Genomic DNA, 57,671 nt, shown 5'->3' with positions numbered 1-57,671 from the left:
TAAATCGTTTTTTCTTGAAATCCAAATAGAACTTTGACATATAAGCCTCCATGCCTCATTTTGCAGCATTCGGGGACAGACTTCCACGGACCGCAAACAGGACAGCGAGCACCCATGCCAAGGAACCAGCCAAAGACCCCGTCAAAACGAAAGCGCCCGCCCGCTGAAAAAGTCCGGGCGATCGTCGAAATCCTGGACCGCACCTACCCGGATGCCGCGTGTTCGCTCGACTTCAGAAATCCCCTCGAGTTGCTCGTCGCGACCGTGCTGTCCGCCCAGTGCACCGATGAGCGGGTGAATCTCGTCACCCCCGCGCTGTTTCAACGGTATCCCACCGCCAAGGCCTACGCCGACGCGCCCCTGGAGCAGCTCGAAACCGACGTCAAATCCACGGGGTTCTACCGAAACAAGGCCAGGAACATCAAGGAGGCCTGTCGGGTCCTCGCCGAGGAACATGGCGGCGAGATCCCGCCGAATCTCGACATCCTCGTGAAGCTTCCCGGCATCGGGCGCAAGACCGCCAACGTAATCCTGGGGAACGCCTTCGGGATTCCGGGAATCGTTGTGGACACGCACGTGGGGCGTGTGAGCGAACGCCTCGGCCTGACTTCCGAAAAGGATCCGGAAAAGATCGAACGGGACCTGATGGAAATCATCCCCCGCGAGAAGTGGATCAAGTTCTGCCACCAGTTGATCGGGCTCGGGCGGGAAATCTGCCAGGCGAGAAAGCCCAAAACCGGCGTATGCCCGCTGCGTCCCCATTGCGATCACGCCGCGGCGCACCCCGAGCTCGGGTGATCCGTCCGGGTGTCCCGACGGAACCATCCCGCTCAGGTAAGAACGCGGGCGAGTTCGCGCCTCAGATGAGGAGACTCCTGTATTCAAGCCGGTCGGAGGGCGGCCCGCTCAGGGTGCCCGAAGTTTCCCCCCGCCTCCAGGACACCTTCACGGGGACGTCGCGCGGGCAGTCGCTGTAGGCGGTCACGATGGCCGCGGCGAGTTGCAGGTCCCGGTCCGCGGAAGGCGACGCGATGACCACACCGGTCGGGCTCGGGTAGTCGGCGACCCGCAGGACGATGTCTTCCGGGCCTGCGAACTGTGCCAGCCGCGAATTGTCCGCTTCATTGCGGCCTATGATGCAGATGCTTCCCCCGGGCAGTGCGAAATGCCTGCCCCATTTCAACAGCTCCACCTCACGTGGTCCCGCTTCCGGGTAACGGGCGAACAGCTCCTTGAGCCTCCGGGCGAAACCTTCCTTGGTGAGCATGCAGCCGCCGCCCGGCTGGGGATAATCCGTGATGCCGTAATGCCGGGCAAGGGCCTCCTGGCGCTTTCGCGACCGGCCGTGAATGTCGAGCAGCCGTTCGCGGTCCACCAGCCCCTCGATTTCGACCACCGTGGGCGGCAGCAGTTTGGCGCTCAGAGGGCGCAGGACTCGGCCGGGATAGCCGCAGAGCTTCTCCACGCTGCGCAGGGAGTCGCGCCGCTGGCTCATGGGACGCTGCCCCAGCACCTCCCCGGTGAACAGGAAATCCGCCCCCTCCCGTTCCATGACGCGGCCGGCCTCGCGAAGCATCAGGGCATGGCAGTCGATGCATGGATTCATCTGGCTGCCGTAGCCGTATACGGGATTTTTCAGCATTTGGAGATGCCGGTCGGTGAAATCGATGACGCGCACCGGGATTCCCACCGTTCGTCCCACGTCCATTCCCTGCCCGGGGCCGAAGAAGGGTGTCTTGAAAATGATGCCGATGAGCTCGAGTTCCTGGTCCTTGAGGACCCGTGCAGCCAGCATGCTGTCCAGGCCGCCCGAGATGAGCCCGATTCCTTTTGCTTTCCGTGATGTCATGGGAGCTCTATTCAGTGAAGATCCTCGTCCCAGCTTCCACTGCGGAAACCGGCGAGATCGACGGTGACGAATTTGAATCCCAGGGCTTTGATAACCCGGATGACTTCGGTTCGGTTTCCATCGCGCATGATGACGTGCAGCGAGGGGGGATCGACTTCGATGCGGGCAAGCTCGCCGTGAACGCGGACTCTCACCTGCGCGCAGCCCAGGGTCCGGAGGAAGTCCTCGCCCCGGTCGACCGCCGAGAGCAGCTCGGCCGTCAGCCGGACCCCATAGGGGATTCGAGTGGCGAGGCAGGACTGGGTCGGCCTGTCCCAGGTGGAAAGCCGGGCGATCCGGCTGATCCGCCGGATGTCGTCCTTATCCAGCCCGGCCTCGGCCAGGGGGCTCACGACCCCCGACTCCTCCAACGCCTGTTTCCCGGGCCGGTAGCCCAGGGCGTCTCCGGCATGAGAGCCGTCGAACAGAATGTCGCAACCCGATTCGGCGGCCTTCATCCGGATTCTGCTCAGCATTTCTTTCTTGCAGAAGTAGCAGCGTCGGGGATGGTTGTCGCGCAGGGCTTCGATGGAAAAAACGTCCACGGGGACGATCTCCAGCGGAAGGCCGATCTCTTCGGCCACCCGGGCCGCGTTTCGACGATCGCTGCCGCTCGCGAAGCCCGATTCCGCGAAAAAGACGAATACCTTCTTCTTCAGCCACGCATGAGCGAACCACGCAAGCAGGCTGCTGTCCACCCCTCCCGAAAAGGCGATGCCGATCCGGTCGCAAGGGGCCAGCAGGGCGCTCAAACGCCGGATCTTGGCTTCAAGCGCGGGCAGGGCGGAGACGAGGTCGATCATGGCATCATCACGCCGACGAGTCTGCCGGTCGTCCCGCCTCCTCCGGCCGCATCACGCTCCCGGGTCGCGGCACGGTCGGGAGAAAGTGCTGCGGCTCTCCCAGAAGAAAGCTTCCCTCACGGATCCATTCCTTGAGGATCGTCGCGATCTCCTTGGCCCGGACATAGCTCGACAGCGGCACCGTCGGCACGTCGTGGCCTTCGATCCTGATCGTCCCGCTTTTGAGCTGAGCGTAGTTGACCTCTCCGAGGGGGTCCGAACGCGTGAAGCTGTAGTCCTTCACCTGCGTCACGATGTCATCGTCGGACACGCCGGCGTAGAACGCCATTTCTTCGTCGAGAATGGGTATTGGTATGCCCAGCCCGACGGAAAGCGAACACCCGTACCCCTGGAGGCTGACGCCCAGGAGCCAGCGCGGCAACATTTGCTTGAGGTCTCCCAGGACCATCAGGGTTCCGGCCGGGGAGCGCGGGACGCCGTTGGGGCCGCGCGGTACATCCGGGTTGTGCTGGGAGCCGGGCCACACGATGTACCCCTGGGCGCCTCCGAGAAAGATGCGGGTGCCCAGCCCGAGAGTCCTGTAGTAAGGGTCGTTGAGAAGCGGGCTCAATTGCCCGGATGTGGAATAATTCGCGTTGCCCATCCGGGGTTTGAGGGTTCCCATGTAGGTGAATATGGTCCTTTCCGAGAGGTTCACGGCGCAGTTGTAGTTCTGGTACGCGTTGCGGGGATTGCAAAGCAAGGCGTACTTGAGATCGGCAAGAGTGACCGTCATATCCACCTGGCGATTGGGATAGCAATCCGTTCCGTAGGCTTCGGCGCGGAGCCGGACGGACTTCCCGGCCACCAGGTCGTGAATGACATGGCCGCCCCCGTACTCGAAGGCCCCGGGGCGAACCTTGTTCAGGGGATCGTCGAAGGTGGGTTCCGTGGCGCCAAGATAGACGTCGACGGCCGCGAGCCCCCCGTAAGCGGGCACGTCGTTGAGCCAGACCTTGCTCGCCTTGATGGGAGGCTGCGTGTGGCCGAAGTTGATGAAAGCCCCCGAGGAGCACATGGGCGCGAAAGTCCCGGTGGTCACGACGTCCACCTGCCTGGCCGCGCGAACCGCGCCCTTTTTCCTGACGATGCCCACCATTTCCTCGGCCGTAACGACGACGGCCTTTCCCTGGCGAATCTTCTCGTTGATCTCCTGGTAGCTCTTCTGCACCGATGCCATCGTTCTCCCGTCCTCTGTCGCTTTCCTTCCCAGCCGGGCTGAAGCCCCGAACCCCGCCTTCCCCGAGCGTTTCGCCGGCGGCCGATCGATTCGGGCAAGCCGGCGTGTCCGGGGGATTAAGCATAACCCGCAAATATTCGAAGTGCCACCGGAAAATAATCGATTCGGCGCCGGCTCGCCGTCCCTATTCGTACACGGCCGGCACACGGTCCGGGAAACAGGTGATGAGCTTTCGAAACCTGTCGACCTCCTCCATGTCCAATGCCGCGGCAATCGATTCCGGGCCGGTGCCGGCTTCGATCAACACCTTTCCCATGGGGGATATGATGGCGGAGGCCCCGCCGTATCGCATTTTCTTCTCGGTGCCGCAGCCGTTGCAGCCGATGACGAACAGTTGATTCTCCACCGCCCTGGCTCGCAGCAGCAGGGACCAGTGATCGATTCTGATGTCGGGCCAGTGCGACGATACGCACATGATCCGCGCGCCGTCCAGCGCGAGTTTTCGCCCCAGTTCCGGGAATCGCAGGTCATAACAGATCATGACGCCCAGTTCCCCCGCCTCGGTCGAGCACACCAGAGAGGTTTCGCCGCGGCCGAAGTGGAGGTCTTCGTGATGCAGGGAAAAGAGGTGGACTTTTCGGTAACTCCCGGCAATCTCTCCGTTCGCGTCGATGACGTAACTGGTGTTGTAGATCCTGCCGTCGACGCTTTCCGGGAGGCTCCCCACAAGCACCATTCCATGGCGGCGCGCCCACCCCCTCATTTCTTCAACGACTTCAGGGGTTCTCGACGCGACCTCCTGCAACCTGGAGTAGGGAAACCCGCATGCCCACATCTCCGGCAAAACGACCAGGCGGCATTCCCCCGAGGCGAGCTCTTCAATGCCCTCCCGGGCATTGGCCAGGTTGGCGTCCACATTCCCCGGCACGACCCGGAGCTGAAGGCACGCGGCCACCAATTCGCGCATATGGGATTTCCTCCTCGAAGCTCGTACAAATCCTGGGAGCGCAAAACCCGCAACCCGTCAAGCCGCTGGAGACAGCCCATGAGCGGGCAATCCCGCGACGAAGCGGGATAGGCATCCGCCGCCGATTTGCCGGCCTCATCATGGAAACGATTACCCTGTGCCCGTCCCGTTTGAGCCGCTCATGCCCCACTCCCGCGCAGCCAGGCATTCCGGCTCGGCGACGGTTGTCGCACTTCCGCGCCCCCGCCATGGGCCAAAAAGATTTCACGTCGTGCGACATCACCGGGGCCTCGGCAAGAGTATTCTATTAGCACAGGTTGCCCCGAATTCACACAATTGCCGGTGAAAAAGATCGGCCCGTTCTGGCTGCAGCCCGATCCGCCTTCGATTGTCGCCGCGGGATCGGGGCATTTCGGCCGCGGCAGGATGTTTCTCAACTACAACCGGCAGATGTTGAAGGATTTCCATCGCGAGCCGAAGATCGTGCGCGGAAAACGCAGGCTCAGGAAGCACCCGCAGTACTGGCGATGGCTCACGGGCTTTCGCTGGTCCCGGGAAAGCATCCGGTTCGGACAAGCAGCACATACGCGAGCGCCAATCTTTTTCCCGCAGGGTGTAAAACCTTGTCCACGCCGTCCGCATGATGCTATAACCCAACCGGGTCGCGACGGACGCCAACGGCGAACCGGCCGCCCTGAAATCGAGCATCCGGCCTTTTCAACCAAGAATCTTCAACACAGGACTGAACTATGTCTCAAAAAGAGCCAGAGGTGACCGAACCCCGGCAGGCAGGTCCGTCGCAGCCGATTCGAAATCCTTACATCCTGAATTTCTGCAAAGTGCTGGTGGAAAGGAAGAGCGAGAAAGTGGAAGGCGAGGCGTTGAAAAAACTGCTCAACGACATGTATCGCCTGTTCGAGTGCATGCTCGGACAGAACATGATCGCCGCTCTCCCCGAAGATCTGCGCAAGGAATACCTCACCGCGACCGAAGACCTGAGCAAGCTCACGTACGAAAAGATCGGCGAGGTATTCGACCGGAACGTTCCCGATTACGAGCGGATCATGAAAGACACGATGAAGCAGTTCGCTGAGATATTTCTCAGGAACCGGCATTTCCGGCCCGAGGATTATCCCGTTCCCATGGAAGCCTATTCCGTCCAGGAACCCGTGTGAGATAAAATCCCGATTCCCGAGCTTTCCGTGTTGGGGCTCGGGACAGCGCCTGAATGTGAACCCGCCTTCGCACTCGTCGGGGTCGGGCAGGCATGCCGTGCCCGCTTTCTTCAATGATTCTCAGAGGCGACGTCATTTCCCGGCACACTTCCGTTGCAGCGGCCGCAAAGCGGCGTGGGCAAAAGCCCGCGACTGCGCCGGTTCTCTTCGGTGAGCTCTCTTGCCTTCTCGGAGCCGACTGGTTACGTTTGCCTATAAGTGGTTGCGCCCGGTCCCGGGGACGATGGGGGGACGGGGCACGTGCCGCCTCCAGGCCGCTCAGGAAGGCCGCCCCTTTGCGCAAGGGGGGGGGGAGCTTTCCCGGGGGGGCGTCGCCGCGGCATGGACGCCGGGTGGCGTGCCGGAATCCGGGACGATCACGCTCTATCAACGAACTGCAAGGAGATATTGAATGGCTGAAGACAAGACGATATGCCCTCACTGCGGCTGCAAAATGAGCAAGTGGAGAACGCCTCCGATGTCCACCTGGAGCGCGGAGTATTTCTATGTTTGCTTCAATGACGAGTGTTCCTACTACATCCGGGGCTGGCAGCACATGAAGGACACCACGGAGGTCTCCTGCTCGTACCGGCACCGTTTCGATCCGGAAACCGGGGCCACGGGGCCTCTCCCGGTCTGGTCCCCGGATGCGGGAAAATCTGAAATCATCGCCGACTGATACCGAGATGCAGACGGGCAGGGCGCCGGCCCTGTTCGGTGGGGTGAGAAAGTTCGCGGCAGACGCCAGGGGCTTGTTGGTTTTGGGCCCGGCCGCTCCCGCGAACGCAGCGCCGCGCGGCTCCCGAATGTCGATGCGTCCGGTGACGGCACTGAAAAAAGGAGGGATCGTCCTTCGGGCGATCCCTCCCTCCGTTTGCGATCAACCGGGTCCGACCCCCGATCAAGGGGCGGCCGATGCATCCCGCATCTTCAGTTCCGGTTCGTTCAGGAGGGCGAATTTGAGCCATCTGAATGCAACGCAGAGCAGACGTTCGTCGCTCTCGGTCAGCCCTTCGATCTCCTCCGACGTCAATTCGAAAATGCTCAGAAAACGGCTCTTCAGCACAAATTCTCGGAACTGGTCCATGTTGTAACCGGCCAGGAAGAACATCTGCTGCTGCTTCGCCGACAGGGGATTTCCCCGGAGCAGCCGCGGATGCGTGACGATTTCCATCCATTGGTTGTTCATTGCGTTGCAGGCGATCAATCCCTGGTCTCCAAGCCATTCCCGAACATTCCAGACCCGATCCTCCTCAAAACCCGCACAGTGGCTTTCATGCAAGAGGAAGTAGTCTTCGATCACGGTACCGTGAGCGCGGTGCACCCGTGAGGCCCTGGCAAGGGGGTATATGCGGCATGCCGAGGGACGTCCGGAGTAGACCGTGCAGCCGGCAGGCGAGACGAACGGGCAGCTCTTGCGTTCGTTCTCCTGCATCTTCAGGTGGATCATCGGGAGCCGGCGTTGTTCGTCGAAGACGGTTTCGGTGTAGCGGTCCAGGAAGCTGCGGGCATCCATGCCCAGGTGATTCTTCAGCTGCACGATATCGTAAGGGGTCAGCAGAAGTTTCAGGTCTCGGCAGCACTCCGTGAAACACGGGACGCCGGGGTGGCATGCGAATTTGAACTTCCCGTCCCTCAGGGGTTCGAGCAATCCCCGGATGGGTTCGGGCGCGGTCGTTTCAACGGCTGACATGATTCTCCTTCGGGTGGTGATTCCGAACCCCGGCCGGCGGGATGCGGCCGGCTCCGCCCTCGTCATTCCCGGTCCCGCGTGCTCGCATCAGGTCACCGGGTAGAGTTCTTCCAACTGGCTGCGGATATAGCGGAACGCGAGTCTCAACAGCTCCTCATCATCCGAGAGGGCGCGGCGAAGCGTGTCTTCGTCCACGGCATAGAACGTCTTGAATCGCTCGTCCCTGATGATTTCGACGAAGCGGTCCAGATCGTAGGCAAGAAACATGATCTTCCCGAGGCCGGCGTCCATGGGGGCGCCCCTCTTGAAGCTCGAAGGAACGACCGTTTGAAACAGCCGTTCCATTTCGACATACGGCGCGACGCCCTGGCCTTCGAGCCATTCGCCCACGCTCGAAGAAGACGATTCCAACAGGCCCAGGCACCGGTCCTTCCCGGCAATGAGCTGGTATTCGCCCTCACGGGAACCCAGATCGAGAGGAAACATGCGGCAGGCCCACGGCCGGTTCTCGTATACGGTGCAGCCGGCGTCGGAGACGAACATGCACCTCAGGGTGTCCTCATCCATACGGAGTTGGACCACGGGAATGTTCACGGTGCGAGCGAGAAAGTGCCGTGTATGTTTTTCCAGAAATTCCGTCGATCCGATCCGCAGAGCGCGACGAAGCCGCAGGATGTCGTAGGGGGTAAGGTAGATGTTCACATCGCGGCAGCATTGAGTGAAGCACGGGAGCGTGTCCCTGCAGACGAAACGAAAAGGACTGTCGTCCTTGAGCACCGGTTGATCCGGTGTCGGGTCAGTCTGAACCATGTGCGACCTCGGCAATCAGGCGTCAAGCAGCGCGGCCTGGTAGTTTCTGAAATTGGGATTGCTGTGAATCAGCTTCTCGACCACCGCCAGGGCGTCGGGCCCCCTGCAGGCGATGAAGGTGCAGTCGCATGAGCGGGCGCACCGGTTGCAGTGATAGTCCTCTTCCAGCGCGTTACCGCAATGGCAGTAAGGTTCCATGACCAGTTCGCCTGCTTCCCGGTAAGCGAGAAGGTAGTCCTGCTGATTGGTTTTGAGCGTTTCGAATGTCACTGGCATCGATTCCATTCTCCTTGTTCGTCGTGATGCCCGGCGGAGGGAACCCCGCCGGTTGGCGCCGGTTCAGTCGTCGCAGGGAACGGCCTTGACCAGCAGCTCGGACAGCTCGATGATCTGCAGCACGTCCTGATTTCCCAGGCTGTTGCAGGCATCGGTCATCATGTTGACGCAATAGGGGCACGACGTTGTCAGAACTTCGGCGCCGGCCCGGACGGCGTCCTTGATCCGCAACTCCCCGAATCGCTCGCCCACCGGGACTTCGGCCCATATCCGGCCGCCGCCTCCGGCGCAGCACAGGCTGGAATCCCGGCAACGTTCCAGCTCCGTCATCTCCACTCCCGGAATGGCGGCCGCAAGCTGCCGAGGCGCGTCGTAAATCCCGCTGTGACGGCCAAGGTAGCACGGATCGTGGAAAGCGACCTTCTTTCCCATGCCGGCGGTCAAGGAAAGCTTCCCGTCGGCATACAACTGCTGAAGAAGCTCCGTATAGTGCACGACTTCCCACTCCCCGCCCAGTTCGGGGTATTCATTCTTGAAGGTCCACAGGCAATGGGGTGATGTTGTGACGATTTTTCGGACTCCACGGCTGTTGAACAGCTCGATGTTGTTCTGAGCGAGTTTCGCGAAGAGTTCCTCGTCACCGATTTTGCGCATGCTTTCCCCGCAGCAGCTTTCTTCCGTTCCGATCACTCCGAAACTCACCCCCGCGTGCTTGAGCAGCTTGGCAACGCTCCTGGCGATCCGGGTTCCCCGCGGGTCATAACAGGAATGGCAGCAGACGAAAAGAAAATATTCCTTGCCCGCGTCGAAGGCGGGCACATCGAGCCCGCTCGTCCAGTCCATGCGCTTCTCCCTGGGCCCCGACCAAGGATTGCCGTTGGCGAAGGCGCTGCCCAGAACGGGTCGCAGATAGGCCGGCGGCATCCCGGCGCCGACGATGCTCGTGCGCATGGTCCGAACGTTGTCGACGATCTTGACGCCGCGCGGGCAATTCGTCTGGCACATGCCGCAAGTGGAACAGGCGAAAAGTATCTTCTCGTCCTCGAAACCCTCGATGCCCATCTGCCCGAGCCGCTGCATGTGGCGGATGTTGAATTGTTCGCTCGTCTCTCCGGAAACCAGCCTCCAGGGACACAAATTGGTGCACAGTCCGCACTGCATGCACCAGTTCAGCGTTTCCGCTCCCAACTCCGTCAGGTAATCCCGCATCTCCAGCAATACGTTCTTAGGTTCCATGGGGCACGGCTCCTCGCGCGTAACCCCCGGGTGCCGCCGCAAGCGTGCGCACCCCGGGCGAAACGGCAGATCATCAATAACCTTTGTAGGGGTTCGGGCCAAGCTCTTCTATCCGCGCGGCGAAGCCGTCGAGGACTTCCGGAAGACGCCTGTAGTCGGATATCGCAATCTGTTCGAAGCGGACTCGATCCGCCTCCAGAACAAGGCGATTGAGGGTTTCCCGGATCTTGCTCATGCGAATATCGGCGAGTTCGCTTCCCTTGATGAAATGGCACTGGTAATCGTCCCCGTGTTTGCATCCGAGCAGCAGGATGCCGTCGATTCCCTTGGAGAGGGCGTCGGCAATCCAGACGAGGTTCGTTGAACCCAGACATCGGACCGGGATCACCCGGACCCACGGGTTGTAAGCGAGGCGCCGGATACCGGTCATGTCCAGCGCCGGGCAGGCGTCGTTTTCGCACGCGAGGACAAGGATGCGGGGCTTTTCCTCGTACTCGTCGGGAACCTGGATGTTCTTGATCATGTTTCCGATCATGGTCACGGAGTAGTTCCTGAACGAGATGATCCGTTCCGGGCAGGCGCCCATGCAGACTCCGCAACGGCGGCACCGCGTGGGGTTCGGAAGCGGATTGGCTTTTTCATCCTCGTTGATCGCGCCGAAGGGACATTCTTCCGTGCACCGCTTGCACTGCGTGCACCGCTGCATGAAGAACTCCGGGTAGCTGGTGTCCCCGGCCCTGGGATGGACGGCTTTGCCGCCGGAAACCATCTCGACGCACTGGATCGCTTTGAGGGCGGCGCCCGTGGCGTCCTGCACGGCTGCGGCGTAGTCCATGGGCGCGCGCACTGTCCCGGCCGGATAGATTCCCGTACGGCGTGATTCGTACGGGAAACAGATGAAATGGGAATCGGGGAAACCGTGGTTGAGCGTCGGGAGCTCCGGACCCTGGCGGTACTGGAGATTGAGCAGGTTCGACACCAGCACGGTGTCGGCGGGAACCGCCGATTCTTCCTCGCCTTCCTTGGCGGCCTGGGCCTTGAAGGGGTCTCCAAAGGCGCTCGTGGGAACCATGCCCACAGCCAACACCACCAGGTCGACGCCCTCCGACATGATCGGGGAGCGCGTCAGCTCATCGTCTGCAACGATGACAAGCCCCCCCGATCCATCGTCCTCGACATCGCGGACGGCTCCCCGGATGAAAATCGTGCCGTCCTTCTGGGCCTGTTTGTAAAGCAACTCATACGTCCCGTTGGCGCGCATGTCCTGGTAAAAAATATAAACCGGCATCTGCGGGTTCATGGATTTGAAGCAGCTCGCCAGCTTCAGGGATTCCACGCAACACGCCGACGAACAGTAGGGCAGGTGTTCCGGGTCGCGGGAACCCGCGCAGAGGATGAAGGCCACGCTGCCGACCCGCCCCCCGTTGGAGGGACGCGCGACGTTGCCGGAGACGAACATCTCTTCGAGCTCGGCGGCCGTGACGACGTCCGGAAACCGACCGCGGCCGAGATGGGTAAGCTTTGCCGCATCGTAGGACACGGAACCGGTCGCCAAAACGATCCCGCCGACCCGTTCCGTCCATTCGGACCCGTCACCGCGAACCGTGACGTCGAACATGCACGGCGCCCCCGACGTCGAGGCAATTTGAGCCCCCGTATGGACCTTTATCTTCGGCCGGCTCGTCACTTCCCGGATCAGTTGATCCAGCGGCGAGTCATGCGGAGTGTCGTAAGGCGGAGAGGACGGAGGCACTTTGTGGACCCTTCGAAGGTACCCTCCGAGCTCTTTTTCCTTTTCCACCAACACGGCTTCGTACCCGGCTTTGGCGGTCTCGTTGGCCGCGGTCAATCCGGTCAGGCCACCGCCCACAACCAGGATACGCTTGCTGAGCTCCTCCCCGATGAAAGGGTCGGGAGGCTGGGTTTCGGAAAGCTTGACGATTCCCATGCGCAGGGCGTCCTCGGCCATCATCTGCGTGTTTTCGTCGTTGGGCGCATGGGACCACACCACCTGTTCCCGGAGGTTGACCCTCTCCACCACGGCACCGGGGGAAAAGTCGAACACGTCGGTCATCACGCGCGGAGAACAGGCCGCAATCACAACGAAACCCGTCCCTTCGGACTCCAGGCCGGACCGGGCGAGCGCCACGCCTTCGGGGCTGCAAAGGTGAGGGTGCTCCCCGCATGACGCGATCTTGTATTCGTCGGTTGCCACCCTGGCCAGAGCCTCGATGTCCAGAGCCGCTCCGATGCCGCACCCCGTGCATATGTACACGCCCATCTTCTTTTCCATCGAGCTACCTCCTGCAAGTCGCTTGAATAGCCTTGAGAGCCGCAGCGGTGGCGTCCTGCACGCTGGACGCGACATCGACCGGTTTCCTGGCGCAGCCGGCTCCCACGATTCCCGGCACCGGCTGTTCGTCGAGGACAAAGCCGTGCTCGTCCAGGGCCAGTTGCGCCGGAGGGGTCTCGACGGCGCAGGAGGGCACCATTCCGACGGCGAGCACCACGAGGTCGAACTGATCCTTCACGATGCCTCCGGTTGCCTGGTCCTCGACCTGCACCGTTACCATGCCGGTCTCCGGGTCTTCGGAGATCTCGCCCGGCTTGCCCTTGATCAGGTTCACCCGGGGATCGCTCCGTACCGTTGTGAAGAACGACTCGTATTTCCCGAGTGCCCGTATGTCGATGTAAAAGATGGTGGCACTTGCATTTTCATGGCGCTCGAGCAGATAGGTCGCCTGCTTGAGGGAAGCGAGGCAGCACACGCCGGAACAGTAGGGCAGGTGGTTCTCGTCCCGTGATCCGGCGCATTGCACGAAGGCGATCTTTTTGGCCTCGACGCCGTCCGAGGGCCTGGTAATCCTTCCTCCCGTGGGACCGCCCGGTGATGCCAACCGCTCCATAACGACGTTGGTGATCACGTTCCGATGTTTCCCAACGCCGCAGTAACGAATCCCGGTCGCGTCGTACGGCTGCCAGCCGGTGGCCCAGACGATCGCTCCGACGTTGAGGTCAAAGGTGGCCGGCTGCATGTCGAGCTCGACGGCGCCGTATGGGCAGGCGGCCTTGATGGCCTCGGCCTCGGGAGTCCCGATGACCTCCGGGGCCACAACATAGCGCATCGGGAAAGCGAATTCATGGGGGAGATAGGCGGCCCTGACGGTCTGAAGACCGTAGTTGAAGGCATCCGGAACGGCGGTGGATGCCGCTTCCGAACACAAACCGCAACCGGTGCATTTTTCGTTCACGTAGCGGGGGGCGACCTTGATGGTTACATCGAAATTCCCCGCCTCCCCCGCAATCTTCTCCACCTCGGCCATGGTGAAGACCCGGATCAGGGGGTTGTTCCGGATGCGACGGAAGTTGATTTCGAGTCCGCAGCTCGGTGGGCACAACTTCGGAAAATACTTGTTCATTCTTGCGACACGCCCCCCGAGGTAGGGTTCGCGCTCCACCAGGCAAACCGGGATACCGGCTTCAGCGGCTTCCAAGGCGGCGCTGAGGCCGCTCATGCCTCCTCCTGCAACCAGAATGCTCCGGTTCGCGTTCAGCACATCGGCCATTGAATTTCCTCCGTGATTCGCAGATTCGGATGGTCTTGGGCTGCAAAAAAACGAAAAGCCTGACAAGAATATTCGGTCAACCAGAGGTTAACTTCGTTCGAAGGCAATGAAGCCTAACTCCAGAGCCGATTCGTTTCAACAGAAAAAATGCGGGCAAGCAACACCGGAATCCTCTCTCCCGGATCGCGGAGAACGGGCGTAGACGGCAGAAGGGAGCGGAAGCCAAAAAAAAACCTCCAGGCGCACGGAGCGCCCGGAGGTTGACTGGCACGGATCCCGCTTACACGATGTTCACAACCGGGACCTTCTTCATGGTCCACTCACCCGTTGCGGGATTGTAGACGGAGTTGACGAAACACTTCCAGTTCGCCTCGTCCATGTCGGGGAAGTCGGCGCGATAGTAGTAGCCGGGCCAACGGCTCTCTTCGCGGAACATGACATGGCGCAGATGGCTCTCCGCGATCCACAGGCGGTGGGTATTCTCCCAGGCGCGCAGCAGTTCGTGCAGATCGGACGCCGCCAGCTTCTCGGAGTCTTCCTTGAGCATGGTGAGCAGTTCGAGGCCCCTGGTGAGCAGGGACTTGTTGGTGGTGAACTGCGACGACACGCCGGCGCAGTATTCATCCATGATCTTCTGCAGGCGGAACATGAACATCTTGGGCTTGATGAAGTTCGGGTTGATGTCCGGGTCGCTGGAAAGCTTCGCGAACTCTTCAAACCGGTCCATCGGGGCCAGGATGATCTTTTTCAATGCTTCCACCTTGGCATCGTCGACCTTGGGAGCGACGTTGTTGTCCAGGATGTAGGCAATGGCGCCCTTGGCGGCCACGCGGCCTTCGGCGTGGGAGCCGGAGGAGAACTTGTGGCTGGATGCGCCGGAGCCGTCACCGCAGGTGAAGAGGGCCTTGACGGTGGTCATGTTCGCGTACACACCGATGGGCTCCCACTGCTTCTTGTACTCGGCCGGCATGACGTCCTCGGGACCGCAAACCCAGGCACCGGAAGCGCCGGAGTGCGAACCGATGAAGTAAGGTTCGGCGGCGGCGATTTCGGAAGGCTTCTCTTCGGGCTGTATGTTGCTGCCCGCCCAGAGAAGGGCCTGGCTGATGGTCATGTCGAGGAAGTCTTCCCATGCCTCGCTCTCGAGTTCCTTCATCTTCTTCTTGAAGGCCTTGGGATCGTCTTTGTACTTGGCTGCCAGGTTGGCAATGGCCTCTTCCGTCTTCATGTAGATCGGGCCCTTGCCGGCCATGACGTCTTCCATGCCCAGCCAGTTGCGCAGGTTGGCGGGGATGGGCTTGGCCAGACCGTAAGGAGCCCACTTGGGCAGCTCGTTGGCGCGGGTCACCATGTATTCTTCACCGAAAGCGTTGACCGCGCGGGATTTGAACAGCAGGAACCATGCGCCCACCGGGCCGTACCCGTCTTTGAAACGAACCGGGATGAAACGCACTTCCTGGCAGGTCATTTCGGCGCCGGCGCGGATGGTGAAGTACGCGGTGGAACCGGCGTTCCAGGGGGGATACCAGGCGCGTCCGAGACCTTCGCCCACGGACCGGGGCCGGAACACGTGAACCGCGCCGCCCATCGCGGCGATGGTGGCTTTGGCCTTGATGACGTAAAACTTGTTCTCGCGCACGCTGAAACCCACGCCGCCGACGCACTTGTCACCGTCCATGAGGGGTTCGACGATGAACACGCGCTCCAGAAGCTCGCCCTTGTCGCCCAGGGTGGCCATGGCGTTCTTGGCGGCCTCGGCCACGAGCACCTTGTAGGATTCACCGTTGATCATGATCTGCCAGCGGCCTTCATGCACGTACTTGCCGTCGGCGTCTTTCCAGATGGGGAGGCCCCATTTTTCGAAAAGATGGACCGAGGAATCCACGTGGCGGGCGATGTTGTAGACCAGATCTTCACGGGAGATGCCCATGAGGTCCTGGCGAACGTACTTCACATAGTCTTCCAGGGTGTTTTCGCCCTTGGCGTATCCGATGTACTGGTTGATGGCGGACAGACCCATCGCCACCGCGCCGGAACGGTCCATGGCGGCCTTGTCAACCACGGTCACCTTCAGGCCGTGCTTCTTCGCCCAGTATGCAGCCTCGAAAGCCGCGCCACACGCGGACATACCGCCGCCGATGATCAGGAGATCGGTTTCGACTACTACGGTTTCAAAATTAGGCATATCGTCACCTCCTTGGGGTTATTTCTTCAGGGTTGGAAGCTCGCTGGCCCAGGTGGAAGCCGGCTCGGTGCAGAGCACGGGGCTCTTGATGTCGTCCGTACCCGTAGCGAAACCTGCCAATGGATCAGCTTTTCCTTCCGGGGTGGTCCGAATGGGGAACTTGAAACGTTTCACCATGCCGTTACGAAACTTGACGGTCCACATGATGTCTTCGGAGCCGCGGAGGGGAACCACTGAAGCTCCCATGGGAACGAAATCGGCGTAGGCACGCACATCGATCGCCTGCTGGGGGCAAATCTTCACGCAGTTGTAACATTCCCAGCACATTTCCGGTGCCCGGTTGAAGGCTTTCATCTTTTCCTTGTCCAAAACCATCAGGTCGTTTGGACAGATGTACATGCATGCAGTCTTGTCCTGCCCTTTGCAGCCATCGCACTTTTCCAGAATCACATAGCTTGGCATAACCTCACCTCCAAAGTGTTTTTGCTATTTCTTCCAGCCGAATTATTCCCAATTTGAAAAGTCTCGAGACTGTCCGACGCACCTCCCTTCCGCACCCCAAACCTGCCCCTTGGATCGGGGCAGGCGGGTTCTGATTGTGTTTATGGGATGAAAAAACTATTTTTTCTTCACATCGCCGGTGGCAGCGCCATGCAGCTTGATCTCGACCTTTTCTTCCAGGCCGGCATAGTATTCCTGCAATACTTTGACAACTTCGGGTCTTGAAAATTCTTTGGGGAGTTCTCCGCCTTCGGAGAGGGTCTTGCGGACCATGGTGCCGGAAAGAAGCAGGCGGTCGGCTTTGCCGTGCGGGCAGGTTCTCATGGAGGCCATTCCGCCGCATTTGAAGCAGTGGAAAGTCCAGTCGATCTTGAGCGGTTGCAGCAGGAGTGCCCCTTCGGGAATGTCGTCGAAAATCTTCTGTGCATCGAAGGGACCGTAATAGTCGCCCACACCGGCGTGGTCGCGGCCAACGATGAGGTGGCTGCAGCCGTAGTTCTGGCGGAAAACGGCGTGGAGCAGAGCTTCGCGGGGGCCGGCATACCGCATCTCGGCGGGATATCCGCCCTGGATGACGGTGTCCTTCACGAAATAGTTTTCGACGAGGACATCAATGGCCTTCACACGAACGTCGGCGGGAATATCGCCTTCCTTGAGCTTTCCCACCAACTGGTGAATGTAGAGACCATCCATGACTTCGACCGCGATCTTGGCCAGGAATTCGTGGCTGCGGTGCATCGGATTGCGCAGCTGCAGCGCGGCGACCCGCCTCCAGCCCTTCTCGTCAAAAAGCTTCCTCGCTTCCGCGGGCCGCTGATAAACGTTCTTGAACTGGGTGGGGTAGAAGCTCTCGCTGATGACCTTGACCGGGCCGGCAAGGTTGACTTCCTTCTGCGCCATGACCTTCGCCACACCGGGATGCCCGGCGGCGTCGTTGGTCCAGAACACCGACTTGCACTCGTGTTCCTTGTCGATGGTGTACTTCTCCGTGACCTTCATCGTGCCGAGGATCTCGTTGTTCTCGACGTCGAGGAGGGCAACTTCCTCATTCTTGCCGATGCTGTCGGCGACGGCCTTGTCCGCGGAGAGGGTGATCGGGATTGGCCAGAAAACGCCGTCGGCCATGGTGTACTTATCGCAAACTCCCTTCCAGTCCGCATACCCCATGAATCCGTCCAGAGGCGTAAAAGCGCCGATGCCCAGCATGATGAGGTCCGAAGCTTCGCGGCTCGTCATGGGGACCACCTTCAGGGTCTTGGCTTTTTCCTTCTCAGCGGCCAGTGCAGCACCTTCCAACAGCAACGGTTTCAGCTTCTTCTCTTTTCCATGGGGGGGAACTAACTTGGACATCTTCACTCTCCTTCGGGATATGGTTGTTTTGGTGGACACCGCCTCGCATGTGCATTAATTTTGTGCAAACTGAAACGAGGCGCTCTATATATAGCTGTGAGGATTCCCTTGTCAAGGGAAAAAAGCCCTGAGTACTGCCCAGTTAGGCGCATGGCGAGCGAAAACGCGAGAGATCCAGGAAGGGGAGCGATGGCCTGGCCGCGGGACAGGCTGGAATGGAGCGGCAGCGTCGCCGAATCGGAACCTTTTTGTATCATCACTCCGATCCGAATGCAAGTGCAATCGTCGAGACTCTCATTTTGCGGCTGATCCTGGTTAAGTGAATCGCTGAAACTACACGGTGCAACCGACCCGCAGACGGCACCACCGGCTCTCGTGGCGGATGTGCATAAATTGTGCACCGGTGTGCATGCCATCCTTTTTACTAATCCTTCCTTGCAGCCGCGTCAACCGTTATGATAAAAAATCAACTGCAAAAAATGACGCCGACAGTCAAATCCCGGTCGGTTCATTTGCGCCGAAACACGTGTATTGCGTTCGCAGGCGCAGCGCACTACCGGGAGCCGCCGGCGGTCGTCCCCGCCGGGTTTCGTGCCTGGCGCCGACCTCTCCGATTCGAGGATGATGGTTCATGCAGAATGTCTGGTTCGCGACCACGGGCCACCGCGTTGCCATTCTCGGTGTGCTCTCCGTTTTTCTGGTGCTGTTCGGTACTTCCGGCTACGTTTTCATCGAGCACTACACTTTCCTCGATGCTCTGTACATGACCGTCATCACGCTCAGCACCGTCGGATTCACGGAGGTCAGACCCCTTACCGACCACGGCCGCACCTTCACCATGGTGCTCATCCTCATGGGCGCGAGTTTCGTGGCCTTCAACCTTGCGTATTTCAGCCAGCTTCTGTTGGACGGAAACCTGCTGGAACTCTACCGGAGGCGAAAATTGAAGAAACAGCTCGATCAGCTCAATAATCACTACATTGTATGCGGATACGGGCAGATGGGACAAATCGTCGTCCAGGAGCTGCGGCACTACGGTGTGCCCGTGGTGGTACTCGAAAACGATGAAGCCGTCCTCGGGAAGATTGCCGAGAAGGGAATTCCCCACCTGGCCGCCGACGCCACCGAGGAGGAGGCTCTCGTTGCCGCCGGCATCGGCAGGGCAAAGGGTCTGGTGGCAACGGTGAGCCGGGATACGGAGAATGTTTTCATCGTCCTGACCGCCCGGGACCTCAACAGGGATATCCTCATCTACGCCAGGGCGAGCACGCCCGGAACCGACAAGCGTCTTCTCAAAGCCGGGGCCGACCGCGTCGTCGCTCCTTTTGCCCTGGGCGGTATCCGGCTTGCACACAACATCCTGAGACCCACGGTCATCGATTTTCTGGACCTCGCCTTGTCCGCCGAAGGCATGGAGCTGAGCATGGAGGAATTGTGCATTCCGGAAGGAGCGCAGATCGCGGGCAAGGACCTCGTGCATTCGGGAATCCGCAGCCGGTATAACCTCATCGTGGTCGGCATCAAGCGCAGCGACGGGACGATGATCTACAATCCTTCCCCAAAGGAAGTGTTGCAGTCCGGCGACATCCTGATCTCCATCGGACCCCAGGTAAACCTCGAAAAGTTTGCAACGGAACTGCTGGGCTGTTGTCCCCACTCGGCGCTCGGACCTTGCCGGTCCTGACCCGCACAAAGGATTCGGCAAGGGAGCGGAGCTTTTGCACAAACAAGCCCGTTTTGCGAACGGGAACCTGCCGGGGGGCGCCATCAGCCATGAGGAATATTGGAGGGTCGGGATGGACACTGTCGGCCATGCGCCGGGTGATCCCCAGCAAGCTTCTCCCGCAAGGACGAGGGCGAATGCTCGATGGGCGGCGATCCACGGAAATGCAAACCCTGAGCCGGGCAGATCGGCTCAGGGTTTGATGTTTTTCAATCGCCTACGGTCAACGTTCAGGCCGGCCGGCGCCGTTTGGGTGACGGAGGGCGCCTCGGGAGGATCGCCTGGGGCATTCCGTGGGGTTACGGCCACGAAGGCCGGTTTCCAGGGAGGTGACGACTCATGCCGATCGCATCAACCTGCGTTCCCGCCGCTGGATGCGCTTGATCGCTTTCTTCTTCTTGATGCGGCGACGTTCTCCCTTGGAGAGATAGTAGTTGTGGCGACGCAACACGGGTTGGACGTTCTTTTGGAAATCTTTGCGGAGCTTGCGTATTTTCTTCTCGATGTTCTCTCTGGTTTCGGACTCCGACATTCAGTATTCACCTGCCTTTCCACACGAGCCCTCAAAGGGCGGATTCGATTTTTCCGGAAAGCGCTGATTTGCTTCGCCCGGCCTGGTGCAGTGCATTCCGGCGCTCATCGTCTGTTGTGCAGTCGACTGTGTGTGACACAGAACCTTTATCGTTTAGCTTAAAAATTAAATGACTTCAACAAAATTATCGAGCCGTCGGACTCGGGCTATCCCTGGGATGCCACGTCGTAGTGCGAGAAGTGCATGGTGAAGGTGGCCCGGCCCTGGGTTGCCGACCGCAGGGCGGTGGAATAGCCGAACATCCGTGAAAGGGGCACCACGGCCTGCACGACCTGAATGGCTTTGCGGATGGAGATGTTTTCCACGCGGCCTCTGCGCAGATTGATGTCGCCGAGCACCTCGCCGAGGAACTCCTCGGGAACCAGGATTTCCACTGCCATGAATGGTTCGAGCAACGTCGGGGAAGCCTGTTCGCACGCTTTCTTGAAGGCCATGGATGCGGCCACCCGGAACGCCAGTTCGCTGGAAACGCCGTCCTGAAACGCGCCGCCGAAAATCACCGCTTCCACATCAACCACGGGATAGCCGAGCTGCGGGCCGCTGCTCAGTGCATCTTGAACTCCCTGTTCCATGGCCGGGAAGAAGACCTCCGGAATGGAAGCATCCCTGACTTTGACCAGAGTGGTGTTCCCCTGGCCTCTCCGGCGAGGCGCCAGGTGGATGTCGACCACGCCGTAGTGCCGCACGCCGCCGATTTCGCGATCGAATACGGCCTGCGCCTCCGCTTCCCGGGATATGGTTTCCCGGTAAACCACCTGCGGCTTGCCCGCGTTGACTTCCACATTAAAGTCCCGGTCGAGCCTCGTGAGCACGATCTCCAGGTGCAGTTCCCCCATCCCGCTGATAATGGTCTGCCCGGTGTCCGGATTCTCCTGAAAGCGAAACGTCGGATCCTCCTCCGAGAGCTTGGCCAGGCTGTCCAGGAGCTTTTCCTGGTCGGCTCTGCTTTGGGCCTCCACGGCGATGGAAATCACGGGCTCATACACATTGACGGGTTCGAGCAGGACGGGATGCGCCGGGTCGCACAGGGAATCGCCGGTGCCGGCGGACTTGAGACCCATGAGAACGACGATGTTGCCCGCTCCGGTCTTTTCCAGCCGGTCGCGCTTGTTGGCGTGCATCTGAAATATCCGGGAGACCTTCTCTCGCGTTCCTTTGGAAACGTTGAGAACGTCGTCTCCCACCTGCAGCCGCCCCGAATAGATCCTGGCGTACGTCAGCTTGCGTCCCTGGTCCATCTGGATCTTGAAGGCAAGCGCCGCAAAAGGTTCCGTCTCACTGCTCGATCTGCGCTCGACGGCGTGGGTGACCGGAGCTCTGCCTTCGATGGGCGGAACGTCCAGGGGAGAAGGAAGAAAATCGACGATGGCGTCGAGCAGCGGTTGGATTCCCTTGTTCTTCAGGGCGGAGCCACAGAGAACGGGAACCGCCTTGAGGTCCAGGGTGAGCTTTCTGATGGCGGGAACCAGGTCGGCGGCCGAAATTTCCATGCCTTCCAGGTATCGTTCCATGAGGTGATCGTCGAATTCGGCCACCTTCGCAACCAGACGGTCACGCGCTTCGAGCGCTCTGTCCCGCAACGAGGCCTCGATATCCACGTATTCGTATCGCTCTCCCAGCGTCTCGTCGTGGAAAACGATCTGCCGCATGCCGATGAGATCGACAACCCCGCGAAAATCGGATTCCCGGCCCGCGGGAAGCTGCAAAACCAGGGGGATGGTCTTGAACTTGCGCTCAATCTGCTCGACGACCTGATCCAGGTCGGCACCCAGCCGGTCCAGTTTATTGACAAAGGCGATCTTCGGGACGTGATACCGGTCGGCCTGATGCCACACCGTCTCCGACTGGGGCTCAACCCCTCCCACACCGCAAAACACCGCAATGGCTCCGTCCAGGACGCGCAGGGACCGCTCTACTTCGATGGTGAAGTCCACGTGGCCGGGAGTGTCGATCAGGTGGAGTTCGTGGCGGTTCCACTGACACGTCGTCACGGCCGAAGTGATGGTGATCCCGCGCTCCTGCTCCTGCTCCATCCAGTCCATCACGGCCGTGCCGTCGTGCACTTCTCCCATCCTGTGCGATCGACCCGTGTAAAAGAGGATCCGTTCCGTCACGGTGGTCTTGCCGGCATCGATGTGTGCGATGATGCCGATGTTGCGAAAGGATTTGAGCTGCGGTACCGCCATAAGTATTCTTTCGGATTGTAAAAAAACAGTAACGGGACGAAGGTGACCCGTAAAGATATTGAAATTCCGAGCACAAGTCAATATGGTTCTGCCCCTCGAACGCGGTGTGGAGAATCACCGAGAAAGAGTCCGCCCCGGGCGGGGATGCTTTGCCGTCGATGGGCGGGATTGCCGGTGAGGGAATAAGTGGTTTTTGTATTGTTTAGCAAGATTCAGGCCATTACCAAGAACCTCTTGGAATGATGAATACTTATTAACGTTTTGTGAAAGATGCTGTTTGACGCTGTTTTGCAGCATAAAAACGAGATTGTGCGAAAAAGGAGAGTCCAAACGGTTTGCCGTAGACTGAGATGGATTCACACCAGCCCTTAGGAGCCGAATACGGAAACATCGATTTGGATATGTTCCTGAGGAGAGGTATTTCCCGTGATTTTGGGAATAATTCCCTCTAACGCTGGAAAACCCCGATTTCTGGACCTTGCACAAGGGGTCCTTTTTTTGGTAGAAAGGCGCATCCTAAACTCTTACGGGTATCCGCGAGGGCGATGTGTTTTCTTTGAAATAAAGGAGAACCAGTATGGCGCCTGATTCCAGACTCTGGAGGCACCAGCTGGGGGAAGCTCTAACAGGTTTTCGGCGTATCTTGCCGAAGGCCGCCGTCCCGTTTTGTCTGATTCTCGTGCTTGTTTCCTCGAACATCGAGGCAAAGGCGGAAGCAACCCGGGACTCCTGGAGCGTGGTATCCGCCCAATTGGCGGTGCATGAAAAACCCGCTCAGGGAGACACCCTGATGCTCGCGTCGTTGCCCCCCACATCGAATTTATTCAATTCTTCCCCTGCTGGACGATGGAGTAGCAGAATCCAGATACCCATCAATGATCAACCCCTAATCCAAAAATTTGTCCGTTTCTATCAGGAGCAGGGTCGGAGAACGTTCAAGGAATCCCTGGAACGTTCACGATTCTATGTTCCCATCATGACCGAAATTCTGGAGTGTCATGGTGTTCCCCCTGAAATGATTTCCGTCGTCATGGTGGAAAGCGCGTTTCAGAGGAATGCATCACACAAGGGAGCGGGCGGTTATTGGCAACTGTTGGCACCGACAGCCCGGGCAATGGGATTGCGGGTGGACGGCTGGGTCGACGAGAGACGAGACCCGATCAAGTCCACGAGGGCTGCTGCCAAGTACTTGCGCTCATTCTATGAGCAATTCGATTCTTGGACGTTGGCACTGGCCGCCTATAATGCGGGCGGCGGTTCCGTCCAGAGCGCGCTTAGGAGAAGCCGCGCAAACGATTTCTGGGAGCTTTCCAAACGCGGGAGATTGCCTTCGCTCACAAGGCACTATGTCCCGAAGGTGTTGGCGGCGATGCACATCATGCAGAACCTGGAAAAACACGGGTTCAAGAGCCCGGGTCAGTTTTCGAATTACGACTATGAATCCATATGGGTGCAGGCACCTCTCAAGCTCGAGCAGGTGGCCCAGTGGATCGATGTTCCGATGACCCAACTTCAGGAGCTCAACCCTTCGCTGCGTTTGGATACGTTGCCTCCCGATTCCGGCTATGCCCTGCGTTTGCCTTCCGGAGGCAGGGACAAGTTCGATATAGCCTTCGAAGACCATTTCCGGAAGTGATGAGTGCACATGCAGTCTCGCGGATTAAGCCACTGATGACCACTTTAGGTTGGGCTTAAGTAATGAGTATTAGGATGTTGGCTGTCGAGCTTTACCGGGTGATGAAACGAGTCGAAGAACTGGAAAGAAAACTCAAGACTTTGAAACCGGGGTCGCCCGAAAAGGAAAAGGTGGAAGACGAGCTTCGAGTGACCCGGGCGGAAGAGCGACGACTCAAGTCCCTGATGCAGGGGGCGAAAGACTGACTCCCCCTTCTTGGACCGACCGGAGAGTGATCCTGACGAAAAATGTCGGACTGAACACTTCGAGACGGGACTCGCCGCCAGGATCATCAACGCACGATCCATGAACGGTAAAGCCGGCCGCTGGGAGAAATTGGAAGAAGGTTCCGATCGGCATGGAGCCGTCGGCCCCCTTCCCTGGAAAGGGAAGGGGGCCTTTTCTTTGGGTGCGCCCTGCAGGGCGCTCCTCCCTCCTATCCCACGATCCACACCGCGCAGTTCTTTGCTTCTCTGGCCACCTTGGTGGAAACGGAGCCGAAGAGGAACTGCTCCCGCTTGCTGAGTCCCCTTCTGCCGATCACGATTGTGCCATAGGCGCCCGAACGCTGTTCATGGAGGATCATGTCGGCTACGCTCACCGCCTTGTGACAGACCTGGACCTTGATCCTGATGAGGGATTCCGGGATTCCGTGCCGGGCAAGACGCTGCCCCGCCTTCTCCATGAGGGAGAGGCCTTCCGAGCGGGCGCGCTCGATCCGCGCTTTCCTTTCTCTTTCATCCGGCACGATGTCGGGTGAGGGTTCCTTGATGACATGCAGCAGCGTGACCGTGGCGGAACTGTGACAGGAAAGCATCCCGCCCAGGTAATCGACCGCCTTGAGCGAGTCTTCGGACAGATCCACCGCAACCAGAACTTTGTTCTCCATAATGCGCTCCCCCTCATCCGCAGAATGCCTTGACCGCCTTCGATTCATCGGTAGACGTCGGCTTCGCACGCCCTCAGATCTTCCAGCAATTCGTCGGTCGTTTCGTAGAAGATTTCCGCTCCCTGGCTGAAATGCATCAGGACGTGCATGAGAGAATCCGGTATGTACGGGAAAAGCTTCTGGAGATTGATGATCCGGTGCTTGAAAAAGAGTGAGAAATCGGAACCGGTCAGGCATGAAACGACATTCATGCCCGCAGGACCGCAGGCGCTGAGGTCCGGGACACTGTGAAACCCTTTGCCGAGCGCGAGCAGAAGCACGTTGCCCAGGCCGAACAGGTCAACGCCGAATCGATTCTCGTACCATTCGTACGTGTAGTCGAAATCGATCCAGACGTATCGGCCCGTCTCCCGTTCGATGATGATGTGATCGTTGCGTATGTCCCCATGGAGCTCGTCCATCTCGTGGAGCCTGTTCACCGCTTCCACGCAGGTGACGAGATTCCTGAAGACATCGGGAAACTGTTGCCGGAAATAGGTCTCGTGATCGACGGTCATGTCGAGAATGAAGTCGTAGAACCGCGATCCGAACACCCGGTCGATGATCCGGACGATGTTCCCCTTGCTGTCGCCTACGTTGAATCCTTGCATAAAGTACGGATCGGAAGCGGTCTTTTCAAGAATCCGGGCTTCCTTCGGAGGACTCCGGTAGCACATGATGCGAAGGACACCCAGGTGCATCGTGAAGGATTCATGGAATTCCAGCTTGATCACCTTGGATCTGCCGTTGGCGAGGTCGACGGCCTTTTTCACCCAGAACTTCGGCTCCCCGTCCAGGCCGAACCGCCCTTCGACCTCTTCTCCCCGCACCAGGTAGTACGTTTCGCCCAGCTCGAGGACGTCTCCCTCCCGGATGGTCATGAATTCCGTGGTGTCGGTGACGATCCTGAGTTTGCCGCGCACGGGAAATCTCGAGTATTCCCTTACCCTTTCCCGAATTTCGGACTCTTTCATAGGACAGCCTGTACGATCCGTAAAATGGTTCACGCAGACTCTGCCGGAACACACCGGGAGCGAAGGATGAAAAGCCGGAACAGCGAAGACGCCGCACCGGGTTCATTCGGGCCGGACGGCAACTTGCCGGAAGGCCCTTCGAAGTGCGCTGCTCTTTTCCGGAACCATGAAATTGAACGGCGAGGGATGATACGTGACAAGGATATTCAGCCCGGCTCCGCGGAACAAGGCGCCATTGGCCCGTCCCATCTTGAGGTGCGGGTCGTTCAGGAGAGCTTTTGCCGGTGACAGTCCCAGGCACACCGCGAGTCCCGGCCGCAGAATGTCCAGCTCTCTTTCCAGAAAGGGAAGGGCATATCGACATTCCGCGGCCGCGGGGCTGCGGTTGGCTCCCGTGGAAGTGCGGGGGCGGTACTTCAACAGGTTGGTGATGAAGAGATCTTCGCGCGCGAGCCCGTTTTCAAGCAAAAGCGCGTTCAGGTTCCGGCCGGCCGCTCCCACGAAGGGTTTGCCTTCTCTTTCCTCATCGCGTCCGGGGGCCTCCCCGATCAACACGATGACGCCGTCCTCCATCGACCCGTCGCCCGGGACGAAAACATCGCCCATGTTCTCTTTCCGGTAGAACGCATCCCGGCGGATTGCATCGTACAATGCGTGAAGGCTTCTTTCCTTGTCCCGGCGGGCCATCTAGAACTCGATCCCTTTCTGAGCCTTCACTCCCCGATCGCGAAAGGGGTGCTTCACCTCGCGCATTTCGGTGACCAGGTCGGCCGCGCGGATGAGCTCCTCGGGAGCGTTCCGGCCGGTAGCGACCACGTGGAGTCTTGCGGGACGGTCGGACACCGCTCCCAGTACCTCCTCGGAGGATAGCAGCCCGTAGGAGAGCACCACATTGATTTCGTCGAGGATAACGATATCGTAGCCGCCCCCGCGGATCTCGGATGAAGCCAGTTCCCATCCCTCTCGGGCCAGGCGCCTGTCTTCGTCGAGGTTTTCCTTGGTCCAGGTGAATCCCGAACCCAGCGTTCGGATGGTCACTGTATCGAATCGTTTGAGCGCTTCCAGTTCGCCGTACTTCCAGGACCCTTTGAGAAACTGGAGGATCAACACGCTCAGGCCGTGGCCAGCGGCCCGCAAGGCCATTCCCAGGGCCGCCGTGGTCTTGCCCTTCCCGTTTCCGGTGAAGACCATGAACAGTCCATTAGTGTCCATGCGGTTTCCTCTCATTCGCAAACGTGCCGCAGTGAGGCGGAAGACGGCCGGGAGCCGTCCGGCAGCGCGATGGTCCGGAGCCCGGAGTCGAGAATCGGGAGTCGCCGCGTCCTCATGCCGGCTCGCCGGGGAACGCTTCGATAGCTGCGCTGGAACAGGCAACAGGTTCTGGGGATGAGCACGATCATCGATTGGAAGGATTGCCGCAGGGATCGACCCGCCCGTTCGGCTTCGGCTCGAATGTGCGAAAAAAAACGGGCGCGTGAACGGCCCGTTTGCAGTTCGGATTCGTAACTGATGGAAATTCTTCGATTGATGCGCCTTCCGCCGCGTGAGCCGGTCGGCTCCGCCTCCTATTCCGAGGCGGTCGAAGAAGAATCGGTTTTCTTCTCGGCGCTGCCCGACGACGCGGTTTCGCTGCTCCGAGGCGCACTCGTGCTCTGGTTCTTCCCGGCGTAATCGGTGGTATACCAACCCGAACCCTTGAGGTGGAAAGTGCTCATGGAGATGAGCTTGCGCAATTGCCCCCTGCATTCGCAGCACTCGGTAAGCGGGGGGTCGGAGAATTTCTGCATGGCTTCCGAAGTTTTTCCACACTTCAAACATTCGTATTCATAGATCGGCATATCCAAAAACCTCCTCTTGAACCGCAAGTGGATCCAAAACCGTTGTTCTCTACCGCTAACCGCACAAATTATAAAGCCACCGATTTCTTTGTCAAGGCCCCGATGCAGGAGAGCCCAAAATGTTCCGTCTTCGGACCCGGAAAGCAATGCCGGAAGGCGGTTCGCTTTCGGCCGGCGGTGCATGCCCGCCCCGGCGGCATCGCATGGGCGCGCGGCTCGAATCGGGTGATGAGCCGGCGGCTCCACACCTCATGGAGCAATCTGCACAAGCTTTCCGTCCTGCACCTGGAGGAGCAAATAGTTCCGCTGCAAGCCTCCCATCGGGGAGAAGGAGTACTTCCCCGCGATCCCCTCGAAGCCCTTTGCCGTCATGATGGTCTGCAGGAGGGATGCGCGGTCGATCCCGGTCGATCGCAAAGCGCTGCGGGCCTGCAGCACCAGCATGAGCGCGTCGTAGGCCTGGGCTTCCAGGTAGGATGGCGGCGCCCCGAATTTCTCCTGAAATCGCTCGCGGAAGTCCTTCGCCCGGGAGCTCGGGTTTTCGGGGTAGTAGGCCGTGGCGAACAGCGCATGCTCGATGTAGACCCCGCCGGCCTGCACGAGCGGTGCTTCGCTCCACAGGTTGGTCCCGAGCAGAGTGGCGCCCACCACGTTGTTGTATGGGAGTTGGGGGGCGATGAGCGATACCGACTGCACCTGGTCGGGAATGAACAGCGCATCGAACGGCGTGGTTTCGACGCCGGTCGGGGGCTGGTTCTTCTTGGCGATGGTGATGAGCTTTTGCAGCGACTCCTTGAAATCCGTCGTTTTTTCCTTGTAGGAAACACTGGCCATAACCTGGCCGCCCAGTTCCGGAACGACTTCGGAGAAAATCTTCGCCAGCTTCTGCCCGTAGCGGTCGTCCGGATAGAGCGCCGCGAAACGGGTGTGACCGAGTTTGTCGCGGCAGTGCTTTACGACGGATCGCACGATCTCGCGACTGTCCAGGAAGATGTGAATGACGAAGGAACTCGCCGCGCCCTCGTCATCCTTTTGCGTCATGGTCAGGACGGGCACCCCGTAGCGGTCCGCGAGCGGCGCCACCTCTTTGGCCGCCTGCGCCCCAAGGGGACCGATCACGGCAAGGACGCCGTCCTTTTTCACCATTTCCTCGAAAGACCGGGTGGTGACGGCTGCATCGGCCTGGGCGTCCTTGACCACGAGCGACACCTGCTGGCCCGGGTATCGCTCGCTCCAGTCCGAATTCGCGAGCGTCAGGCCTTTGAGCACCATGTCGCCGTACCTGGCAAATGAACCGTTGAGTGGAATGAGCACTCCGATGCGATCGGCATTGACGGCATATTCAGCCCCTTCCGGGCGGGTGCCGCGGATGGCCGCCTGTATCTCCGGGACCAGCGGGTGAGTCCCGTTCCGGGCGAGAAGCTCCTTAAGGCGGGCTCGCGCCGGGTCCTGGCGCCCTTTCTGCATTTCCAGCTGGGCCATCCGAAAATCCAGAAAGACCTTCATGAAATCCGAAGGAGTCTTTTTATACAGCCTCTTCACCTGCCCCTCGTCCGCATTTTTCAGCAAATCGACGGTGGCCCGGGTGAGCGTTTTCTTCTGCTCCGGGGTTGAGGCCGCCGGGAAGCCCGAACCGGCCCAGTCCCAGCCCGTCTCGATATCCCCTTCGGCGCCGTAGAGCCCGGCCATGAAGGACGCAAGGCCCACCTGCAAATCAGGTTGGGACGTCGAAGTCTCCCACAGCGGCACCGCTTCCTTCATGGCCTGTTTCTTCTTGCCGGCGGCGGCAAGCGCGCGGAGTCGATCCAGCCGTGCCTGGCCGATTCCGTCCCAGTTGGGATAGGTGTAAAGCAGGTAGTCGAAATACTGCAGGGCGCGATCCGGTTGTCCCTGGGCCAGGTAAAGGTTGCCGACCACGGAAAATCCCCGTGCCGCGACGGCATGGCCGGGATATTTCTGGATGACCTTTTCCCAGAGGGATATGGCTTTGGGAATATTTCCGCTTTTGCGCGCCTGCTCGGCCTGCTGGACCATCTTTTCGGCGTCCGGAGGCGTCGTCCCGGTGAGAGACGGGCGACTCGGAGCCTGTTCGGCAGGTTGCTGGGAACCGGGACATCCGGCAAGGAATGCAACCGTTACCACCAGCAGCAAAATCCGGGAGTATCTGCTAATCCGTTTCATATATGCCTCGATGCATTGAAATGGCGAAGTCCTCGAGCGCCGATCCCGATACGGGCAGACTCTCCGCTCCGCGCATGACAAAACCCCCGGGGAACCGCTCCGTTCCCCGTCGGCTCCGGAACCCCGACCGCGGGCGAAGACAATCTGTTGCAAGAGGAAAATGTATACCCCAAAACGGCGTCAAGGGCACACGAAATTTCATGTGCCCTCAACGTTATAGTCTTCATGCCGATCGCGGATCGCCACGGGCATGCCGAATCGCCGCCGTGTGAACGCCGCGCCCTCATTTCCCGAAAGGGTCGAAAACCTGGGGCGCACGGCGAAGCACGGTCCTCCGCGTCATTTCCGGGCAGGCGATAATCCACGCCGTTCAGCGCCTTTGTGCCCCCGGCATCCACCGGGCCGACGCCTGCATTTTTTCATTCAAAGCCGTCCGGGGCTACTTGTCCTTCACTTCCTGGAAGTCGGCGTCGACGACGTCGTCGTCGGGCTTTTTCTGCGCACCGGCGGACTCGCGCGCTGCCTGCTCCTCCGCTCCGGCCTGGGGACCCTGTTGTTCCGCCGCCCGCTTGTAAGCCTCTTCGGCCACCTTGTGGGAAATCTGCATCAACTGGTCCATGTCTTTCTGGATCGCGTCCTTGTCGCCATCCTCCATGGTCTTGCGCAGCTTTCCGATCTGCTCCTCGATATTCTGACGCGTCTGGGCGTCGATCTTGTCCCCCATGTCCCGCATCGTCCGCTCGGTGCTGTAGATGAGCGTATCCGCCTGGTTCCTGGTTTCCACCAGCTCACGCTTCTTCTTGTCTTCCTCGGCGTGCACTTCGGCTTCCTTCACCAGGTTCTGTATTTCGTCCTTGTTCAGGCCGCTGGAAGCGGTGATCTGAATGGACTGCTCCTTCTGCGTAGCCAGATCCTTTGCCGAGACGTGCACGATGCCGTTGGCGTCGATATCGAAAGTCACCTCGATCTGCGGGATGCCGCGAGGCGCGGACGGGATCCCGACCAGTTCGAAGCGGCCGAGAGTCTTGTTGTTGCTCGCCATCTCCCGCTCCCCCTGAAGAACGTGGATGGAGACCGCCGTCTGGTTGTCCGTGGCGGTGGAGAAGATCTGACTCTTGCGGGTCGGAATGGTCGTGTTGCGCTCGATCAGCCGGGTCATGACCCCGCCCAGGGTCTCGATGCCCAGGGACAGAGGCGTGACGTCCAACAGCAGAACGTCCTTGACGTCGCCCTTGAGCACCCCGGCCTGGATCGCCGCCCCGATTGCAACGACCTCATCCGGGTTGACCCCCTTGTGAGGTTCCTTGCCGAAGAATTCCTGCACCTTCTGCTGGACCCGGGGCATCCGGGTCATGCCGCCCACCAGGATCACCTCGTCAATGGCGGTGCGGCTGAGCCCGGCGTCGCGCAGGGCCTGCTCCATCGGCGGGAGCAGTTGGTCGATGAGGTCTTCCACGAGGGATTCGAGCTTCGCCCGCGAGAGCTTGATGGTCATGTGCTTGGGGCCGGCGGCGTCGGCCGTGATGAAGGGAAGGTTGATCTCCGTCTCCATCGTGGACGACAGCTCGATCTTGGCCTTTTCCGCCGCTTCTTTCAGCCGTTGCAGCGCCATCTTGTCGCTGCGAAGGTCGATTCCATAGTCTTTCTTGAATTCGTTGGCGAGCCAGTCGATGATGCGCTGGTCGAAGTCTTCCCCGCCCAGGTGGGTGTTCCCGTTGGTCGACTTGACTTCGAACACCCCCTCCCCGATCTCGAGGATGGAAATATCGTAAGTGCCGCCGCCGAGATCGAACACGGCGATCTTCTCGTCCTTCTTGCGGTCGAGGCCGTAGGCGAGGGATGCCGCCGTCGGTTCGTTGATGATCCGCAGCACCTCGAGACCGGCGATCTTGCCCGCGTCCTTGGTGGCCTGCCTCTGGCTGTCGTTGAAGTAGGCGGGAACCGTGATCACCGCTTCGGTCACCTTCTCGCCCAGGTAATCTTCGGCGGTCTGCTTCATTTTCATCAGGATGAAAGCGGATATCTCCGTGGGGCTGTACTCCCTGCCCCGGATGGAAATGTGCGCGTCGTCGTTCTTCGCCTTCGCGATCTTGTAAGGCAGGATCTTCACGTCCTGCTGGACCTCGCGGGACTCGTACTTTCGCCCGATGAGCCGCTTCACGGCGAAAATCGTGTTTTCCGGGTTCGTGATCGCCTGTCGTTTGGCCACTTGGCCCACCAGGCGCTCTCCACTATCCGTAAAGGCCACCATGGAGGGTGTGGTGCGACCGCCTTCGGCGTTCGGAAGTACTTTGGGGTCCTTGCCCTCCATGATTGCAACCACCGAGTTCGTGGTTCCAAGATCGATACCGATCACTTTGCTCATTTAACTGCCTCCTTTGTAAATACCAAGCCTTTCCCAACCGTTCGATCAGAAGAGTATGCAATCTCCGCCCGGTGTAAGAAGTGTGAATCCTTGCCAAACATAGTGGTCGCACAACGTTTGTACAACCCGTCGCCGCAGCTTTTCCCGCAAAAAGCCCGGCAAAATCATCGACTACGTGTCACCGGCGGCTTTCGACACCACCACCATGGCGGGACGCAGCAGCCGTTCCTTGAGCGTGTAACCTTTCTGGAATTCCCGTATCACCGTGCGTTCGGGATAGTCGGCGACTTCCTCCTGCATCACGGCTTCATGGAAGTTGGGATCGAAAGCGTTGCCCACCGACTCGAACGGCGTGCATCCGAACCGGGCCAGGCTGTCCAGAAAGCCCTTCAACGTCATGCGCACTCCCTCCACCAGGCTCCCGCAGTCCGCCTCGTTCTCGCTGTGCTCCAGGGCGCGCTCGAGGTTGTCGAGCACGGGAAGCAGGTCCTTCATGAGGCCTTCGTTGGCGTAGGCGATCCCTTCGGATTTCTCCCGTTCGAGCCGTTTCCTGGTGTTGTCCAATTCCGCCGCCATGCGCAACAGGCGGTCCTGGGACTGCTTGAGCTCTTCCTCTTTGCGCGCCAGCAACTCCCTGTAGTCGGGTTCCCCGGGCTCAACGGCGACCAGTTCCTCGCTCCCGCTCATCTCCGAGTTCTCGGGAACCTCACCGCCGTTTCCCTTCATATGTTTTTTGGACATCTGTCTCTTTTCCTCCTGCAGCCTGGTATGAAACGGTTCCATATCGCGAAGCCGGAATCCCGCGGGGCGCGCCGCGCCCGAGCGTCAATCCTCGCCGGGTTCCTCCAGAAGCTGACTCAGCAGGTCCGCCGTGAACTCCACCACCGGAATGATCCGGGAGTAGTCCATCCGCAGCGGGCCGATGACCCCCATCACGCCGAGGAGCGTGTCCCCGCGGCGGTAGGGAGAAGAGATGAGGCTGATCTCATTCAACTCCTGGAGGTCGTTTTCCGTCCCGAGGATGATCTGCACCCCCGTGGAATTCCTGAGCGTCCGGTCCAGGAGCCGGATGATCCTGGATTTGTCCTCGAAGGCGTCCAGAATGCGCCTCATGCGGTCCACGTCGGCGAATTCCGGGTTGTTGAGAAGATTCGTCCGTCCCTCGATATAGACGTCGCTGCTCTCCAGGTTTTGCTGAAAAACCCGGTCGGTGATCTTCAGGGCCCGGGAATAGAGCTGATCGAAGAGCACCTTTTCGTCGCGCATCTCTTCAAGCACGCGCTGCTTGACTTCGCCGAGCGGCATATCCTCGAGCAGATCGTTGAGGTACCGGCTGTACTTGTCCAGTTCCTCCTGCCCGATGTCCTGCTCCCATTCCACCAGGGTGTGGTGAACCAGGCCCGTCTTGGACACCAGCAGGACCATGATCTGGTGCGCCCTCAGGCGAATGAACTCGATGCGCTTGAAGAGCGTCAGAGTGAGCTTGGGCCAAAGGACCACGCCCGCCTGCCGGCAAAACCGGGACAGCACGCGCGAAGTCCTGCGCAGCAGTTCCTTGACGTCCGGCAGCTCGTTCCTGAAGGCCTCGCGGATCATCTCCCGCTCCCGTTCCTCCAGGGCCTTGAACTGCATGATGGAGTCCAGGTAGAAGCGCAGCCCCCTCTCCGTGGGTATGCGGCCCGCCGATGTGTGGGGCTGGTGCAGGAACCCCATCTCCTCGAGATCCGCCATCACGTTGCGAATCGTGGCGGAACTGACGTTTACCCCGTATCGCTTCGAGATGGTCCTCGACCCCACCGGTTCCCCGGTGTGGATATAATCGGTCACCACAGCTTCCAGGACGTGCTGATCGCGCTTGGACAAGTCGCTCACGGAAGACTCCCCCGCATCTTGTTAGCACTCTGCCAGAAAGAGTGCCAGCCTAACCTAGTGACGAACGCCCGTTTTGTCAAGTAGCACAAAGGGCTTGCGCCGCAATATGTCCGCGGGGTTCATGGGGAAAGGAAAACGGGTGATGAACGGAAGGCGGTGCAAAAGGATTGCGCCGCGACCCACGCACGGACGGATGGGTATCGATGGGCGAGGATCGTCGCGTCTTCCCGTCGCCGCGGCCCGAACGGATGCGGGAGCGCATGGATAACCACGGGCAGGGCCGGGGATAAGAGCGCGGCAACGACGGGTGCGGCGGTGCGTCCGTGTCATCGGAGGAGGAGCCGGGCGAGCGGGCCGGCGTGTTTGAGGTAGGGCTGCACCAGGGCCGGGATGAGGCGGCCGGCCAGGCCCAGGAACACCGCTCCGAAACACAGGCCGCTTGCCCCGATGAGGCAGAACGCGGACAGGTAGGGGTGTTCGAGGGACCGGAAGATGTCCAGGCGGCCGAGGATGAAAGCGGGCACGGCGGCGGCGAGCGACAGGGCCGCGAGCTTGAGCAGGCCGGGGAGCAGCCCCGTGAAGGTTGCGCTCCCGAACCGCCGCCGCCAGGACCAGGACAGGACGGCTGAATAGAGGAAAATTCCGGCGGCGCTGGCGACGGCCACTCCCGTTGCCCCGAGGGACTCCGTCAGGAAATAGAACACGGGTATGGAAACGAGGGTGGTGAGGGTGCCCAGCAGGGCCGGGGTAAGGGTGTCCCGGGTGGCGTAGAACGCCCGCCCGAGGATCTGCTGGTATCCCCAGCAGAAAACGACGGCGAGCATGATTTGCAGCAGCCGCGCGGTGTGGACCGTATCCTGGGCGGTGAAGTGCCCCTGCTGAAAGATGAGGCGGATGGTCGGCTCGGCCACGATCATCATCCAGGCCGTCAGGGGCACGAGCAGCGTCATGGTGTTTTGCAGGGCGGTGTTGAGCGTCGCGCAGAAGCGGGGCAGCTCGTCTTTGGCGTGGAGCTCCGCCAGGAAGGGGTAGGAGGCGACGCCCGCCGCCTGTGCCACCACTCCGACGGGCACGAGCATGATCCGGCGGGCGTAGTTCAGCCAGCTGATGGCGCCGATTCCGGCAAGGGATCCGAAGATCCGCACCAGCTGCTCGTCGAGCACGACGATGGATTGGCCGATCATGAGGGGCAGGGCCATCCGGAGGAACGGTTTCATGCCGGGATGGACCAGTGCGGGGCGTAACTTCATGCCGCCGGTCCGTCGCGCGGCGAGCCAGGGCAGGAAGAGGTTGCCCGCGAACGCCCCGGCGAGGACGCCCCAGCAGAAGCCTTCCATGCCTCTCGACCGCATCAGGATGCCCCCGGCGATGATGAAAAAGTTGTAGACGAGCGGGACCAGGGCCGGAACGAAAAACTGCTTCTGCAGGTAGAGAATGGCGGTGAAGCACGATCCCAGCAGAAAGCACACCTGAGCGGGCAAAACGATGCGCAGGAAGTACGCCAGCCGCTCCAGGGCTTCCGGGGGGAGACCCGGGGCCGCAAGGCGGGCCAGTTGAGGCGCGAACAGCATGGCGACGGCGGTGACGAGCGAAATCACCAGGGCGATCCAGGTGAGGACCGTGGAGAAGAAGCGCCAGCCGTCCTCGCGGTCGCGTTCGAAGGCGGCCGCCAGGAGGGGGATGAGCGTGATGGAGAAATAGGCCCCGGCGAGCAGGTAGTTGATGAAATCGGGGATGACGAAGGCGGCGAAATAGACGTCGGATTCCCGGGTGGCCCCGAACAGGTAGGAGATGAGCTTGTCGCGGATGAGGCCCATGAAGCGGGACAAAAAGATGCTCACGCCCATGATCAGGGCGGCCGCTCCCATCTGCTGCCTGCTGCGCCAGAATGCCATGAATCCGTGCTCCGCCGGGTTGCGCGTGCCGGGGTCGCGAGCGCGGCCCTCGTTCAAGCGCCTGCATGTGATCGATCGATCCCCACGCCGGTGTCGCGCGCGCGACCCTTGTCCGGACGATGCGAACTCCGCTCCAATCGTTCGTCATGAACGCGTCGGCTTCGGCCCTGAACCTGGCCCTCGTCCAGGGCCGGGCGCCGAAGGCCCGCTCGCCGGTTGCCGCGTCAGAAACGGCAACCCTTGACCAGGACGGCAATCCTTGACCAGGTTCGGGCTTCGATGATCCTCTCTCACGACGCGTGAATACCGTCACCGCCCGAGCACCCGTGGAAAGATGACGGACGGCGGGCCGACCGCGCGAAAGGCCCGGTCCCGTGAAGACAGAACTATCCACCAAAACGGGAACCGGCGCAATTCTTTTTCTGCTTGCCTGCGGGGGTGTTTTTTGTTAGAAGTCGCTGTTACTTCGTTGCGCCCATAGCTCAGCTGGATAGAGTGCCGGACTACGAATCCGTAGGTCAGAGGTTCGAATCCTCTTGGGCGCGCCAGGACACAACATTAGGGCTCAGCCGGATCGGCTGGGTCCTTTTTTGCTTCCTGGGGCTGCTCCGGCGGGACTTTCCGGTGAAGAGCCTTCCTGCGCCACTTTTTACCTGGCATTTTACCTACATTGTTACTGGATCGCACACGGCGACGGTCGGTAGTGCGGCCACTTGTTCCTGCATCTTCGAAAACACGCCATCTTAGCTCCTTCAGCGATTTTCAGGCCTATAGAAGATTTCTCAGGTTAGGTGAAAATCACAACGGCGACGGTGACGGTCCACAGTGAGAGCCGCCGCCTGTCTGAATTCCATGCGGGGCTTGTTGTGCATACTGCGGTAACGTATGGAAGCCGCTCGGTCGAATGCCCAATTTCTCCGCAATCTGCGGGTCCGACACGTCAGCGAACCTCCTGCTTGTGCTTTGGTCCGCGGGAAAGCGCTCCCCCCGCCTGGCTCTTCTCTTCCCAGCGGATCGTGTGGGGAACCAGGGTCCTTGCGGGAATATCAGCGGGTCGGATTTCTATGTTCTGCCGCGCCGCATTCCAGCCGATAAAACATTAGGACAATATGGAAAATCGGGCTGTGACGCATCGAGCCGCAGCCGCATGCCAACAACCCCCGAAGAGAGGTGCCGGTGTGAACAATTCCTCGCTGCCGGGCCGCGCCGTGCTGGCGCTCATCCTGCTGGCGGGCTTCTACGTGCTCGCGATCAGTATCGCGGCCGCGCTCGCCTACCTGGCGTACGTTGACATCAAGTACTCCAGGCACATTCACCTTCGACTGATACTCGGCTGCGTCCTTGGCGTCGGCGGCATCCTGTGGGCCGTGCTGCCCCGCCCGGACAAATTCCAGGCACCCGGGCCCCGCTTCCACGCAATCCGGCACGCGCGCCTTTTCCAGGAGTTGACAAAGACGGCCGGAGCCGTGGAGCAGGCGCTGCCCGGCGAAGTGTATCTCATCCCGGAGATGAACGCCTGGGTGAGCCACCGAGGCGGCTTCATGGGGTTCGGAAGCCGCAGGGTGATGGGGCTGGGGTTGCCGCTGCTGCAAACACTGACCGTCTCCGAGCTGCGGGCGGTACTCGCTCACGAGTTCGGACATTTCTACGGGGGCGACGTGCGCCTGGCGCCCTGGATCTACAAGACGCGCTCCGCCATCGGTCGGACCCTGCATCAACTGGACGACAGCCTCATCCAACTGCCGTTCGTCTGGTACGGAAGGCTGTTCCTGCGGATCACGAATTCCGTGGCGCGCCGGCAGGAATACGCGGCGGATGCCCTGGCCGCCCGGGTCGTCGGCAACGCCCCGTTGATCGGCGGGCTGAAGAAGGTAAACGGCGCCGCCGGAGCCTTTGATGCGTACTGGCACAGTGAGGTCGTGCCGATACTCTCGGCGGGATTTCGACCACCCGTAGCCGAGGGGTTCGCCCTCTTCCTCGCATCGCCTCACATCTCCGCCCGTATGGCCGAAAACCTCGAAGAGGAAATGCAAGCCTCGCACTCTGACCCCTACGACACCCACCCGTGTCTGAAGGAGCGCATCGAAGCCCTGGCCGCGCTTCCTTCCGCCGTCGGTCAGCTCGATGATCGGCGGGCGATGGACTTGATCGACGGTGTCGAAGCGCTCGAGCTCGAAATGCTGCAAGTGCTATTCGAGGAGGAAGACCCGGGCGGTCTGCGCCCGATTGGGTGGAAGGACGCACTGAGCGCCGTGTACCTGCCGGCATGGCGCCAGACGGCGCGCGAGCACATCCGGGGATTCGAAGGAATCCGACTGGGTGAATTGCCCGAGCTTGCCGGCAAGCCGCAGGAGCTTTCCACCCGCTTCGAGCACCCGGATGCCGTTACCGGGGATGAGAAATGGGAAGGCGCCTGTCGTTTGTTCGGGACCGCCATTGTTGCGGCACTTGCCGATCGGGGCCACGCGATCGCCTGCGAACCTGGCGATCCGGTTCTCGTCGAAATCGGGGGCGAGAGGTTCAATCCTTTCACGATCCTTTCGGACCTGGCCTCAGACCGTATCACCGCGGTAAGGTGGAAAAGGCTCTGCGCGGCGGACGGCTTGGAGCAGCTCAGGCTGGATGCCGCGTTGCATGAGGATTCCAGGCCGGAGATTCGGACCTCTTCCGGGCGGTGAGCGCATTCAGGCCGGCGGGAAGTCCTTCGCATGCGCAAATTGGGTTGAGAACGGTTTGCGCTCAAGGACACGATTCACTCCCGTGCCCGCCGTCCGCCCTGAAAAAACCGGGGCCGTCCATATCGAGGCTCGCCTGCACGTCCGTGCTGGCCCCTCGCCCAGGCAGGGCGGAAGCGCGGGGGTCGGGATGGAAGCCCGGCGGCGGCTCCGTCGTCCTTTTCGCCTGCGCACGCAGGGCAGAAATGTGAAAAGTGTAGGTTTGACCCCGGGAGGTGGTGTGGTATGCTCCGGGAAATCGATGATCATTTCCCGGAGAGGATGCCCGATGTACATGGAATTCTACGGCTTCGCCGAAATGCCGTTTGGTCTTGGCCCGGACCCCAAATTCCTGTATTTTGCGCCCTCTCATTTTGAAGCCTACTCGTCCATGATGGCGGGAATCAGGGAACAGAAGGGCGTAATCGTGATCACCGGGGAAGTGGGAACGGGGAAAACCCTGCTCATCCGGACGCTTTTGAATGACCTTGCCGACGACATAAAGACCGTTTTTGTGTTCCATACGGGACTCAGTCTCAAGGACCTGCTGAAACAAGTCCTGCTGCAGCTGGATGTGCCCCTCTGGGAAAAGGAAGAAAACCTGGCGTATTATCTGAGAACGCTCGGAGGGTACCTCAACGAGAGGCTCGCCCGGAACGAGACGGTGGCCGTGATTATCGATGAGGCTCAAAACCTGGACGAAGATACACTGGAAGGCCTGGGCAGGCTCTGCGACCCGGAAACGCCCGTCGGGAAAGTGCTCCAGATCCTGCTCGTGGGGCATCCCGAACTGGAGGAAAAACTGGGCGGCGACAAGCTGCGCGCTTTCCGGCTTAAGATCAAGGTGCATCGACGGATTGCGCCCCTGAACCGGGAGGAGGGCAGGCGGTACGTCGAGCACCGTTTGAAAGTGGCGGGAGGGAAAGAGAACGGGACTTTCACTCCTAAAGCCGTGGACCGGATCCTCGAATTTGCCCGGGGCATTCCCCGGGTGATCAACCTGATTTGCGACCGTGCCCTGCTGATCGGTTTCAGCAGAGCCAGCCCGTCGATCGACCTGAAAATCGCCAGGGAGGCCATCAGGGAAATGGATTATCTCCGCCCCGCCGGCAGCGGCCCTCTCCTGCGAACGCCGTCCCTCAGGAAGCCGGGGCACAACATGGTCAGAGTTTTTTTGTTGCTGTTATCACTGGTCATTTTTGCCTTCTCCCTGCAAAAGCTCCTGGCCGTGCTGCTCCGGCAATGAGTGGGGAGGCCCTCTCCTCATACGGATTTACCTAGAAAATAGATTCCCGGCCGAAACTATTTTCATGCTTCGCGGGTGTCGCAGGGGGCATGGATAATTGCGTTCAAAATGATACTCTAAAAGCGTGGGGGACGTATCCCCCACACCCCCTCGCCGCTTCGCGGCTCCGTGTGGGGGGTGCGGGGGAATCATTCCCCCGCTCTTTTGTGCTTGAAAGATCCATCTTGCGCGCAACTTCGTTTCAAAGGCGCAGGTTCAGCAGGAAGACAATGAACAGCGCCAGAAGCGAGTATGCCAGCAGAATATAAGTGATGGTCGTGATGAACGGGCTTTTTTCGATGGTGTCGTCAAGGGCCTTGACCGGTCCCTTCACTCCTTTCCATCTTCCCGATCTGTGCCCGTTCAGAACCGGGAGAGCCTTTTCCACGAGGTCCGAGCTGATATGCTTCCGGGACAGGGCGTAGCCGCTGCAGATCGACATGTAGCAGAGCATATTGATGTTCCGGGGAATCCCCCGGCTATACCTGCAGATCAAATCGACGGCTTCGGGCGTGAAAATCTTTGTAATGCCGCTCCCCACCTTCCTCAGCCGGTGCTCGACGTATTGAGGGATTTCGAGCTCGCTCAAAGGCTCAAGCCGGCATCGGACCTCGATTCTCTGAAGGATCCGCATCAGATCCTCGGCCCGGAGCTTTTCCTCGAACTGCGGTCCGGCCGCAAAGAGTTCCTGCACAATCCCCGGTCCCGGCCTCCTCGGGTGGGGGTTGCAGAGCATGCGCAACTCCTCGAGCACCTGCCCGCTGAATTTGTGGGCCTCATCCACGGCGATCAGCAGGGTTTTGCCCCTTGAAAGCCCCGAATACAAATATTCATAAAGCCGCGACAGCATGGAGCTCTTGTCCGGTTCCCCCCGGGGAAGCTCAAGGGCGCGAAGGAGATCTTCGAGCACCTCTTCAAAGCTTTGCGACGGCCCGCTTATGAGGGCGGCCTTCACGCCGGGATCGAGCATCTCCACCAGCAGCCGGAGAAGAATCGTTTTCCCCATCCCGTCTTCTCCCGTGATGACGAGAATGCCCTTTCCACTCTTGATTCCAGCCCTGATGGTGGTCAGCACTTCCAGATGGTTGCGGCTCGGGTACCAAAAACCGGTGTCCGGTTTTATGCTGAAAGGCTCTTCAGAAAAACCGTAAAATTGTCTGTGCACCGCTGCTCCTTTTGCTCGGCGCATTGCTGGGCATGCAGACGGAGATTCAGCCGGAGCAAGTGCATCCGGATGTGCGCCATGCGTTCCGGGACCGCATCGGGGGGCGACACTTCCCCCCCCGAGAATTCGGAGCGATGCCGGTGCACCCGGACCACGCACGGCAGAGCAACCGCACATTGGGATCATCATCCGCAATGATGCGTCGGGTTGTGCGCCATGCGCCCGAGTTGCATTCTGGGGTTGGGTTTTCTGCCGGAACAACTTCCGATGGTGAACCGGATTCCCGAAAACTTTACCACTTCCCGGTCGAACATGCAAAATATGGTTTGAAAGGTCGGGTTTTGAGCTTCAGGAGCCATGGCCTTCGCCGCAGGGGAGGGGCCCGTTCTCGCGCCACGCTCCCTTGGATGAAAAAAGGCAGGTGAGCGTAGCGGATACGTTCCGGAGAAGATGCCGAGGCAGCATGGCCGCGGCACCTTCAAAAGGAACTGCCGGGGTGCATGCCGGCCGGAACGCTGCTTTCCGCGGGCAGCATCGGCTTTGAAACAAGACGGTAAGGCATTCGGACGACTGCGGCCTCTCACGGGCTTCACCGGATCGGACAGCGGGAGGCGGACGCCCGCCCTGAAGGCGCAAAAGCGCAAAAACGCAAGAAATGCCTCGAAAAGACCTGCCGCATTCCCTGGCGCAGCCCTGTAGAGCCGCCCGCATCAGAGTACCGGATCGATTGTGGTCCGGGGTTCTCCGAATGAGGCCGGGAGAATATGCCGTCACGGGGGAAAACCCTTTGCCGGAAAGCCTTCAGAGACCCACCCCTCCGCGTGAACGGAAAACCGCGTGCGTTTTTGTCCCGGAGCCTCCGCACGGAACATCGTGCCGACCGCTTCGGGTTTTTGTGTATTCCCTTACTTGCCCCCTACCAATTCTTTCATTTGAGTTTACAGTTTTCCACTTATTTATTATTTCGAAAATAGTGGATAGAAGATTGGCAATCGACTTGGATTCCAAAATGCTATCCGTCTCCGTTCAACCATCAATAAAAAGCGGATTGACGCACTCGCCTCAACGGCACGATGTGCTGTGTTGATCGGAGAGCTTCCTGATCTGAAAGCTCGAAAGTTCACAATTCCTCCGGTCTTGTTGCGTTCTGCACGATTTCCAATCGATTTCAAAGAAGAAACACAGTTAGAGAGAAAGCATATTATGTTGCTAATGGAAGTACTGTGTCCTAATAGAAAGGTGCGTTCAAGATTATACAACACCTGCCAAGCGTAATGTGACGCGGGCGTGGATAAACCACGCCCCTACGGATCGATGTTCCTGTCATACGTATGGAATGGCTTTATGCCATCCAACCCGCAATGCACCGATCTTGAACGCGACATGGCATAAAATCATAATAAAATGATAAAATATATTGAGTAATAATATACTTGTCTTGTGAATAATAATAAATTGTACTCCAAATTAGTATATAATAAATTTATAACAAAAGAATCCATCAATCAGATCATATAGATAATGAATGAACATCCTATCAGTACCTGTAATTAATAATAATTATATCAAGTTATACAATATGGAAAATAAAGATGATCATGCCGGGCAGAATATTCTAACGTGTTGTAATAACTGGCCAATTGTTTCACTTTGGAACAATCGACAACCTTTTACGCAATGAGTCGAAAGGAGGTCGCCGTGGCTCCACAACCAACGGATAAGTCCACAGAAAAATCCCAATGGAAAGGAGGTCGATATCTGTAAATCGTCGGTCCTAAGGAGGAAAGAATCATCTCAGCATGGAAAGGAAATGAAAATGAAAAAACATATTCCGGTAATGGCGGTGGTAGTCCTGGCAGCCCTGCTCGCAGTGGGCGTGAACGTCAGCCCGGCGGCACTGTCGGACATTGAGAATCTGGGCAAGTTTGTTTTCTTCCAGAATATATCCGATCCTCCGCGCATGGCGTGCGCCACCTGCCACGTCCCGAGAGCGGGTTGGACCTACGGGGTTTCGGGGGTCAACCTGCACCAGGTGGCGGTCACCGGTGCGAATCCCCACACCAAAGGAGGGCTCAAACCCCCCATGAGCGCGTATGCCTCATTTTCCCCCCCGTTCCAGGTCTCTCCCCTCCCTTTCCCCAATTTCCCTTCCGGGTTTCTTGGGGGAGTTTTCTGGAACGGCCGCTCCGAGGGGGCGGACCCTCAGGTCTTTCCGAACGGGGCGACAGTGCCTATCGGCGATGAGGTCTTTCAGGACGCCGGAGGCGCCTTTATCCCGGGTTTGAAGACTGCTTACGGAAAATACCTGGGACCATTGGCCGAACAGGCGTTCAATCCGTTCTTGAACCCCGTCGAACAGAATCAAACCCAGCTGGGGGTCTGTCGGACCGTCGCTTCGGCCGCGTATGCCCCGCTTTTCGAGAAAGTCTGGAAGGAACCGATCACCTGCGAGGAGCGGTTGGCAGTAAACTATAAGCGAATCGCGGTGTCGCTTGCCGCGTACCAGTCCTCGCCGGAGGTCAACTCATTCAGCTCCAGGCGCGATATCGCGCTCAAAAGGGAGCTCGACGGGATCGACGTCGACGACACTCCCGGGCAGTTCCCGCTCAAGGGCTTGACGGCGCAGGAAAACCTGGGCCACGACCTGTTTTATTCCACTCCTGCGAATCCGTTGATCGTGAACGGGGTGCCCAAGATCACCAACTGTTCGCTGTGTCACGCCAATAACCCTCCCGTCATCGATCTCTCCACCACTCCTCCCACCTTTACCCCGGGGGATACGGGAGTGGAGCCGGAACAGACGTATTCGGACAATTCATACCACGTGATCGGCGTGCCCCCGAATCCCGAGATCCCCGGCTTTCCGGTATTCAACGAAGGGCTGAAAGCGCATACGGGAATTGACGCTCATCTGGCAGCCCAGCGAAGCCCGAGCCTGCGCAACGTGGACAAACGCCCCGACGCGGATTTTGTCAAGGCGTACACCCACAACGGATGGTTCAAGAGCCTGGAATCACTCGTTCATTTCTACAACACGGCCAACGTGAACGGGGTTACGGCGGCATCCTTCGGCATAACCGAATGCGCGGAGGGCATCGCGACGGAAGTGGATGCGCTGGCGAACAACTGCTGGCCCAAGCCCGAGTTTCCCAGTGCGCCCCTGTCCGCCATCAACATCGGCCTGATCGGCGACATGGGGCTGACTCTCGAGGAAGAAGCCGCCATCGTGGCGTACCTGAAAACTTTCACGGACACGGCCACTCCCAAGAAGCCGCAGCCGTATCTTGAGAGCAAACCCGGACGCCCGCAAGCCACAGGGGCGTTGACGGCCGGCCCCGCTCCTTCGAAGCCGGAAGCGCCGTTGACGGCCGGTTCCGCTCCCCGGGAGAAGGCTTCGGGCAGATGATCCGCCTCACTGAGCGGTTGTGCCTGTAGGGGGCTCAACGCGGCAGAGGGAGGAAAGGGCGGGCGGAAAAAGGCTCGTCCTTCCTCCCGCCCTTGACTTCGGCCCGGGATCGCTCCCGGGCGTTGTCTCGCCCTCGCCGTTTCGTGCGCTCGGCAGAAAGAGCCGGGTCCACTCGCCGCCGGACCCCGAAAAACCTCGCCGCGCGGTTATTGCTTGACCCTGAAGGTTTGACTGTTCGGGTTGGCCCCGGAAAAGCTAATGACCACCCAGTGATAGATCCCGTTATCGGTTGTCAGGCCCAGGGAATTGAACGCCTCCGCATCCACGTACACGATCCCCCCGTAATGGGTGATGTAATCGGTTGAACCCGCGGAAAAATCCTCGCAATAGATGTTTTTCCCCGTGGTGACGTTGGCGGGATTGCCGGCTATGCACATGGTCCAGGGGGTCTCGCAATACACGCCGTCCGTGAACCACGCGAATTCATAGTACTTGCCCCCGCTCAGGTCGATCTCCTCGCAATTCTGAGGCGTAACGAGACGAAAAGTGCACCCTCCGCTGTGTGCGGGGAGCAAGACGGCGTCGCAACCCGGAATCGGCTTTTCGACCGTGAACGTTTTGAAGGCGCTGTAAGGTTTCCAGATATCGTTCACCATCGCGCGCACTCTCCACTTATACGTGGCGTAACGCAATGCGGTGGAAGGGGTGCTCGCGCAGGTCGAGGCCCCACAGACACCGGCCCCGGCGGTCCTGGTGTATACGGTGGTCGTGCCCTGCACGAGTTGGTACTGGTACTGCGTCGCGCCGCTGATCTTCGTCCACCGGTACGTGGGCGTCCTGTCCGTGATTGTGCCGACGGGCGCCATGGGGGTTGGGATCGGCTTGGCCACGGTGAAGGTTTTGAAGGCGCTGTAAGGCTTCCAGACGTTGTTCACCATCGCGCGCACTCTCCACTTGTACGTGGCGAAACCCAGGACGGTCGCGGGCGTATTCGAGCAGGTCGATGCTCCGCAGGCGCCGGATCCGACGGTCCTGGTGTAAACGGTGGTCGTGCCTTTCATGAGCTGGTAGCGGTACTGCGTGGCGCCGGCTTCCCTGGTCCACTTGTAGGTCGGCGTCGTATCGGTGATCGTTCCCGCGGGCGACAGGGGGCTGACCATCAAGGGATCCGCGGGGATCCGCTCCGCGGGACCTTCCGACAAGCCTTCGGCCGGATCGTCCGGACCGCGGTCTGCAAATCCGGAGTCCGCGAAGGTTCCCTCCATCCCGTCAGCCGCTTGTTGACGGGCGTTGATGTGGTCCTGGATCCCTCGCTCGCCCGGATTCAAGCCAAACGGGGACCCCGCCGGAAAAGCCGCATGATAGGCTGCAGCCCCGTCAACATCCGGACACGGTTCATGCGCATAGGGATGGAAAACGTCATCCTGGGCTCGCGCCGTGCCGCTCGCGCCCGGCAACGGCAGCAGCGCAAGACTCGCGAGCAGCAGCGGAATCATGACAAACACGTTTATCCTGTGGCGCTCCATTTGCTTCCCCCATTCAGTGGTATCGATGAAGTCTTTCTGTTTTTCGCGTACTGTTGCGAGCGAAGCAGAAGTTTCGACCGCGCTTTGTGGATCACCGGAAGACCGTTCCCGTATGAGGTCGCGGGGTTCACCCGGCAGGGGCTGCGGGACGGGTTTCAAACCGGGTCGTTGCACATCGAAGGTCATCGACCGGGACCGCGAGGCCCCTGCATCCCCGGCCTGACTGTCGTTGAAGATCGACCTCCGGCGGCATTCCGCCCGCGGTGCCATGAAGAAACCGTCTGTCTGTGTGATGGAACTCGGAAAGGGAGTACTGTGTAGTAAGTATTATCATGGAGCACAGGCATAGTAAAAAGTCAACCGGATTTTGGGCCGGGAGCCGGGCTATTGAGGGGGCCGCATCGGGAAGCGAGGGGTTCGCCGGCTTGTCCTGTCGGGATCATGGTGGACGGGAGTGGCGCTGCGGAGGGGGAAACAAGGCGCGGCGGCACACAAGGTCGATTCGGCGTCCGCATCGCGGCGGGCCGGGCGGATGGGACGATCCGGGAAAAACTTCCGTGATCAGCCGTTTTTACCACCTGCGGGAGCGGGGTTTCTGATAGGATTGCGGAAACGGGAGCGCCCGCCGCAGTTTCGTCAAGGCGCCCGGTAAGTCTCGTGGAAGCTCGCAGCAGTCGTTATGGAAACCGCCCGGGAAACCTGCTCACAATCCGGGTGATCCAATCCAAAGGAAACGGAATCGCATGCCGGGGGAGAACCGCTTCCGGCGCATTTGCCCGAACGGGTCGTTCGTTGTCCGCAACCGCAACTCCTGGAGAGCTCAATGAAGTATATGATGACAAACCGGGCGATGACCATGCACCTGGAAGAGGGCTTCGAAATGCTCATGGGGTATGATGTCGTCTTTTTCGGGGAGGAGCACGATTCCCGCATAGCCCACGAAGCGGAGCTGATCATGCTCACCGAGCTGGCGAAGCGGGATTCGAACCTCGTTCTTGCCCTCGAGATGTTTGAACGCGACGTCCAGGGTTTCCTGGATTCCTATCTCCAGGGAACGATCCCCGAGGATCGCTTTCTCGACCTGGCCCGTCCCTGGCAGAACTACGAACGCGATTATCGGCCGCTTGTCGAGTTGGCGAAAACGCGGGGTCTCCCCGTCATCGCGGCCAACGTGCCGCGCAGGGCGGCCGCGGCGGTTGCGGCGGCCAATGCCGTTTCACCCGAAGTGGCGGGAGAGGACGGTCGGTATTTCCCCTCGGAATTTCACTTCGATTCGGAGGAATACCACGATCGTTTTGTCGCTCAGGTAGAAGGCATGCCGCATTCGCTTCCGATGAAGGGATTCGACGTGGAAGCCCTTTTCAAGGCCCAGGTTCTGAAAGACGCCGTGATGGCCGCATCCCTGGAGCCTTTTCTTGGCCGCCGCATCTTTTTCTGCTGCGGCCGCTTTCATTCGGATTTCCACCTCGGGATACCCTATCAGCTCGCAAGAAACCACCCGGAGTTGAAGATCGCGGTCGTGGTGTGCGCGGAATCCCTGATGGAACTGCCCATGCAGGATTGCTCCCGGATAGCCGATTTCATCTGGATCGACGAGTAGGCGATGTCGAGCCTTTTCCGGAACGGGCGGGAGCCGGCGAACCTTCGGTGAAGCGATCGGTGTGAGGTAATCGGTTGTGCGGGATGAAAGCGCGTGCAATAATGCGTGCGCGAAAAAACCGTCAAGGGGCTTTAATCCAAGGATCGATTGTATTTCGCCGTGAGGAGCGCACCGATGATCGTCCCGACAATGGCTTTTTTCACCAAGGGCGTGGGTTTCCACAAGAACGAGCTTCAGTCGTATGAGTTGGCGCTACGGGACGCCGGGATCGAGAAACAGAACCTGGTGAGCGTTTCGAGCATTCTACCGCCCAATTGCGAAATCATCGATCTCGAGGAGGGCTTGAAGCTGCTCAAGCCCGGGCAGATCACGTACTGCGTCATGGCCAGGCTCAGTGCCAACGAGTTCGGGAGGATGATCGGGGCATCCGTCGGCATCGCCTTTCCCACCGACAGGAACCAGTACGGGTACATCAGCGAGTTCCACACCTTCGGGCAGGAGGAAATCGAAGTCGGAGATTTCGCCGAGGATCTGGCCTCCACCATGCTGGCCACGACACTCGGAATCGAATTCGATCCGGACAAGGACTACGATGAGCGAAGAGAGATCTACCTGATGAGCGGAAAGGTGGTCGAAGCCCTGTCTCTTCCCTGCGTGGCCTGCGGCATGAAGGGGGGTTACGTGACCGTGATCTCCTGCGTCGTGTTCATTGAATAGATGGAGTGCCCCTCATCGGCACGAGTCCCTCGAGCACCGAACCGCGGACCGCGCAAATCCGGTTGGCCTCGATCGGCCAATTATGTTATGTCAGAGTCTCGGAAGGATGCACGATGCGCGGGGAAACCGCCAGAGACCGGAGGGGGCTCCAGTGATGGCCGGAATGAGGGCGACCGAGCTCAGCCGATATGTCGAGGAACTCCTGGAAGCCGTGCTGAACGGGACGACTCCCTCGGGGCCCGACGGGAGTCACGGGTCGCGCCTGGTCCGGGAGGTGTTGAGCTTCGAATGCCGCAGCACACGCGTAGTGGCGTTCGGAGGCGGAACGGGGCTTTCGACGGTTGTGGGCGGGAATTCACAGCTCGACGACTGGCCCGAGGCCCCGTTCGTCGGGCTGAAGGAAGAGTTTGCGTCCATCGACGTCGTGGTGTGCACCACGGACGACGGCGGCTCAACCGGTCTGCTGCTGCGGCAGCTTCCCATCATCGGAATAGGGGATTTGCGCAAACTGCTCCTTTCGATGATCCTGCGCGAGAACCTCAAAACGACCTACGGTCTCGACGATTTCAAAGCGACGCAGCTCGCTCATGTCATCCATTGCATCTTCAATCACCGCTTCCCGGAAAGTACCGATGAGACGCAGAGCGTGTCGAATCCGACGCTTGTCGTGCCCGGCGGATTGCGGGGGCTTTGCCCCGAGCCGCTGGAAGGTTTCCTGTCCGCATTGGGCCGCTATGTATCTCCGGGCGGAGACGGTCCGACCCTGAAGCCCGGAGGCCACTGCCTGGGAAACCTTCTGGTCACGGCGGCCATTCTCAGGGAATCCCGTGAGAGCGCGGACTGTCCTCCGGAAGCGGCCGCGATCAGGAAGGGGCTCGATATGGTGGCGCGGGCGATCGGAGCGCCCCCCCGACGGTTGCATCCCGCGACCGCGACTCCCGGACAGCTCGTGCTCCGGTACGGAAACGGAGTTGCCGTCCGGGGACAAAGAAAGTCGGCCCTCTGTCGGCGCAAGTTCCCCATCGATCGTGTGGCGGTGGAATACTGCGGGCCCCCTGCGGTGAGTGAAGACCTGTGCAGGGCCATTGAAGAGGCGGAGCTCATCATTTTTGCCCCGGGCAGTGTCTACACGAGCCTCATGCCGATTTTGCAGCTGCCGCCCATTGTCAATGCGATCAGGGCAAATACGAGGGCGCTGAAGATTCTTGGAGCCAACTTCTGGATTCAGGAGGGAGAAACCGACATATCCCTGCGGAGCAGGAATCGAGGCTTCTATGTGTCGGAGCTTGTGGAGGCTTACGAGCAGAATGTTCCCGGGGGAGCGGAAGGCTTGTTCGATGTGACGCTGAGCGCCAATCTCGAGCACGTCCCCGGGAATGTGTTGTGCAACTATGCCCTGGAGGGCAAGAGTCCCATCTACCTGGATCGCGACCGGGTGGAACGGCTCAGGGTGTTGCCCATCGAAGCGACGATCTATTCCAGGCGGAGGATGCGGCTCGCCCAGGTCATCCATCATGATCCCCAAAGGTTTGCCCTGGCCGTCCGCACGCTCGTTTTCGCCCACCGGCAGTTCAACCTCAAGCCCCGGACCGTTGCGTCATCGACCGTCGTTGCGTCATCGACGGATTGCCTCACGACCCATTCTCCTCCGGTGTGCGCCGGTAGAAAGACCGCCGAGGAAATCCTCGCTGGAAAGCGGTTTTCTCCCCCGGGGCTTCGCCAAACGATGCTGGAAGTCGTCTGGGAAAATCGCGACATCCGCATGGATCACCTGAAGGCCTTTTGCGGAGCCGAGATTGTTCCCGCGGCGGCGTGGAACAGGAGCAAAGAGTGGGACAATGTCCTGGGGTATTACGATCCGGAAAACGGAATGTTGAGGGTCCACGAGCAGTTGAGCGACAACCCCGAGCGGCTCCGGGACAATCTGTTGATTGCCCTGGGTGAGTCGTTGCTGGGACGATATCTTGAAAGCCGCCGCTGGGTCGACGCCGATTGGGGGGCGAGGCGCTACGAGATAACGTTGCGTCCCGTGGACGAGCGCGGTTGTTTTCTCGGCGATTCGCAGCTGCACGCGTATCTGACCCTCGCCCGCATGATCCGGAGTCCCCATGATCCGAGGACGTACCGGATCACCCTCAACGATCAGGAGGGGTTCCTTCCCCCTGGTCTACTTTTCGGGCTGCTCTATGCATGGTACCTCAACAATGCCTATGGCGCGATCATGGAATATGAGATGTCGGTGCTCCGTTGGCCGCTGCAAAGGCTGATTCCCCACCAGATCGAGGAACGAAGGCGCAAAGAGGCGCTCATCGCATTTTTCCGCAACGTGGTGTTCAACCATCCGAATTGATGCGCCGCAGTCCATGTTCCGGGCCGATTGCCTGCCTGGAGGCCTTGATGGGGCCGGCGTGGGGGAATCGCAGCATTTGGTTTTGAAACCGCGGGTTCGTCCCGCTGTCGGGTACCTGTATTTCGCCGGGGCTTCCCTGCCTGACCGGGCGGGGCTGAAGCTCCCGTTGTGTTGCCGGGAACCGACCTTGGGTGGAATACCCCCCCTCAATGCAGAGTCGATCCAATCCCCTTCCCGGTATTTTCCCGAGGGGGACCGCGCCCGTGCGAAAGGTCCCGCGGGCCGGACGGACGCGATAGGCGAGGTTGCGGCAAGCCCGCCGATTGCTCGGATGCCGTCGTTGGGGTGGGACGGGCTTGAGTCGACCGTTGCGACGACGGTAAGCCTTCGAATTTATTGTTCTTGCATCCAGCTTTCCCCTGAAGTAGGTTGATTTGACCGACTTGGGGGCTGTCGGCCGGTTCATGCCGGTTGAATTCAGTGAAAGGACAATGAAAACGGAGGGTTCTATGCGTAAAGCCACTCTGGCACTGGGCGTGTTTGTCTTGAGCGCATTTCTTCTTATCGGTCATTCCACCCTGGAAGCACAGAACGTCCTGCCCGATCCCGGGACTCTCAACCAAATGGAAAATGTGGCGCCCGGAACCACAATGTTTTTCAACGTGACAGGCAAGACGACAGGCGGTTCCCTGTGGGGGACCGACTATTACACGACGGATTCGAGCCTGGCGATGGCGGCGGTTCATTCGGGCGCAATCAGGAACGGGCAAACCGGGGTCGTCAAGGTCATCTTCTACCCGGGACGGGCTCAATATGCCGGCAGCACGCGCTACGGGGTGACGAGCTCGTCGTGGGGCAGCTATGAGCTGAGCTTCGCGGTCGAGGCCGCCGAAGGAGTCAAGCCTGTCGCGGGCAACGCCGTCATGCCCAATCCGGGCACGCTCAAGAACGTGCCCGGTGCGGCCCCGGGACAGGTCATGCTCTTCGAGGTCACCGGCACCGGGTCGGGGGGCTCCGTGTGGGGATCGAAGATGTATACGACGGATTCCGATCTGGGAATGGTCGCGGTTCACGCCGGGGTGCTCAAGGCGGGCGAGACCGGGGTGGTCAAGGTGACCTTCCGTCCGGGCCAGACGAAATACGTCGGTTCCACAAAAAACGGAGTGAAAAGCTCCAATTGGGGAAGTTACGATCTCAGCTTTGAAATCGAGCGGGTCAAATAATACTCGCGCCCGGGTTCCGCCGACAGCCCCTTTTCCTTCACAATCGTCGGCGGAAACCACGGTTTCAGCCTCCCCGGCACTGTGGCTGCCAGCGGGAGAGAAACGCGGGTTTGCGCAATCATCCCGTATACGCGCCCGTGATGTTTCTCGGGCCTCCCTTCGATTGTCGGGCTCACCCGTTGGTTGAAATGTCGCTGCGATTTCCGGCCGCCGCGGAAAAGCGACAGCCGGCTCCGGCGAAATTCGTCGGGGTCCGGGCAACGACGGCCGGCCTGGCGCACGGCGCCTCCAGATGGAAGCGGCTTTCCGGGTGGAGCGGACCGGCACGGCATCATTGCCTCTCGTGGCCCACCGTATCATTTCCTTCCGACACGAGTTCCCCGAAAGGGTTCCTAAGACTGCAAATCCTTTTCGTGCAAAGGCTTCCGACGAATATTCAACCGGCTATAGACATTTTTACCCGCTGGTTCGTCTGTGACAATAGAACGGCTGACTGGGCATTGTATGGAATCGAGCGATATATTTGGAGGCTAAAGACATGAACGCAACGAAGAAAATAGCGTTGGCACTCTGTATCAGTCTTGTTGTTTTCCTGGGAACTACGACCAGGAACGCACAGGCGCAGGAGTGCTGTGTGTTTAATCCGCTTGCGGTCCCGTTCGTGGTGGCGGGCGGCGTGCTGGCGGCGGCGGCATCGGTGGCCAGCCTCGCCGTGGGCGGGCCCGTCGTCTACGGACCGGGACCGGGCTATTATGGGTACGGACCGGGCTACAACCGCTACGGATCGGGCTACTACAGGTATGGAAACGGTTATTACCGGAGCTCGCCCAGGTATTACCGGCCTTACCGCTATGGCGGATATGGCGGGCGAGGATGGGCTCCCGGGCATTACAACCGCTATGGCGATTGGGTCCCCGGACGCTATCGGCGGTACTGAGAGGAGGCAGGGAGGGACACGGTTCCTTCGTGCCCACGATCGGGCCGAGCCTCGAGCCGTCTAGTATCGGGCTCCGATGGTTGAGCCAAGGGCATCAGAACCGTGGGCGGCGCCGTCGCTTAGCCCTTCCGTGTATGCGCGACCCGGCCCGCTTCAGGCGAAAAACCCGCGAACGATGCGGGTGCGACCGGGTCATCTGCTTGATTTTCACTGCTATCGATCGCGCGGAACGGGATCGCGGAACCTGGGGAAAGCGCCGGGTTGACCGGAAGACGGCGGCAAACGAGAAGAGGCGCGATCCCCCGAAGCGGTGAGCGTTGTTTCCACGGCCCGGGCGCGCGGATTCCATCGAACGGCATGAAGACAGGCACTTGCAGGAAACTGCAGGTGCCTGTTGTTTTTTCCGGCGGTGGTGCCTCATACCCGTGAGAGCCTGCCCGGCGCGAGTGTATGGAAAACAGTCCCCGCGGCATTGCGATGTCGGGGTTTCTTCCTGAAAAAGCGACGTCCACGGGTCCGTGTTTTTGAGGAAAACCATTGGAATGCCGATCATTCTAACGGAACCGCGGCAAGGCCTGCACGAGGTGGAGGATGCCACCCGGAATGGACGCACGGGAACAATGACGCAGGGGTGCAATGAAAACCAATAATGTTCAGGTACAGCGACCCGTCATGCTGCTCTCCGATGATGATTCGGAGGTGAGGCGGCTCGTCTACGACTCGTTGGACAGGCTCGGATGTGAGATGGAAGAACCGGACAACGGGGAACAGGCGCTTGCGGCTTTCAGGCGGATTCAACCCGAAATCGTGCTTCTTGACCTCGCGATGACGCAAGCGGATGCATTCGAGCTTTGCGCTTCCCTCCACGGAGCCAGGGGGGGCGAACGGGTGTCGATCCTGGCGGTTGCGGGTCGCGGCGATTTGGAAGGTGTTCGGCGCGCGATCGATGCGGGCGCGACCGATTTTCTCATTCATCCCGTCGACGTCGAAATGCTCGGGCTTCGCCTGAGCTGCGGACGGCGTTCCGCGCAGACCCGTGAGAGATTGAGCCGGAATGAGGAGAGAAACCGCGGTTTGATCAAGGGTATTCCCCACCTGGTGTTGCAGATATCCAAAGAGGGGACGGTGCTCGATTTCGAGGCTCCCCGGGATTTCGACCTGAGGCAGTTTCCCGACGGCCTGCGCGGACGCAGGATCCAGGACGTCTTTTTCGCCGATGCCCCCTACGTGATCGTGAGGTGTATCGAAAGGGTGATCGAAACCGCCGAAAGCCAGGTTCTGGAGCACAACGTTCGCATTGGGAACGACATTCATGTGTATGAGACCCGCATCCTTCCCAATGCGGAAGGTGAGCCCACCGTCGTGATGAGGGATGTCACGGAACGCAGAAAAATGGAGAAGGAACTGCTTCAGCTTGCGTATCACGATCCGCTGACAGGGCTATTGAACCAGCATTCCATGAGGGAACGCATCGCGCGGGCATTGGAGCTTCCCGGACAGCACGGCCGCATGACGGCCATCCTGTGGGTCGACATCGACCATTTGAAACGGGTCAACGCCACCTTCGGCCACGAGCTTGGAGACGTGCTTCTGCAGCGCGTTGCGGATCGGATGCTGGGCTGCGCCCGCAGGACCGACCGCAAGGCCAGGTTGGGAAGCGACCAGTCGATCAAAGCCGTTGCGCGCATGGGAGGGGACGACTTTGTCGTTCTGCTGACCGAAATCAGCCACGTCAAGGGAGCCGCCAACCTGGCAAAGCGGCTCCTTGACGACCTCTCGCAGCCCTTTGTGCTCGATCGTCACGAAGTCTATGTCACGGCCAGCATCGGCATAGCCGTGCATCCCCATGACGGCGCGGAAGCCGGTACTCTGCTCAAGAATGCCGACTCGGCGATGCATCACGCCAAAGCCGAAGGACGAAACAACTTCCAGTTCTACACGTCTTCCGGTAAGACCGCCGCGTTGAGGAGCCTCACCCTCGAAGGCGACCTCCGCATGGCCCTGGCGCGCAGGGAACTGTTCGTCGAATATCAGCCCGAAATCGATCTCAAGACCGGTGAAACCGTCGGCCTGGAAACACTCGTTCGATGGGACCATCCGACCCTGGGACTGATTCCTCCCCTCGATTTCATCCCCCTGGCCGAGGAAACGGGACTCATCCTCCCGATCGGTGAGTGGATCCTCTCCATTGCCTGCATGCAGAACGCCATCTGGCACAAGTCGGGTCTCGAACCGATCCGGGTGGCCGTGAACCTGTCCGGGCATCAATTCCGCCAGAGAAACCTGATCAAGACCATTGCCAAGACCCTCACGAACTCACGGCTCGACCCCCAGCACCTCGAACTGGAGATCACCGAAAGCACCCTCATGGAAAACGCCGCATCCACCATCCATACGGTGAAGGAACTGAAAAGCATGGGGGTGCGACTCGCCGTCGACGATTTCGGTACCGGGTACTCCTCGTTGAGCTACCTCAGGCGTTTTCCTCTGGATGTGCTCAAGATCGACCGGTCGTTCATCAGGGACGTCACGATCAATGCGGACGATGCCGCCATCACGAGGGCCATCATTGCCATGGCCCACAATCTCAACCTGGAGGTGATAGCCGAAGGGGTGGAGAACGAGCAACAACTGCAATTCCTGCAGGAGAACAATTGCGACATGGCTCAGGGGTACTACTATTGCCGGCCGCTCACCCCGGCCAAGCTCACCAAACACCTGGAGAAGCAAAGCAGCGGCCTTTAGAGCGCAACCCCCCTTCAAATCCGCGGGACAGCGCGCGCGGATTTCCCTCCCTGGGACAAATGCGAAAAGCCGCGGAGGGCTTTATGCCTTCCCTCCCAATGCAATCGTCCTACCGTGAAAATCCTTGGCGCGATTGGGTGCTCAAGGGGCAAACCTGCCTTCTCCTTTACCGAAACATGGATATGATGCAAGCACTGGAAGATTCTCATCAGTGGGGGTGAACGCCCCTTCAGTTCATGACCGTTGAACGCAATTGCCCGTGGCGCCCGCCTCACCTGCGAAGCATGAAAACAGACTCACACGGGAGTCTATTTCCCAGCGTAAGGTGCGATGTTAAGCATCGCCTGAATTCCGCCCTCACATATTTGTGAATTGTCCCTACTCTTTTGTCTGCGTCCGAAGCGCTGAAGCCTTTCAATCAGGACCACCTCAATAGTGGCTTTTCCCTGTAAAAACAGTGTGTGGGGACAGGTGTGCGCCTTTTGGCATGCGTCTTGCCATATACCGTCTCAGCCGACAAATTCTCTTCGATGGGAGGTTTCTTATGAGAAAAATTGCAATTTACGGCAAGGGGGGCATCGGAAAGTCGACGACGACTCAGAACACCGTGGCGGGTCTGGCGGAGATGGGACGGAAGGTCATGGTCGTGGGCTGCGATCCCAAAGCGGATTCAACAAGGTTGCTGCTCGGGGGGCTGTCTCAGAAGACAGTCCTCGACACTTTGAGGACCGAAGGCGAGGACGTGGAGTTGGACGACATCCGCAAGGTGGGGTTCAGCAAATCCATCTGCGTGGAATCGGGAGGGCCGGAACCGGGCGTGGGCTGCGCCGGACGTGGGATCATCACTTCGATCAACCTGCTCGAACAGCTCGGGGCCTACGCCTCGACCCAGGCCCTCGACTACGTGTTTTACGATGTTCTGGGCGACGTGGTGTGCGGCGGTTTCGCAATGCCCATTCGGGAAGGCAAGGCCCGCGAGATCTACATCGTGGTCTCGGGCGAGATGATGGCCATGTACGCGGCGAACAACATCTGCAAAGGCATCGTCAAGTTTGCCGAGGCGGGGGGCGTGAGGTTGGGCGGGCTGATCTGCAACAGCAGGAAGGTGGACAATGAGAAGGAGATGATCGAAGCCTTCGCCAGACAGTTGGGGACGCAGATGATCCATTTCGTGCCGAGGGATAACATGGTCCAGAGGGCCGAGATCAATCGCAAGACGGTGATCGAGTTCGATCCCGCCCATTCGCAGGCGGATGAGTATCGGAGCCTGGCCCGTAAGATTGAGGACAACGACATGCACGTCATCCCGAAACCCATGCACACGGATCATCTTGAGAAGTTGCTCATTGAACACGGGCTGGCGGCCTGAGAGAACGGCACCGGGAAAGGAGGTATTCACAATGATAATGATCAAATCCATCGTCAGACCGGAGAAGGTGGACAACGTTCTTGCCGCGCTCATGGAAGCCGGCTTCCCGGCGGTGACCAAGATGTCGGTGGTCGGCCGCGGCAAGCAGCGCGGAATAAGAATAGGGGAGATCACCTACGACGAGATTCCGAAGGAACTGCTCCTCACCGTCGTGCAGGACCACGACAAGGACTTCGTGATCAAGACGGTCATCGCCGCCGCCCGGACCGGGGACAAGGGCGCCTACGGGGACGGCAAAATCTTCGTCAGTCCGGTGCACGAGGTCTACACGATCAGCTCCGGAATCCGGGAAAAGTCCTCGGGGGTCCTCGAAGAGGTGAACCTATGAAAGAAGTCATGGCGATCGTTCGCATGAACATGATGAACAGGACGAAAAAAGCCCTTTCGGATGCGGGCATCACCTCGATGACCGCGCGGGATGCGCTCGGCCGCGGCAAGGGTCTGGTCGACACCAGCCTGCTGGAAGGGGCGGAGAAGGGCTACGAGGAAGCGGTGGCTCAGCTCGGACACAGCCAACGCCTCATCCCCAAGCGATTCATTTTCGTGGTCGTGCCCGACGGCCTGGTCGAGACGACGATCAGGACCATCATCGGCGTCAACCGAACGGGCAAATCCGGAGACGGCAAGATCTTTGTCA

Annotated in this window: 45 protein-coding genes and 1 tRNA gene (1 of these 46 running past the window's edge); 19 read left to right on the top strand and 27 right to left on the bottom strand. The window is 59.8% G+C overall.

The genetic code is table 11. The features are described 5' to 3' along the window. Window positions 1-114: 114 nt before the first annotated feature. Window positions 115-798, top strand: a complete 684-nt coding sequence (nth, locus tag SFUM_RS05525; RefSeq protein WP_011697927.1) for an endonuclease III — start codon at window positions 115-117, stop codon at window positions 796-798. 61 nt (window positions 799-859) lie between these two features. Here nth and SFUM_RS05520 read toward each other — a convergent pair whose 3' ends face one another. The 4 genes from SFUM_RS05520 to SFUM_RS05505 all read right to left on the bottom strand — a co-directional run bounded on the left by SFUM_RS05520 (window position 860) and on the right by SFUM_RS05505 (window position 4,877). After that, complete coding sequence (locus SFUM_RS05520; RefSeq protein WP_011697926.1) at window positions 860-1,849, bottom strand: DUF814 domain-containing protein; 990 nt, start codon at window positions 1,847-1,849, stop codon at window positions 860-862. Between the two features lie 11 nt (window positions 1,850-1,860). Beyond that, window positions 1,861-2,691 (bottom strand): ATP-dependent sacrificial sulfur transferase LarE, encoded by an 831-nt coding sequence (gene larE / locus SFUM_RS05515; protein WP_011697925.1) that lies wholly within the window; start codon window positions 2,689-2,691, stop codon window positions 1,861-1,863. Between the two features lie 7 nt (window positions 2,692-2,698). Then, window positions 2,699-3,910, bottom strand: coding sequence for a homocysteine biosynthesis protein (locus tag SFUM_RS05510; protein ID WP_011697924.1), 1,212 nt, complete (start codon window positions 3,908-3,910; stop codon window positions 2,699-2,701). Window positions 3,911-4,094: 184 nt separating this feature from the next. Beyond that, window positions 4,095-4,877, bottom strand: a complete 783-nt coding sequence (locus SFUM_RS05505) for a carbon-nitrogen family hydrolase (RefSeq protein ID WP_011697923.1) — start codon at window positions 4,875-4,877, stop codon at window positions 4,095-4,097. Window positions 4,878-5,626: 749 nt separating this feature from the next. Between SFUM_RS05505 and SFUM_RS05500 the strand changes: the two genes are divergently transcribed. Both SFUM_RS05500 and SFUM_RS05495 read left to right on the top strand, forming a co-directional pair. Next, a complete protein-coding gene (locus SFUM_RS05500) occupies window positions 5,627-6,052 on the top strand; it encodes a DUF5663 domain-containing protein (protein ID WP_011697921.1) in 426 nt (141 codons plus the stop codon). Between the two features lie 451 nt (window positions 6,053-6,503). Then, window positions 6,504-6,770, top strand: a complete 267-nt coding sequence (locus tag SFUM_RS05495; protein WP_011697920.1) for an Ogr/Delta-like zinc finger protein — start codon at window positions 6,504-6,506, stop codon at window positions 6,768-6,770. 222 nt (window positions 6,771-6,992) lie between these two features. Here SFUM_RS05495 and SFUM_RS05490 read toward each other — a convergent pair whose 3' ends face one another. The 9 genes from SFUM_RS05490 to sat form a co-directional block, all read right to left on the bottom strand. Then, window positions 6,993-7,784: a YkgJ family cysteine cluster protein gene (locus SFUM_RS05490; RefSeq protein ID WP_011697919.1), complete on the bottom strand. Its 792-nt coding sequence runs from the start codon at window positions 7,782-7,784 to the stop codon at window positions 6,993-6,995. An 87-nt stretch (window positions 7,785-7,871) separates the two neighbouring features. Then, window positions 7,872-8,594 (bottom strand): YkgJ family cysteine cluster protein, encoded by a 723-nt coding sequence (locus tag SFUM_RS05485; protein WP_011697918.1) that lies wholly within the window; start codon window positions 8,592-8,594, stop codon window positions 7,872-7,874. A gap of 15 nt (window positions 8,595-8,609) precedes the next feature. After that, window positions 8,610-8,870 (bottom strand): hypothetical protein, encoded by a 261-nt coding sequence (locus SFUM_RS05480; RefSeq protein ID WP_011697917.1) that lies wholly within the window; start codon window positions 8,868-8,870, stop codon window positions 8,610-8,612. A gap of 63 nt (window positions 8,871-8,933) precedes the next feature. Then, a complete protein-coding gene (locus SFUM_RS05475; RefSeq protein ID WP_011697916.1) occupies window positions 8,934-10,106 on the bottom strand; it encodes a (Fe-S)-binding protein in 1,173 nt (390 codons plus the stop codon). Window positions 10,107-10,179: 73 nt separating this feature from the next. Beyond that, window positions 10,180-12,399, bottom strand: coding sequence for a hydrogenase iron-sulfur subunit (locus SFUM_RS05470; RefSeq protein ID WP_011697915.1), 2,220 nt, complete (start codon window positions 12,397-12,399; stop codon window positions 10,180-10,182). Between the two features lie 4 nt (window positions 12,400-12,403). Further along, entirely contained in the window at window positions 12,404-13,672 is a 1,269-nt protein-coding gene (locus SFUM_RS05465; protein WP_011697914.1) for a CoB--CoM heterodisulfide reductase iron-sulfur subunit A family protein, read from the bottom strand. Between the two features lie 280 nt (window positions 13,673-13,952). Next, the gene (gene aprA / locus SFUM_RS05460) at window positions 13,953-15,857 is read right to left on the bottom strand and encodes an adenylyl-sulfate reductase subunit alpha (protein ID WP_011697913.1); all 1,905 of its coding nucleotides are present in this window, start codon (window positions 15,855-15,857) and stop codon (window positions 13,953-13,955) included. Between the two features lie 18 nt (window positions 15,858-15,875). Next, window positions 15,876-16,319 carry an adenylyl-sulfate reductase subunit beta gene (gene aprB, locus SFUM_RS05455; RefSeq protein ID WP_011697912.1) on the bottom strand — a complete coding sequence of 148 codons (444 nt, stop codon included), beginning with the start codon at window positions 16,317-16,319 and terminating at the stop codon, window positions 15,876-15,878. A 156-nt stretch (window positions 16,320-16,475) separates the two neighbouring features. Further along, window positions 16,476-17,708, bottom strand: coding sequence for a sulfate adenylyltransferase (sat, locus tag SFUM_RS05450; RefSeq protein ID WP_011697911.1), 1,233 nt, complete (start codon window positions 17,706-17,708; stop codon window positions 16,476-16,478). Window positions 17,709-18,339: 631 nt separating this feature from the next. Here sat and SFUM_RS05445 point away from each other — a divergent pair. Further along, a complete protein-coding gene (locus SFUM_RS05445) occupies window positions 18,340-19,392 on the top strand; it encodes a potassium channel family protein (RefSeq protein ID WP_011697910.1) in 1,053 nt (350 codons plus the stop codon). 376 nt (window positions 19,393-19,768) lie between these two features. Here SFUM_RS05445 and rpsU read toward each other — a convergent pair whose 3' ends face one another. Further along, window positions 19,769-19,963, bottom strand: a complete 195-nt coding sequence (rpsU, locus tag SFUM_RS05440; RefSeq protein ID WP_041439939.1) for a 30S ribosomal protein S21 — start codon at window positions 19,961-19,963, stop codon at window positions 19,769-19,771. 206 nt (window positions 19,964-20,169) lie between these two features. Next, window positions 20,170-22,209 carry an elongation factor G gene (gene fusA / locus SFUM_RS05435; protein WP_041439937.1) on the bottom strand — a complete coding sequence of 680 codons (2,040 nt, stop codon included), beginning with the start codon at window positions 22,207-22,209 and terminating at the stop codon, window positions 20,170-20,172. A gap of 577 nt (window positions 22,210-22,786) precedes the next feature. On the opposite strand from fusA, the gene SFUM_RS05430 reads away from it, so the two are divergent. Then, a complete protein-coding gene (locus tag SFUM_RS05430; protein ID WP_049766298.1) occupies window positions 22,787-23,845 on the top strand; it encodes a lytic transglycosylase domain-containing protein in 1,059 nt (352 codons plus the stop codon). Between the two features lie 74 nt (window positions 23,846-23,919). Next, window positions 23,920-24,090 carry a hypothetical protein gene (locus tag SFUM_RS23085; RefSeq protein ID WP_153307202.1) on the top strand — a complete coding sequence of 57 codons (171 nt, stop codon included), beginning with the start codon at window positions 23,920-23,922 and terminating at the stop codon, window positions 24,088-24,090. Between the two features lie 230 nt (window positions 24,091-24,320). On the opposite strand, the gene SFUM_RS05420 is transcribed toward SFUM_RS23085, so the two are convergent. The 10 genes from SFUM_RS05420 to murJ form a co-directional block, all read right to left on the bottom strand. Next, entirely contained in the window at window positions 24,321-24,773 is a 453-nt protein-coding gene (locus SFUM_RS05420) for a universal stress protein (protein WP_011697907.1), read from the bottom strand. A 44-nt stretch (window positions 24,774-24,817) separates the two neighbouring features. Continuing rightward, on the bottom strand, window positions 24,818-25,786 hold the full coding sequence (locus tag SFUM_RS23260) for a protein kinase family protein (protein ID WP_011697906.1): 969 nt from the start codon (window positions 25,784-25,786) through the stop codon (window positions 24,818-24,820). Between the two features lie 102 nt (window positions 25,787-25,888). After that, window positions 25,889-26,473: a uracil-DNA glycosylase gene (locus tag SFUM_RS05410; RefSeq protein WP_011697905.1), complete on the bottom strand. Its 585-nt coding sequence runs from the start codon at window positions 26,471-26,473 to the stop codon at window positions 25,889-25,891. Next, window positions 26,474-26,998: a cob(I)yrinic acid a,c-diamide adenosyltransferase gene (gene cobO / locus SFUM_RS05405; RefSeq protein ID WP_011697904.1), complete on the bottom strand. Its 525-nt coding sequence runs from the start codon at window positions 26,996-26,998 to the stop codon at window positions 26,474-26,476. It lies immediately after the preceding gene. A 353-nt stretch (window positions 26,999-27,351) separates the two neighbouring features. Further along, the gene (locus SFUM_RS05400; RefSeq protein ID WP_011697903.1) at window positions 27,352-27,624 is read right to left on the bottom strand and encodes an FmdB family zinc ribbon protein; all 273 of its coding nucleotides are present in this window, start codon (window positions 27,622-27,624) and stop codon (window positions 27,352-27,354) included. A gap of 249 nt (window positions 27,625-27,873) precedes the next feature. After that, window positions 27,874-29,805, bottom strand: coding sequence for a penicillin-binding protein activator (locus SFUM_RS05390; RefSeq protein WP_011697902.1), 1,932 nt, complete (start codon window positions 29,803-29,805; stop codon window positions 27,874-27,876). 439 nt (window positions 29,806-30,244) lie between these two features. Next, window positions 30,245-32,170, bottom strand: a complete 1,926-nt coding sequence (gene dnaK / locus SFUM_RS05385) for a molecular chaperone DnaK (protein ID WP_011697901.1) — start codon at window positions 32,168-32,170, stop codon at window positions 30,245-30,247. A 171-nt stretch (window positions 32,171-32,341) separates the two neighbouring features. After that, window positions 32,342-32,911 (bottom strand): nucleotide exchange factor GrpE, encoded by a 570-nt coding sequence (grpE, locus tag SFUM_RS05380; RefSeq protein ID WP_011697900.1) that lies wholly within the window; start codon window positions 32,909-32,911, stop codon window positions 32,342-32,344. 84 nt (window positions 32,912-32,995) lie between these two features. Then, window positions 32,996-34,042, bottom strand: coding sequence for a heat-inducible transcriptional repressor HrcA (hrcA, locus tag SFUM_RS05375; RefSeq protein WP_011697899.1), 1,047 nt, complete (start codon window positions 34,040-34,042; stop codon window positions 32,996-32,998). A 326-nt stretch (window positions 34,043-34,368) separates the two neighbouring features. After that, window positions 34,369-35,937, bottom strand: a complete 1,569-nt coding sequence (gene murJ, locus SFUM_RS05370; RefSeq protein WP_011697898.1) for a murein biosynthesis integral membrane protein MurJ — start codon at window positions 35,935-35,937, stop codon at window positions 34,369-34,371. Window positions 35,938-36,408: 471 nt separating this feature from the next. Between murJ and SFUM_RS05365 the strand changes: the two genes are divergently transcribed. The 3 genes from SFUM_RS05365 (at window position 36,409) to SFUM_RS05355 (ending at window position 39,897) form a co-directional block, all read left to right on the top strand. After that, window positions 36,409-36,485: transfer RNA gene (locus SFUM_RS05365), tRNA-Arg, on the top strand. A 630-nt stretch (window positions 36,486-37,115) separates the two neighbouring features. Further along, complete coding sequence (locus SFUM_RS05360) at window positions 37,116-38,615, top strand: M48 family metallopeptidase (RefSeq protein WP_041439931.1); 1,500 nt, start codon at window positions 37,116-37,118, stop codon at window positions 38,613-38,615. 325 nt (window positions 38,616-38,940) lie between these two features. Next, entirely contained in the window at window positions 38,941-39,897 is a 957-nt protein-coding gene (locus tag SFUM_RS05355; RefSeq protein WP_011697896.1) for an ExeA family protein, read from the top strand. A 241-nt stretch (window positions 39,898-40,138) separates the two neighbouring features. Here the strand turns inward: SFUM_RS05355 and SFUM_RS05350 are convergent, their stop codons facing one another. Continuing rightward, window positions 40,139-41,101 (bottom strand): ExeA family protein, encoded by a 963-nt coding sequence (locus SFUM_RS05350; protein ID WP_011697895.1) that lies wholly within the window; start codon window positions 41,099-41,101, stop codon window positions 40,139-40,141. A 1,816-nt stretch (window positions 41,102-42,917) separates the two neighbouring features. Here SFUM_RS05350 and SFUM_RS05345 point away from each other — a divergent pair. Next, window positions 42,918-44,507 carry a cytochrome-c peroxidase gene (locus SFUM_RS05345; protein ID WP_011697893.1) on the top strand — a complete coding sequence of 530 codons (1,590 nt, stop codon included), beginning with the start codon at window positions 42,918-42,920 and terminating at the stop codon, window positions 44,505-44,507. A gap of 206 nt (window positions 44,508-44,713) precedes the next feature. Here the strand turns inward: SFUM_RS05345 and SFUM_RS05340 are convergent, their stop codons facing one another. Further along, the gene (locus SFUM_RS05340) at window positions 44,714-46,033 is read right to left on the bottom strand and encodes a hypothetical protein (RefSeq protein WP_041439928.1); all 1,320 of its coding nucleotides are present in this window, start codon (window positions 46,031-46,033) and stop codon (window positions 44,714-44,716) included. An 823-nt stretch (window positions 46,034-46,856) separates the two neighbouring features. On the opposite strand from SFUM_RS05340, the gene SFUM_RS05335 reads away from it, so the two are divergent. The 9 genes from SFUM_RS05335 to SFUM_RS05285 form a co-directional block, all read left to right on the top strand. Beyond that, entirely contained in the window at window positions 46,857-47,633 is a 777-nt protein-coding gene (locus SFUM_RS05335; protein WP_011697891.1) for a ChaN family lipoprotein, read from the top strand. 174 nt (window positions 47,634-47,807) lie between these two features. Next, window positions 47,808-48,350, top strand: coding sequence for a pyruvoyl-dependent arginine decarboxylase (locus SFUM_RS05330; protein ID WP_011697890.1), 543 nt, complete (start codon window positions 47,808-47,810; stop codon window positions 48,348-48,350). 154 nt (window positions 48,351-48,504) lie between these two features. Then, window positions 48,505-50,700: a gluconeogenesis factor YvcK family protein gene (locus tag SFUM_RS05325; RefSeq protein ID WP_011697889.1), complete on the top strand. Its 2,196-nt coding sequence runs from the start codon at window positions 48,505-48,507 to the stop codon at window positions 50,698-50,700. A gap of 509 nt (window positions 50,701-51,209) precedes the next feature. Next, window positions 51,210-51,923, top strand: a complete 714-nt coding sequence (locus SFUM_RS05320; RefSeq protein ID WP_011697888.1) for an LCCL domain-containing protein — start codon at window positions 51,210-51,212, stop codon at window positions 51,921-51,923. 538 nt (window positions 51,924-52,461) lie between these two features. Next, window positions 52,462-52,860: a hypothetical protein gene (locus SFUM_RS05310; RefSeq protein ID WP_011697887.1), complete on the top strand. Its 399-nt coding sequence runs from the start codon at window positions 52,462-52,464 to the stop codon at window positions 52,858-52,860. A gap of 636 nt (window positions 52,861-53,496) precedes the next feature. Continuing rightward, entirely contained in the window at window positions 53,497-55,605 is a 2,109-nt protein-coding gene (locus tag SFUM_RS05300) for a putative bifunctional diguanylate cyclase/phosphodiesterase (RefSeq protein ID WP_011697885.1), read from the top strand. 544 nt (window positions 55,606-56,149) lie between these two features. Continuing rightward, window positions 56,150-56,974 (top strand): nitrogenase iron protein, encoded by an 825-nt coding sequence (gene nifH, locus SFUM_RS05295; protein WP_011697884.1) that lies wholly within the window; start codon window positions 56,150-56,152, stop codon window positions 56,972-56,974. 31 nt (window positions 56,975-57,005) lie between these two features. Then, window positions 57,006-57,362 (top strand): P-II family nitrogen regulator, encoded by a 357-nt coding sequence (locus tag SFUM_RS05290; RefSeq protein WP_011697883.1) that lies wholly within the window; start codon window positions 57,006-57,008, stop codon window positions 57,360-57,362. Next, on the top strand, window positions 57,359-57,671 hold the 5' portion of the coding sequence (locus SFUM_RS05285) for a P-II family nitrogen regulator (protein WP_011697882.1). The gene runs 68 nt beyond the window's last position; the window shows 313 of its 381 coding nt (coding positions 1-313); the start codon lies at window positions 57,359-57,361; its stop codon lies off the right edge, out of view. The genes SFUM_RS05290 and SFUM_RS05285 overlap by 4 nt, the downstream gene beginning before the upstream one ends.

It is taken from the genome of Syntrophobacter fumaroxidans MPOB (genome assembly GCF_000014965.1).
Lineage (GTDB): Bacteria > Desulfobacterota > Syntrophobacteria > Syntrophobacterales > Syntrophobacteraceae > Syntrophobacter > Syntrophobacter fumaroxidans.
The sequence above is the reverse complement of the archived record's forward strand: the minus strand, read 5'-3'. Positions and strand labels throughout refer to the sequence as shown.

Excerpts from the sequence above, each read along its gene's own strand:
- rpsU (WP_041439939.1), bottom strand. The coding sequence starts at position 19,963 with ATGTCGGAGTCCGAAACCAGAGAGAACATCGAGAAGAAAATACGCAAG.
- SFUM_RS05310 (WP_011697887.1), top strand. The coding sequence starts at position 52,462 with ATGAACGCAACGAAGAAAATAGCGTTGGCACTCTGTATCAGTCTTGTT.
- murJ (WP_011697898.1), bottom strand. The coding sequence starts at position 35,937 with ATGGCATTCTGGCGCAGCAGGCAGCAGATGGGAGCGGCCGCCCTGATC.
- SFUM_RS23085 (WP_153307202.1), top strand. The coding sequence starts at position 23,920 with ATGTTGGCTGTCGAGCTTTACCGGGTGATGAAACGAGTCGAAGAACTG.
- SFUM_RS05335 (WP_011697891.1), top strand. The coding sequence starts at position 46,857 with ATGAAGTATATGATGACAAACCGGGCGATGACCATGCACCTGGAAGAG.
- fusA (WP_041439937.1), bottom strand. The coding sequence starts at position 22,209 with ATGGCGGTACCGCAGCTCAAATCCTTTCGCAACATCGGCATCATCGCA.
- SFUM_RS05345 (WP_011697893.1), top strand. The coding sequence starts at position 42,918 with ATGAAAAAACATATTCCGGTAATGGCGGTGGTAGTCCTGGCAGCCCTG.
- SFUM_RS05320 (WP_011697888.1), top strand. The coding sequence starts at position 51,210 with ATGCGTAAAGCCACTCTGGCACTGGGCGTGTTTGTCTTGAGCGCATTT.
- larE (WP_011697925.1), bottom strand. The coding sequence starts at position 2,691 with ATGATCGACCTCGTCTCCGCCCTGCCCGCGCTTGAAGCCAAGATCCGG.
- SFUM_RS05500 (WP_011697921.1), top strand. The coding sequence starts at position 5,627 with ATGTCTCAAAAAGAGCCAGAGGTGACCGAACCCCGGCAGGCAGGTCCG.
- SFUM_RS05475 (WP_011697916.1), bottom strand. The coding sequence starts at position 10,106 with ATGGAACCTAAGAACGTATTGCTGGAGATGCGGGATTACCTGACGGAG.
- SFUM_RS05340 (WP_041439928.1), bottom strand. The coding sequence starts at position 46,033 with ATGGAGCGCCACAGGATAAACGTGTTTGTCATGATTCCGCTGCTGCTC.
- SFUM_RS05300 (WP_011697885.1), top strand. The coding sequence starts at position 53,497 with ATGAAAACCAATAATGTTCAGGTACAGCGACCCGTCATGCTGCTCTCC.
- SFUM_RS05470 (WP_011697915.1), bottom strand. The coding sequence starts at position 12,399 with ATGGAAAAGAAGATGGGCGTGTACATATGCACGGGGTGCGGCATCGGA.
- SFUM_RS05330 (WP_011697890.1), top strand. The coding sequence starts at position 47,808 with ATGATCGTCCCGACAATGGCTTTTTTCACCAAGGGCGTGGGTTTCCAC.
- SFUM_RS05510 (WP_011697924.1), bottom strand. The coding sequence starts at position 3,910 with ATGGCATCGGTGCAGAAGAGCTACCAGGAGATCAACGAGAAGATTCGC.
- SFUM_RS05505 (WP_011697923.1), bottom strand. The coding sequence starts at position 4,877 with ATGCGCGAATTGGTGGCCGCGTGCCTTCAGCTCCGGGTCGTGCCGGGG.
- SFUM_RS05410 (WP_011697905.1), bottom strand. The coding sequence starts at position 26,473 with ATGGCCCGCCGGGACAAGGAAAGAAGCCTTCACGCATTGTACGATGCA.
- SFUM_RS05480 (WP_011697917.1), bottom strand. The coding sequence starts at position 8,870 with ATGCCAGTGACATTCGAAACGCTCAAAACCAATCAGCAGGACTACCTT.
- dnaK (WP_011697901.1), bottom strand. The coding sequence starts at position 32,170 with ATGAGCAAAGTGATCGGTATCGATCTTGGAACCACGAACTCGGTGGTT.
- SFUM_RS05520 (WP_011697926.1), bottom strand. The coding sequence starts at position 1,849 with ATGACATCACGGAAAGCAAAAGGAATCGGGCTCATCTCGGGCGGCCTG.
- SFUM_RS05485 (WP_011697918.1), bottom strand. The coding sequence starts at position 8,594 with ATGGTTCAGACTGACCCGACACCGGATCAACCGGTGCTCAAGGACGAC.
- SFUM_RS05420 (WP_011697907.1), bottom strand. The coding sequence starts at position 24,773 with ATGGAGAACAAAGTTCTGGTTGCGGTGGATCTGTCCGAAGACTCGCTC.
- SFUM_RS05325 (WP_011697889.1), top strand. The coding sequence starts at position 48,505 with ATGGCCGGAATGAGGGCGACCGAGCTCAGCCGATATGTCGAGGAACTC.
- aprA (WP_011697913.1), bottom strand. The coding sequence starts at position 15,857 with ATGCCTAATTTTGAAACCGTAGTAGTCGAAACCGATCTCCTGATCATC.
- sat (WP_011697911.1), bottom strand. The coding sequence starts at position 17,708 with ATGTCCAAGTTAGTTCCCCCCCATGGAAAAGAGAAGAAGCTGAAACCG.
- SFUM_RS05495 (WP_011697920.1), top strand. The coding sequence starts at position 6,504 with ATGGCTGAAGACAAGACGATATGCCCTCACTGCGGCTGCAAAATGAGC.
- SFUM_RS05355 (WP_011697896.1), top strand. The coding sequence starts at position 38,941 with ATGTACATGGAATTCTACGGCTTCGCCGAAATGCCGTTTGGTCTTGGC.
- SFUM_RS05290 (WP_011697883.1), top strand. The coding sequence starts at position 57,006 with ATGATAATGATCAAATCCATCGTCAGACCGGAGAAGGTGGACAACGTT.
- cobO (WP_011697904.1), bottom strand. The coding sequence starts at position 26,998 with ATGGACACTAATGGACTGTTCATGGTCTTCACCGGAAACGGGAAGGGC.
- SFUM_RS05400 (WP_011697903.1), bottom strand. The coding sequence starts at position 27,624 with ATGCCGATCTATGAATACGAATGTTTGAAGTGTGGAAAAACTTCGGAA.
- grpE (WP_011697900.1), bottom strand. The coding sequence starts at position 32,911 with ATGTCCAAAAAACATATGAAGGGAAACGGCGGTGAGGTTCCCGAGAAC.
- aprB (WP_011697912.1), bottom strand. The coding sequence starts at position 16,319 with ATGCCAAGCTATGTGATTCTGGAAAAGTGCGATGGCTGCAAAGGGCAG.
- SFUM_RS05465 (WP_011697914.1), bottom strand. The coding sequence starts at position 13,672 with ATGGCCGATGTGCTGAACGCGAACCGGAGCATTCTGGTTGCAGGAGGA.
- SFUM_RS05490 (WP_011697919.1), bottom strand. The coding sequence starts at position 7,784 with ATGTCAGCCGTTGAAACGACCGCGCCCGAACCCATCCGGGGATTGCTC.
- SFUM_RS23260 (WP_011697906.1), bottom strand. The coding sequence starts at position 25,786 with ATGAAAGAGTCCGAAATTCGGGAAAGGGTAAGGGAATACTCGAGATTT.
- nifH (WP_011697884.1), top strand. The coding sequence starts at position 56,150 with ATGAGAAAAATTGCAATTTACGGCAAGGGGGGCATCGGAAAGTCGACG.
- SFUM_RS05445 (WP_011697910.1), top strand. The coding sequence starts at position 18,340 with ATGCAGAATGTCTGGTTCGCGACCACGGGCCACCGCGTTGCCATTCTC.
- SFUM_RS05430 (WP_049766298.1), top strand. The coding sequence starts at position 22,787 with ATGGCGCCTGATTCCAGACTCTGGAGGCACCAGCTGGGGGAAGCTCTA.
- SFUM_RS05390 (WP_011697902.1), bottom strand. The coding sequence starts at position 29,805 with ATGAAACGGATTAGCAGATACTCCCGGATTTTGCTGCTGGTGGTAACG.
- nth (WP_011697927.1), top strand. The coding sequence starts at position 115 with ATGCCAAGGAACCAGCCAAAGACCCCGTCAAAACGAAAGCGCCCGCCC.